Below are 57671 nucleotides of genomic sequence, written 5' to 3' on the forward strand. Positions count from 1 at the left end.
TCCCGTGCCTTCATTTCATACTTATTTTTAAAATCTTCGGTCTTAAAAATCTCTTCAAATTCTAAGAAGTGCTGTAGGACCTTCTTTCTGCCCGGTTTGTAAAGGAAATCGGGATAAACAGAATATTCTTTCCGTATATTATCAATGTAACTTTTGTAAATATTTCTTTCAGCACCAAGGATGGAAAGGTCAGCATCAATAAGGTAATTGGTGTCCTCATCTCGTGAGAATTCATGTTTTTTTGTAGCTAAGATCTGTTCGCTTATTTTCTGAAGTTGAGTTTCAGAAAGTTTCAGTTTTTTTAAACTTGAATAAGCAAATTCTGCACTTTTTTCCTCGTTGTCCTTTGATGTTGATTTGTAAATCACATCGTGGTAAAATACGGAGAAAGCGAGTGTGTCAAAATCAATAATCTCAGTTTTAACTTCCTCAAGTTCTGAAAAAATGTTTTCAAGATGCTCCAGATTGTGGTAATGTCTTGATCTTGTCGAATACTGTTTTTCAATTGCTGTCCACAATTCTTCAACCAGTTTCTTATCTGAACAGTGTCTTTCTGAAATTTTTAAGAATAAGTTTTTCAAATCCATTGAAGTAACGATGTATTTTAGATCAAACCGTGGAAACCTTGCCAAGTCTAATCATCATACAGTTGATCACCTTGGCAAGATTGATTGACAAGAAGTTTACATAAAAAAAGGAACCGAGAAGTTCCTTTAAATTTTTTTACAAAGCCGATTTCAATTCAGCCCATCCGCCACCGTTGTAGCCTTCTTTCAGACCTTGGGAATTCAGATATTCCAATGCTTTCCCGCTTCTGTTTCCGCTTCTGCAGAACAAGATTACCGGTTTTTCGATAGAAAGAATTTCATCCTGTCTGTCTTCTACCTCACCCAAAGGGATATTTTTAGCGCCTTCAATGTTTCCGTCCATTTCCAGTTCCATTGGTTCACGAACGTCGATCAGTTCGTAGTTTCCGGATTTTATTACTTCTTCTAATGACATAATTGTTGTGTATTTAATGTTTAAATTGATTTTTCCGAGTTCTTTAATTTATGTAAAATCAAAGTCACACAAATTTATAAAATAATCTTAGTTTTGCAAGGTAAATAATGAATGCCAACGCCGAAAAATACAGCCAGCTCATCAAATCCAAAGCAAAAAGTTTTGGCTTTCAGAATTGTGGCATTTCAAAGGCAGAATTTTTGGAAGAAGAAGCCAGACCACTCGAAAACTGGCTGAAAAACAACTACCACGGCGAAATGAAGTACATGGAAAATCATTTCGATAAAAGACTTGATCCAAGATTACTGGTGGAGGGTTCAAAATCGGTGATTTCATTATCGTACAATTATTTTCCTGAAGAAAAAATTTCGACTTTAGACAATTTTAAAATCTCAAAATACGCTTACGCTGAAGATTACCATGAAGTCATCAAAGAAATTCTCCGTGACATGGTTTCCGAGTTGCAGAAAGAAATTGGTGAATTTTCATTCCGTGTTTTTGTAGATTCTGCTCCTGTTTTGGAAAGGAGCTGGGCAAGAAAATCCGGCATTGGCTGGGTAGGGAAAAATGCCAATTTAATAACAAAACAAAGCGGTTCATTCTATTTTTTAGCCGAAATCATCTGTGATCTTGAGCTGGAAACAGACCATCCGACCACCGATCACTGCGGAAGTTGCAGAAAATGTATCGATGCCTGTCCGACGGACGCCATTATTACCGATAAACTTATAGACGGGAGCAAATGTATTTCCTACGCAACGATTGAATTGAAAAACGAAATTCCCGATTATTTTAAAGATAAAATGGATGACTGGATGTTCGGCTGCGACGTCTGTCAGGATGTTTGTCCGTGGAACCGTTTTGCGGCACCACACAATCAAAATAAATTTAAGCCAAATGATTTCCTAAAAAACCTTAAAAAAGGGGAGTGGAAGGAAATCACGCAGGAATTATTCTCTGAAATCTTTAGAAAATCTCCTGTAAAACGCACAAAATTTGCGGGTCTGAAAAGAAATATTGAGTTTTTAAATGGTAATTCAATTTTAATAATTTTAAACCATTAAGGTCATTAAATTCTTAAGTTTTTATTAAGGATTTGCGAGCAAATTTTAAGCGAGATGTAAATATAGTTTAGTACATAAGATTCAAATTTTCAAGTCTTTTCACGTAGTTTTAACGACCTAGGAAACGGAGGCGTTAAGAAATTTTGAAGAAATTCCGTATAAAAATCTCCACTGTTTGAGTGGCGACAATAAATGTTATTAAACAAGTAAATTGCCTTTCCGCCCGAGTTTTGGAGATTTTAGGAAGTTCTTTAAAATTTTAGCCAGAGTTTCCAAGTCTTATCCCGAAGTTTCGGGATTGGTTCCTTTGGTTCAAGCCAAAAAAACATAAAAAGCTGCCCCGAAAAATCAGGACAGCTTACGAAAAAAAACAATGATAATGATTATCTTTTGGTAATGTTTGGGTTGGCAACTGGCTGCTGATCCCATCCACCGCCTAAACTTCTGTATAAACTAACGGTCGCTTTCAATTGTTCAACTTTAGTTTCCACAAGTTCAAACTTCGCTTCGAGAGCATCTCTTTGGGTTAGTAAAACTTCCATATAATCTGCTCTGGCGTATTTGAAAAGGTCGTTGGAAATATCGATAGACTTCGTTAAAGCATCAACTTCCTGAGATTTCAATTCATAACTGCTCTGCAGATTTTTGATGTTGGAAAGCTGATTGGTCACTTCCACATAAGCATTCAGAATTTTCTGCTCATACTCAAAAGCTGCCTGAATCTGTCTGGCATTGGCATTCGCGTAACCTGCTTTTATCGCATTTCTGTTGATGATAGGGGCAGTAAGATCGCCCACGAGATTAAATACCAAAGATTTGATATCAAAAATATACGCAGGGTTGTAAGCATTAAAACCAACTCCGGCAGTGATATCCAGTGAAGGATAAAATCTTGCTTTGGCTGATTTAACGTCAAATTTTGAAGCGGCAAGCTGGAATTCTGCCTGCTTGATATCGGCTCTGTTTTCAAGCAAATCTGAAGGTACTCCGGCAAAAACAGTTTGCGGTACAAGGCTGTCAAATTGATCTTCGGAACGCTCTACATGCTGCGGAAATCTTCCGACCAAATAATTAATCTTATTTTCAGTTTCCGTGATTTTCTGACGGATTTCAAACTGCATGCTTTGCGTTTTTAAAACCTGAGCTTCAAATCTTTTTACGGCAAGCTCGTTTCCTCTGGCATTTTGCTTTAAAATCTTAACAACACGAAAGGCATCATTCTGAATTTTAATATTCTGCTCCAGAATCTTCAATTCATTATCTAAAGCTAAAAGTTCGTAATATGAGTTGGCGATTTCAGAAATAATATTGGTTACCATGAAATTTCTGCCTTCAACCGTTGAAAGGTATTTCTGAACCTGAGCTCTCGTGGCATTGTGAAGTTTTCCCCAGATGTCGGTTTCCCAATGGGCGTACGCTCCGATTCCGAAGTCGAAAAGTGGTTCCGGCATTTCTTTTCCTGGTCTTATTTCAGTATTCGCTTCCAAAGCTCCGATATTGGTGTAACGGCCTACTTTGTCAACGCCTGCTCCGGCTTTTCCGCCAACAAAAGGTAGATATTCTCCTTTTCTTGCACGGATTTCATTTCTCGACATTTCTACTTCCTGTAGCGTGATATTCAGCTCCTGATTATTTTGCAATGCTGTTTCAATTAAACTTTGTAGTTTTTCGTCAGCGAAATATTCTTTCCAGCTCAGTTTTCCTGTGTTGGTGCTGTCGCTCACTGCTATCCCGAAGTTTTCCGGAACATTTTTGTTTTCTGCATGTTTCGCAACTTCCATTGGTTTGCAGGCAGCTAAACTTAAGATCAGAACTGCAAGACCTGCGTTTTTATATAATATTTTCTTATTCATAATGGATCATATCATCTGTTAGAGGTAATGATTCTTCGTTTTTAATCATTTTTCTGCCGTCAGCCATTTTTCCGAAAATATAGTATAATCCAGGAATGATGACAACGCCGAGCACGGTTCCGAAAACCATTCCGCCCATTGCTGATGCTCCTATGGTATGATTTCCGATGGCTCCCGCGCCGTGTGCAAAAATCAGCGGAATCAAACCTGCGATAAATGCAAATGATGTCATTAAAATAGGTCTGAAACGCGCTTTCGATCCTTCGATTGCTGCTTCAAAAATGGAAAGTCCTTCCTGTCTTTTATGGACAGCAAATTCTACAATCAGAACAGCATTTTTACCCAAGAGACCAATCAACATGATGAGCCCGACTTGTGCGTAAATATCGTTCTGAAGTCCCATCGCTTTAAGTAAAAAGAAGGAGCCGAAAATTCCGACGGGTAGCGATAAAATCACGGCAAACGGAAGAATGAAACTTTCGTATTGTGCCGCCAAAACAAGATAAACGAAAATCAGAACGACTAAAAAGACGTAAACAGATTCATTTCCTTTTTTAGCTTCGTCAAAAGAAAGCCCTTCCCAAGCCACTTTATAGCCATGAGGTAAATTTTTTGCGGCTACTTCATTAATTGCTTTAATCGCATCTGCAGTAGTGTAACCGTCAGACGGAAGTCCACGAACCGCTGCAGAATTGTACATGTTGTAACGTGTGATTTCATTCGGTCCCTGCGTTTTTTTCATGCTCATAAATGCGGAGTAGGGCACCATTTCGTCTCTGTCATTTTTTACATAGAGATTCAAAATATCTGTAGGAAGTTTTCTGAATTCCGGGCCGGACTGTACATATACTTTAAAGAATTGCCCGAATCTGATGAAGCCCTGTTCGTAGGTACTTCCCACTAAAATATTCAGGTTTTCCATAGCTTTTCCGATAGAAACGCCTTTCTGCATTGCGGCATTATTATCGAAAACCAATTCATACTGCGGATAGTTGGCTGCGAAAAAGGTGAAAACCCCGGTCAGTTCTTTTCTCTTTTTAAGTTCATTGATAAAAGATTTATTTACTTTATCAAAATCCTGATAATCCGTAGTTCTGTTCATGTCTAAAAGTCTCATTGAAAAACCACCAGACGATCCAAAACCGGGAACAGCAGGAGGTTCAAAGAATTCAATGGTGGCACCAAGTCCTTTGGTTTTTTCTTCCATTTCTTCCATTACTTCTTTCACAGAATGCTCACGGTCGCCCCAGGTTTTAAGGTTGATCAGACACGTTCCGGCATTTGAACCACGACCTTCCGTCATAATTTCGTACCCGGCAAGTGAGGAAACAGATTCTACACCGTCAACTTTCATACAAATGGCCTGTAAATCTCTCGATACCTTATTGGTCTGTTCTAATGTAGAACCTGGCGGCGTCTGGATAATCGCATAAATGGTTCCCTGGTCTTCACTTGGGATAAATCCTCCTGGTAAGGTTTTGTTTTCAATAAAAATTCCGACACAGAAAATGGCAAGAATTCCCCAGGTAAGTCCTTTCCGGCTCACAATTTTTCTCAGGAATGAAGTGTATTTTCCTGTAAGTTTATCAAAACCTCTGTTAAAAGAATCTATAAATCTTGTGAACAGATTCTTTTTCTTTTCCTGACCGTGATTATTCTTTAAAATCATCGCTGCAAGAACCGGAGTCAGCGTTAAAGCAACTACTGCTGAAATCACAATTGCACTCGCCATCGTTATAGAAAACTGACGGTAGAAAGTTCCTACAGGTCCTGTCATAAATGAAATCGGTAAGAATACTGAAACCATTACTGCAGTAATCGCAATAATTGCTCCTGAAATTTCACCCATTACCTCTTTTACGGCTAAATAAGGAGTGAGATGTTTTTCTTCCATCTTGGCATGAACAGCTTCGACGACAACAATGGCGTCATCCACCACAATTCCGATAGCTAAAACCAGTGCGAAAAGTGTTACTAAGTTTATTGATAATCCACATAATTGAATGAAAAAGAATGCTCCAATCAGAGAGACCGGCACGGCAATAATCGGAATTAATGTTGATCTCCAGTCTCCGAGGAATATGAAAACCACGATGGCTACGAGGATAAACGCATCTCTTAAAGTGTGAACAACCTGCTCAATCGAAGCATCAAGAAACTGCGAAACGTCGTAAGAAACTTTGTAATCTACTCCCGGCGGGAAGTTCGGACGCATTTCTTCGAGTTTGGCTTTTACTTCTTTGATAACGTCGTTGGCATTACTTCCGTAGTTTTGTTTTAAAACGATTGAAGCGGAAGGATGCCCGTCAAGATTGGAATAAATATCGAAAAATTCGCTTCCAAGCTCAACTTTTCCAACGTCTTTTAATTTCACATTTTCACCTTCGGAATTGGCTCTTACAATAATATTTTCGTACTGTTCTGGAGTGTTGTATTGACCTTTGTAGGTTAAAACATATTCCAGTGACTGGGCAGCGATACCCGAACTTTGTCCGATTCTGCCGGGACGTCCGATGATGCTCTGTTCGCCAATAGCTTTCATCACTTCATCTGTTGAAATATCGTAGGCACGCATTCTGTCGGGGTTCAGCCAGATACGCATCGCATATCTCCGGCTTCCTAAAATCTGAGATTTTGCAATCCCGTGAATACGGTTGATTTCAGGAATAATATTGACTGTAGCATAGTTGTAGAGAAACTTTTCATCCATGCTTTTGTTTTTGCTGTAAAGGTTTACATACATCAACATACTTGGCTGAATCGGATTTACAACAACACCTTCTTTCTGTACCAAAATCGGAAGAAGCGGCATCACCTGATCGATTCTTGTTTTTACTAAAACAACTGCCTGATTGGGATCTGTTCCCGGTTCAAAAACTACGTTGACCGTTGCTTCACCGGCACTTGTAGCGTCACTCGTCACATATCGCATTCCCTGAACACCGTTGATGGCATTTTCGATGGTAATCAAAGAAGATTTAACCAGAACATCGGCACTTGAACCTGGATAAGCGATGGTTACAGCAACTGTAGTCGGGGCAATTTGCGGAAACTGTTCAGTGGGAAGCTGTTTTATGGAAAGACCACCTACAAAGAGGATGATCACCGATATTACAATTGCAAATACCGGTCTGTGTATTATTTTTTTAAACATGATTTTCTGATTTGGTTACTCTGCGTACAGATCAAGATTTGACAACACTTTCTGTGGAGCGATGAACTGAGTTTTGATTTTCTGGTTTTCTGAAACCATTCTCAATCCTTCCAATAAGATCTTATCATCTTTCTGCAATCCTGATTGTACAACATAAATGTGCGGAAGTTCTGCTGCTACTTTTATTTCGCGGGCTTTCACAATATTGTCTTTTGTGATGACATACACATATTTTTTCTCCAGCTCTTCATAGGTTGCTTTCTGAGGAATCAGCATTGCATTTTTGAATGGAGTGGTGATCATGATGTTTCCGGTCTGTCCGTAACGGAGAAGTTTTTCAGGGTTTAAAAATGTAGCTCTGTATGCAATGTTTCCGGTTTCATTGTCGAAATCTGATTCGATTGTTTCCACGATTCCTTCCTGATTAAACATTTGACCGTTGGCCATCTGAAGTTTAACGTGAAGTTTTTCTCCATTTTTACTGTTTCCCAACTGGCTTAAATATTCAGCTTCAGGAATATTAAAATAAACCCACATTTTGCTGTTGTCTGAAAGTTCGGTAATTAAATCTCCATCATCAACCAAACTTCCGACTCTAACGTGAAAACGCCCAACGATTCCGCTGAACGGAGCGCGGATTTCTGTAAACTGAAGGTGAGCCTGCATCGTAGCAACTTCGGCCTGAGCTTTTTCATATCTTGCTTTTGCCATTGCCTTTTCCTGAGGTGCAACAATGTCTTTGTCTGCAAGATTTTTGGTGTTCTGATATTCAATTTGCGAGTATCTGGCCTCTGCCTGAGCTTTGCTCACGTCTGCCTGATACAGGTTGGGCTGAATTTTAAAAAGTATCTGTCCTTTCTGCACAAACTGACCTTCATCCACATACACTTTCTGGATGTATCCTTTTTCCTGTGCACGGAGTTCAATATGATTGATAGAACGGATTTGTGCCACGTAGGCTTTGTCAATGAGGGTATCCTGCACAAGCGGACTTGTAATTTTATAGGTTGCCGCTTCGGTTTTTTCTTCTTTTTCAGAATGACAGCTTGCCAAAACCAAAGACAGACACATGCTTAGATACATAAGACTTTTCTTAACCATTATCATGAGTAAGTTTTTTAACGATAAATTATTTGAAATAAAAATTGAAGATTTCAGTGCATCATCAGTTTTGATGTGCATGAACTGTAGTTAAAAATACTCAGGGTATCACAATCTGAAAACACTGTACTGAATGTACAGCGGATCAGAAGAGGAATTTTTAAGGTCCGAATGTGCAAAGTAAACTGCACTTTTATTGGTGTGAAAAGTATTGACAAACGCAAATTCGGCAGTCCAGAGGTCTGCTTTTGCAATTTTTAAAAGTCCGGAATCTGTTTCAGTTTCAGAGCTGTCTTCCTCTTCAGAATCTGAGTCGCTCAGTTCTCCCAAAATGTGCTGCTGTTGAGGATAATCTCTCGTGTACTGAGAAGAATTTCTGTGAGAAACAGCAAATTTATTGTGTTGGGTATGAGTGTTTTTCTTTGAAACAGATCTGCTGATCGTAGGAATGGAAACTGTGGAATCTGCCTGAACATCATTGTTACGGCTGTGTAGAGAATCTGCACCTCCGCAAGCCAAAATAACGAGCAGTAAAAAGAAAAAATATTGATAGAGTCTTCTTTTCATTCCGGGTACAAAGGTAAGAAATGATTGGAATCTGGAATTAAAACTGAATATTAAAAAAACATTAAAAATAGAAAAGTGGAATTTTTTAGGGAGACAATTCCCTGAAAACTGTTGAGAGACAGTTTTTTGTACAGAAGTTAAAGGGGCTGAAATGGCGGACAATATTTTTTGGTACCGTCATTTTCCTTTAAGAGAACGAAAATATAGAGTTTATCTGGCCAGATATAATTTAAGAAAGAAAAAAAATCAGCGTCTGGTCTGTTTTCTTTTAGGAGCAATTTTCACTCTTAACTTAAATTTTTTCTGAGATTTGCTTTTTTTCTGCATATTTGTGGAGATTTGTTTTCTAAAGATAAAAAATTCTCATCTTTTCGCAAAACTTTTCGGGCAAAACTATTTGTGAAATTTTATTAATAATTCAAGATGAAAAAAATGATCTTTATTTTCTTAAAAGTGATCGGTATATTTTTAGGAATTGTGGTTCTCTACGTGCTTGCAGCCTATCTGTTACCGTTTATTGAAACTTCAGAAAAGGAAACTGCCGACACCAAAAATATCCCGATTTACATCTACACCAACGGCGTGCACACCGATATTGTAATGCCTGTGAGAAACAACATCACAGACTGGAGTCAAAAAATCAGTTTTGAAAATGTAAAATCCAGGAAAACAGATTATCAGTATGTTGGAATCGGGTGGGGCGACAAAGGTTTTTATCTTGATACACCAACCTGGGCAGACCTTAAAGCTTCAACTGCATTTAAAGCAGCTTTTTGGCTGAGCGAATCGGCAATGCACTGCAGTTTCTACAATGAAATGAAAGAGGCAGACGACTGTAAAAAAATAATGGTTTCGGAACAGCAATACCGGGATTTAGTGAATTTTGTTGATGCTAAATTCGATAAAGACGCCCATGGAAATTATATGTTCGTCAAAACCGATGCGGTCTACGATGACAACGATGCTTTCTACGATGCAAAAGGAACTTACAGTTTTTTATACACGTGCAATACCTGGTCTAATGATGCCCTGAAAGCTGCCGGACAGAAAGCTGCATGGTGGACTGCTTCTGATGTCGGGATTTTCCAGCATTACAAGTAGTTTTTTTAAATTTATAACAGTAATTAATTTAAATTTTTCAGTAAATTTTGGTTTTCGTTTAAATTTTTTATTAAATTTATTAAACTAATCAACAAACATTTACTATGAAAAACTTAAAATTATTTGTAACCGGAATGATCCTTTGCACCGCGGGTTTGCTGATAAACTGCACCGGATCTGAAACGAAATCTCTGGCTGGTACAGAGTGGAAAGGAATGGCTAATGTTCCCGATCCCAATGAAATTGTGTTGAAATTTAACGAAACCAATTGCGAAGCTTATCACCAAAATGAGATGATTGAGAATATGAAATATTCGCAGAAGGGAAGCGAAATACTTTTTGAAAAAGTATCTGGAGGTTCTCCCTGCAAAGTAGGTTCTAAAGGGACTTACACATTTGATATCAAAGATAACAAAATTCATTTTTCAACTGTAAAAGACAGCTGCGATGCAAGATCAGGAACGTTTAAAGAAGCATATTTTGCAAAACAGAATTAATGCTTAAATGATTGATAAGCGTAAAAGACTTCCGGAAGGAGGTCTTTTTTTTAAGATTCAATTTCAGAATAAAAATATTTAGTAAATAAATTTAAATCTGAAAAGTTTTCTGCTTCTTTATCGCACGGTTAGCCTTTCTTGTAGCTTTTCTTACTTTAAAATCAAACCATTTTTCTTGAAATAAATTCCGCATTGCATTATCAAAATGACGGATGAGTACCAGATTTTTAAATCCGCGCCATTTCTCAAGCCAGCTTAAAGGCAAAGCCCTTACCGAAACAGAGTAGCCTTCGGTTTCATATTGAATATAGTGCCACCATCCCGACGGAATGTACAGAGTTTCGCCAGGTTGAATGACTGCTTCATAGCCGTTGACGTATTTCAAACCTGGAAATTCACTGTAATCAGGCTCTTTTACATTCGTAATGCTGTGAAAATTGTAAGGAAGTTTATATAGTAAATCAGATTGATCCCAGGGAAAAAGCCAGATTTTTTTGATGCCCTGAAACTGTGTGATAAAAACATGAGACATATCGATATCGACATGATTTCTCGTAATGGAACCCTCACCACCGAAAAACATAAACGGAAGCCACTTCAAAATTTTACCTTTGGTTACATCGTTGTAATGAATGTCTTCTTTGAGTTCAGGCTTAACAGTCAGAAGATTAAATAGAAAAAGCCTGTGCTCAGTTGGTTTTGAAACAATTAAGTCAAGATATTCTGAAAAAGTGCTTTGCCCAATAGGTTTGCTTGCAACGCGGTCTAAAGATTCAATCTCGCTTCCGTAAATATTAATTTTCTGCTCGCCGGCAACTTCCTTGAAATACTGGTAATTCCATTTTTTAAATGCAGGGCTTTCAGCGTCGACAAAGTCTTGAAGTATAACCGGTTTTGCTGGTTTTAAATGTTGTTTTAAAAAATCTTCTGATGATATATTTCTAATTTTCTGTACCGCAGATAATCTCATTGTATCAATTTTAGACAGCAAATATAACCAATAGTCTATAACTTTGGTAGACTATTTATCAAAATTATTCATGTATATTCTCACAGAATAGAATGATAAAAGTAAGTAGTTTACCATGATTTTATTAAATTAGCACACCTAAAAATTATCAAAAAATGATCTCTACAAAGTATCTTGAAAATCTACAGAACGAATTACAGAATATTAAGAATGACGGACTTTTTAAAAAAGAAAGAATCATCACTTCTCAGCAGAGTGCCGAAATAGAAGCCAATGGAAAGAAACTTCTAAATTTCTGTGCCAACAATTACCTTGGTTTATCAAACAATACAGAAGTGATGAAAGCTTCTCAGGATATGATAGAATCTCATGGTTACGGTATGTCTTCTGTACGTTTTATCTGCGGAACTCAGGATATCCACAAGCAGCTGGAGCAAAAAATAGCTGACTTTTTAGGACTTGAAGATACAATTTTGTATGCAGCGTGTTTTGATGCCAACGGTGGTGTTTTCGAACCGTTGTTTACAGAAGAAGATGCTATTATTTCAGATGAATTGAATCACGCTTCGATTATTGACGGCGTACGTCTTTGCAAAGCTGCGAGATACCGTTACAAAAACAATAACATGGAAGATCTTGAAGCACAATTGATCGCTGCTTCAGAAAAAAATCACAGATTTAAAGTAATCGTTACAGACGGTGTTTTTTCTATGGATGGAATTGTTGCAGACCTGAAAGGTGTTTGTGATCTTGCCGATAAGTACGATGCTTTGGTGATGGTCGACGATTCTCACGCCACCGGTTTTATCGGAAAAACAGGGCGTGGAACACACGAAGCCAACGAAGTGATGGGCAGAGTAGATATTATTACATCCACTTTAGGTAAAGCTCTGGGCGGTGCTTTGGGTGGATTTACTTCCGGTAAAAAAGAAATTATCGATATGCTGAGACAGCGTTCGAGACCTTATTTATTTTCAAACTCTTTGGCTCCTGGAATCGTTGGTGCAGCTTTGAAAGTTTTGGATATGATTTCAGACGACACTTCACTCCGTGATCAGGTAATGGAAAACGCAGAATACTTCAGAGCCGAAATGAAAGCGAAAGGTTTTGATATTCCGGACGGCGATGCTGCAATTGTTCCGGTAATGTTATACGACGCACCTTTGGCTCAGAAAATGGCTGAAAAGCTCATGGATGAAGGCATTTACGTGATTGGATTCTTCTATCCGGTAGTTCCGAAAGGCAAGGCAAGAATCAGAGTTCAGCTTTCTGCGGCTCATACAAAAGAGCATCTGGACAAGGCGATTGCAGGGTTTGAGAAAGTAGGGAAAGAACTGGGAGTGATTTCCTAAACTTTTCATTTAAAAATATCTGACGGAGTTTCAATTTTTTGAAATTCCGTTTTTTATTTCTTCAATTTTGAATATTTAAACTATTTCTATCGTTATAAAACTAAAAAACATCATGATGAAAAAACTGTTTTTGATATGCTTCTTAATCGTCTTCAATACAGCACAATCACAAAGATCTTCTGCTTGTAAATGTAATTTATTGCGTAAGTATGAAGACAGCGTTCGTGCAAGTTACTTAACTTCGGAAAAACTTATTAAAAATACAAAGCTGAAAAGCAACGCACTTAATAAAAGATTTAGTTTTATAAACGTAGAAACTGTAAGAGATCCTGCATCGATAGGTGGTGTTGTAGACTCTTTGGAGTTAGAGTATAAGAAGGCAATCTTAAATCAAGTACCTGATTCTCTATTTGGTTTTTATAAGATAAAGGATTCAATCTCTAAAATTGCTTTTCAAAGAAAATATTATGAGATACCAAAACCTTTAATCGTTAAAACGGGAAAAATTGGTAAAAAAATTGGAATTCTATATGTTTTGAAATCATCTTTCAATCCTGCATATTATTTGAAAATTTCTAATGATGAAGGAAATACGTGGAAAAATTATTTTACAGGTTTGTATGACGAAAATAATTATATTTTTAAGTCTAATTCAAATTTTCAGTTGTGGAGAGACGAAAATCATATTCAAATTGAGGCAAATATTGTAAGAATGACTGAACCATTAACGCTTCCGGGAGGTGGTCCGGTTTATGAAACGGTTAAAAATAATGCTTTAGTCGTAATTAATTTAAAGGAAATTTTAAAAGACAGCGATAATGATGGATGGAATGATTTAGACGAAAAAATGAACTATTTCACCAATCCATATTCAAAAGATTCTGATGGTGATGGTATTTCTGACTCGGAAGACTTTAATCCTAAGTACGCTTCGGTCGAAAATGACTTTACTAAAATTTTCGAAGCTATTATTTACGGCAATTATACATTTTAGAGGATAAAAACCCGTTGGAAGACGGTTTTGAAATAAATATTGCAAATTTTAAGAAAGATATAAAAAATCAGAAGGAAGAGTTGAACATGCAGTTTCCAAATAGGCCAAACGATTATGTGGATAATTTAAGAGCAAAAATAATTATTACTGATGATAAAGATTTAAGAAGAATATATACTTACAGTGAAAAAGTCATTTTTTTAACATCAAAAGAATATCAGGAATATCAAAAATTAAATCCTTTTAATATGTACATTAAAAGCTATTCCAAGCTTTTTAAATGTGATGATTTTGAAGATTTGTACGTCTTAAAATTTGATGGTGTTGCTTTTGGAAATACCTATCTAATTAAAAAAAGTGAAAGAGGCTATGTTGTTACGATAATTGATAACTGGATTTCCTAAATATTTGCATAATTAATTCAGTAAAGATTTGAGAATAAATACTCTTTTTTTCTGAAATAACTTATCTTTGCCCACAAATTTTTACGATGCTGTATACCATCATCAAGGCGTTGCACATTATTTTTATGGTCTCTTATTTTGCGGGAATTTTTTATCTCGTGAGAATTTTTGTGTACTATAAAGATACCGATGCTTTTGATGAAACGAAAAAAAATATTCTCAGAGAGCAGTACACCTTCATGGCAAGACGGCTCTGGAATATCATCACCGTGCCGGCTGGTGTAATCATGACGGTATGCGGTTTAGCAATGATTTTTTTTAATTTTAACTTAATGAAAACGCCTTGGTTTCATTTGAAATTAACCTTCCTTGTCGGACTGGCAGTTTATCACTACTGGTGCTGGAAGAAAGTTTTGAAATTGAAAGCACTCAACGGAAAAACACTTGATACAGCGAATATAAAACTGAGACAGGCCAATGAAATAGCCACCTTTATTTTGTTTCTGGTCGTGTTCACAGTAATTTTAAAATCAATGGTAATCGAATATTGGTGGCAATTAATTGCCGGATTTTTCGTTCTGGTATTTCTGATTATGATGACGGTGAAGTTGGTTAATAAAGGAAAAGGAAAAAGAGCCAGGTAAAAAGTAAAAAGAGCCAAGTTGAAAGTCTTGCTGACAATACAAAAACACTTAATGTTGAATGTAAAAGGCTCAAATTTGAGTAAAAAGATTCAGATTTGAATCAAAAACATTCAACGTTCAATGTCAAAGATTCAAATTTGAGTATAAAAGATTCAAATTTGAATCAAAAAGACTCGGTTGCGAGTAAAAATGTATGATTTCCGATGTGAAAAGGATCGGAGATGATGTAAAAAGTAAAAGAGAATGGTTGAAATTGAGCTTACTTCATTCCCCGCAATGACGCATAAATCTCAAATCTCAAACCTCAAATATCAAATTAATATATGATAGCAATTTTAAAAAAAGAACTTTGGAGTTACTTCGGAAACTGGAGCGCGTGGATCATCATCGCGGCATTCAGCCTGATAACGACGCTGTTTTTGTTTTTCTTCGAGAATGATTCCAATATTTTCGATATCGGTTCTGCTTCGCTGCAGAGCTATTTTGTGTTGGTGCCGTGGCTTTTGATGTTTATTATTCCGGCGCTTTCGATGAAAACTTTCGCTGAGGAACAGCAGACAGGAACTTTAAACTGGCTTTTTTCACAGCCTTTAAAAATCTCAGATTTGGTGACTGGGAAATTTCTTTCAGTCTGGGTTGTCGGGATTTTATGTTTAATTCCTTCACTTATTTATCTTTACACAGTTTATGTTTTAGGCGTACCATTCGGTAATATCGATATGGGAATGACGTTGGGAAGTTATTTAGGTTTAATTATCCTTATCGCGGCTTTTGCAGGTGTCGGGATTTTAGCCTCATCCATTTCCCAGAACCAGATTATGGCTTATCTTTTGGGCGTTTTCATGTCATTCATTATGTATTTCGGGATTGAACAGCTGGCTAGCTACAAATTATTGGGAGGTGCAGACTTTATCCTTCAGAACGTCGGTTTTTACCAGCACTTTTTAGGTTTTACAAGAGGCTTAATCGATTTTAAAGATGTTGCCTATTTTGTTTTAATCATCGGCATTACGCTGTTTTTGTCAAATCATTTCATCACCAAAAAGAAGTAGAACATGAAGAAGATTAATTTTAAATCGCCCCTCGGAATTTTACTTTTTGTAATTCTGCCGCTGGTTATCGTACTGGCATTCTCAGGAATCAGATTAGACCTTACCAAAGAGAAAAGATATACGCTCTCAGACAGTACCGTTAAAGTTTTGGAATCCATCAAAAAACCTGTGATGGTGGAAGTTTACCTTGAAGGTGATTTTCCGGCAAGTTTCAGACAGCTTCAGAATGAAACTAAATTTATGCTTGAAGAGTTCAGAAAAATCAATTCAAACGTAGATTTCAGGTTTACAGATCCGATCAAAAACAGAATTCCTGAAGATACTCTGATGGCAATGGGAATGCAGAAATCTATTCTCCCAGACGAAAAAGAAGGGAAGATCACACAGATTGAAGTTTATCCTTATGCTGTAGTAAAATATCAGGGGAGAGGAATTTCAATTCCGCTGATTGTGCAGCAGAACAACATCAACGCACAGGATCAGTTGAGAAAATCAATTGAAAATCTTGAGTATACGCTTGCATCAAACATCAAAGCTGTGGCAACAGATGAAAGAAAGAAGATTGGTGTCTTGGTGAATCAGGACGAACTGAGTCCTTCTGAATTTGAAAGTTTCATGCAGATTGCCAATGAAAATTATCAGGCAGGACCGGTGATTCCAAAAAATACGAAAGAACTTTCACTGGAAGATCTCCCGATGCTGAAACAGATGAATGCCCTCGTGATTGCAAAGCCCCGAAAAGCCTTTACCGATGGCGAAAAACTGATTCTCGATCAATACATCATGAACGGCGGTAAAACCTTGTGGATGATTGATGCAGTCAATGCAGAAATGGATACGCTGACGAGGTCAAAAAAATTAATGCCTTTCCCGGTAGACATCAATATGACCGACTTCTTTTTCAATTACGGACTCAGAATAAATCCGGCTTTGGTAAAAGATGTTAAAAAATATGCTTTATTAAAAATTGTAACGGGTGAAATTAATGGAAATCCGCAGTTCAGCAGTCTTCCGTGGCCTTATTTTCCTTTGGGAATTGCAGAAAACAATCATCCGATTACGAAAAATATTAATCCGGTAAAGTTTGAATTTCCGACATCGATTGATACTTTAGGCGGAAAGAAATTCAAAACCAAAATACTTTTCGAATCCAGTGAAAGAACTTTACTGAAACAGGTTCCGAACTACGTGGAGCTTAAAGAAATTGCAAGTGTTGACAGCCTTGGGCAGATGGAAAGACCAAGCACGCCGAAGATTTTTGCGGTGGCTTTGGAGGGAAAATTCAATTCCGCATACGCTTCAAGAATTGAAAGAAAAGGCTATCCCAACTTTAAATCTGAAAGTCCGGAAAACAAAATGATTGTGATTGCAGACGGCGATCTTGCAAGAAATAAGATAGTGAAAGGACAGCCATTACCGCTTGGAATCGACAGGCTGACAGATGAACAGTTCGGAAACGAGCAGTTCCTCAGAAATGCCTTAGATTATCTTTTGGATGACAGCAATCTGATAGAACTGCGAAACAGAAACATCGAAGAGCGTCTTCTCGACAGGTACAGAATCACTGAAGAAAAAGCAAAATGGCAGTGGCTGAATTTGCTTTTACCATTGGCAATTATCGGTCTTTTAGGAGGATTATTCTTCTGGCTGAGAAAGAAGAAATTTGGATAAAGGATATAGAAAAAGAGAAACTTGCGGGTTTCTCTTTTTTTTCTTCAATAGCTGTTGCAACTACAAATTTTCCAGATCTTTCAGTAGATTATTAGGATTGTATTCATATCCTTCCGGCAATTGTGAAATATTGTTAGGAAAATACTCAAAATATAAGGGTGGCAAACCTACCGATTTTCTTCTTTTATCAAGATTCTTAATATCTTTGAAATGACTGCAGCCATTTATGTTTCCGATAGTATTGCAAGTATAGATAGAACCTGAATCTATTCTTTTGTCAAAGTCGTTACTTAAATTATCAAATTCTTCAAAATCGACAAAAAAATCTTTATTCACATTATCTTTTTTAATTTCATTTTCCAGATAAGGCTTGAAAAAATCCCAGACAAATTTTTGATCATCAGAAATTCCGCGGTGATGCCACAATAAAATCCAACCTCGTTTTTCCCAACCATATTTTTTAGTTAATTCAATCAACTGCGTGATATTTGTGGAATCGGTCTTCTTAGCTAATTTATTGAAAAGCTCATCATTTTCTCTCACAAGTTGGTCTCTTGCAATAAGATTTTGAATTTCCATATATGCTTTAGGATTTTTAAGTGTACGGAAATACTGATTTTCTAAATCGTCATATTGAGCTAAAATATCTTTGAATTCCTCATAATTTTTATAAGGTTGTAGACTTTTAAATTTTTTAATGTAATCGATAGGAGCTAATTGGTTGGAAACACTTTGAGAAAGCAATTCTTTTGCAGTTTTATTATTATTTAACTTAAATGCAATTGTGGCAGCGGTGAGATATTCGTAGCTGCTTGGAGTTTTGGGATTGATTTTAATTGCTTCTAAATAATTAGCCAAAGCTTTTTTGTTATTATTTTGATGAGCGTAATACTCCGCTAAATAGATTTGCTTTTGTGATTTAAATACATTTTGTGCAGACAGAAAGTTGAATACCAACAGAATCAGTATTATTAATTGTTTTTTCATTTGTGTTTTGTTTCTTATTTTTAAAATTAACTATTAAACATCCTTTATAAAATCCTCATACTCATAATAAAACCTCTCAAAGCCATCCATTTTTTCGACAAAAAATTCGAAGGTTTCCTGCCATGTATTTTTATTAAAAACAGAAATGCCTTCTTTTTCTACCCAGATTCTGCTAATGACTTTTCCGTTTTCCAGAGAGTAGAATTCTTCTTTGTGAAAATCGCCGATGAAATCTTTCAGAATGTCTTCCAGCGACCAGATTTTGTTGTAATAAGCATCCCGGAAGACTTCGTCTTTCATTTCGATATCCAGAGAAACCTCCGCCTTTTTCTTGTCGGCGTAGAATTTAAAGGAAAAATCCTTGATTTTGGTATTGTATAGAATCCATTTTCTCGGAAAAGATTTCCCGAATGCCGTCCAAAATTCCTTTTTTAACTGCTGTGCTTCTTCTTTACTGAACATGGGACAAATTTAGATAAAAAAGAGCCAAGTAAAAAGGTAAAAGAGACATGTAAAATGAGTCAAGTAAGTAGGAAAACAATTAGATTGTAGAATTCAATTTTCTAACAAAGCTCCCAAAGAATTTTCGATGTTGCTGCCACACCTGGCTCTTTTTACTTTTGCCTTGTTTCTTTAAGAAAACTTTTCCTATTTTTGCTGTAATGCTGTCAAAAAAATCTCAATATGCTTTTAAGGCGCTTTCATATCTCGTAGAAAAGAGAAATGATGGCCCTGTTCTTATTTCGGAAATTGCAGATCATAAGAAAATTCCCTTGAAATTTCTTGAAAATATTCTGCTGGAACTGAAAAAAGCAGACATCCTCGACAGCAAAAAAGGAAAAGGGGGCGGTTATTTTTTTAAAGAAAATCCTCAAAATGTGAATCTGGCAAAAATTATTCGTCTGGTAAATGGTCCCATTGCAATGCTTCCCTGTGTAAGCCTGAACTTCTACGAAAAATGTGCAGACTGTAACGAAGATCACTGCAGTTTACACGATGTTCTGATTGAAGTGAGAGATGCTTCACTTAAAATTTTAGAGGAAAAAACACTTTTAGATTTAATTGACTAAATCTGATTAAATTTAATTTTAGAAGTCTACTTATTTGGTAGGATAATATTTTTGTTGGATATTTGCGCATATCAAACAGAAAATTATGTTTTCAAAAGAGGATATCAAAACTTTGCAGCAACTTAATTTGGAGGATGGATTACAGTTTATTTCATCAAAATTCTCCGAAGGAATTGTTTTCTCTACGTCGCTTGGTCAGGAAGATCAGGTAATCACAGACGCTGTCTTCAGAAATAATTCACCGATAAAAGTTTTCACTTTAGATACCGGACGACTTTTCTACGAACACTACGATTTACTTTCAAAAAACAATTCACGTTATCAGAAAAAAACCGAAGTTTATTTCCCGGAATCTTCTGACGTTGAAAAATACATGGTTGAAAAAGGCGTCAATGCTTTTTATCACTCCGTTGAAAACAGAAAGCAATGCTGTTTTATCCGAAAAGTAAAACCTCTAAACCGAGCTTTGGAAAATGCCAGAGTCTGGATCACAGGACTTCGTGCTGAACAGTCGGAAAACCGCGAAAATATGCAGATTCTGGAATGGGATGAGGAACGGAAATTATACAAATACAATCCGCTCATTTCCTGGACGTATCAGGATGTTTTAAATTATCTTGAACATCACAAGGTTCAGGAACTGTCTCTTCATAAAAAAGGTTTTATCAGTGTAGGCTGTCAGCCATGCACAAGAGCCATCGCAGAAGGCGAAAACCCGCGGGCAGGACGCTGGTGGTGGGAAACGTCACAAAAAGAATGCGGTCTGCATTCAAATTAATTCAAATTTAATCTTTCAAATCATAATGAGTGATCATAAACTAAATTATCTCGAGCAACTTGAGGCGGAAAGCATTTATATCATGCGTGAAATTGCGGCTCAGTTTGAAAAACCTGCTTTGCTTTTCAGCGGTGGAAAAGATTCAATTACACTGGTTCATTTGGCAAAAAAAGCTTTTGCTCCAATGAAAATTCCTTTTCCATTCGTGCACATTGATACGGGACACAATTTTCCTGAGGCACTGCAGTTCAGAGATTATTTTGCCGAAAGTCTTGGAGCCGAACTGATCGTAAGAAAAGTGGAAGATACCATCAAAGCTAAAAATTTAACTGAACCAAAAGGAAAATTTGCTTCAAGAAACTGGTTGCAGACACATACTTTATTAGATACAATTGAAGAATTTCAGTTCGATGCCTGCATCGGCGGAGCGAGAAGAGATGAAGAAAAAGCAAGAGCAAAAGAACGTTTTTTCTCGGTCCGTGATGAATTCGGACAGTGGGATCCTAAACTACAGCGTCCTGAATTGTGGAATATTTATAACGGTAGAATCAACAAAGGTGAAAACGTGAGAGTTTTCCCAATTTCAAACTGGACTGAATTGGATGTCTGGAATTATATTAAAAAAGAAAATATTCAGCTGCCATCCATTTACTTTGCCCACAACCGTGATGTGATTGAGTTTGAAGGACAGTTAATTGCCGTCTCAGATTTTATTCAGATTGATGAAAATGATGAGATTAAAAATAGAAAAGTGCGTTACAGAACCGTCGGAGATATGACCTGTACAGCCGCAGTTGAAAGTTCAGCTGAAACTTTGGATGAAGTGGTAAACGAAATTACCGCTTCCCGAATCTCCGAACGCGGCGAGACCCGAATCGACGACAAAGTAACGGAAGCTGCAATGGAAGACAGAAAAAAGGGAGGATATTTTTAGATGGGTAATGAGCAATGAGTAATAAGCAATCCCAAAATACTGCATATTTGCTCACTGCTTATTATAAACTGCAAATTGTACCGTTCGTATAATTACTCATTACTAATAAAATAAACGTGGACATATTAAGATTTATCACCGCAGGGAGTGTAGACGACGGCAAAAGTACGCTGATCGGAAGACTTCTCTACGACAGCAAAAATATTCTGATCGACCAGCTTGAAGCGCTGGAGAAACAGTCAAAAAATAAAAACGGAAACGGGGTTGATCTCGCCATTCTCACCGACGGTTTGAGAGCTGAAAGAGAACAGGGAATTACGATAGATGTAGCTTATAGATATTTTTCGACTCCGAAAAGGAAATTTATTATTGCAGATGCACCGGGACATATTCAATACACCCGAAATATGATTACAGGAGCTTCCAATTCGCAATTAATAGTGATTCTGATTGACGCAAGACAAGGCGTGATTGAGCAGACAAGAAGACATTCGATTATCGCTTCGTTATTAAAAATGAAAAATGTGGTGGTTGCCATCAACAAAATGGATTTGGTGGATTATTCTGAAGAGATTTATAATGACATCAAAGCTCAGTACGAACTGGTTGCTAAAAAACTAAACCTTGAGAATGTTAGTTATTTTCCAATTTCAGCTTTTCACGGAGATAATATTGTTTCTAAATCTGAGAAAACCGGTTGGTATCAAGGTTCTACACTTTTAGATTTTCTGGAAAATGTTGAGATTAATCAGAATCAGGAACAGGAAAACCCGAGATTTCAGGTGCAGTACGTGATCCGTCCGCAAACGGATGAATTGCATGATTACAGAGGTTATGCAGGAGAAGTGATTTCGGGAATTTATAGGAAAGGTGATGAGATTACCGTTCTTCCACAAAATATTCAGACCAAAATCTCAAAAATTGAAAATGGCGGAAAAGAAGTAGATTTTGTTTTTACCAATCAGCCTGCGGTGATTCACATTGAAGACGATATTGATATCAGCCGCGGCGATTTTTTAGTAAAAACCAATCAACAGCCAAGAGTTGAAAACGAACTTGAAGCCGTTGTCTGCTGGCTCGACAAAAAAGAGCTGAACGAGGGAAACAAATATTTTATTCAGCACAAAAGCAAAACCCTAAAAGCAGTTATCAAAGAAATTGAATATAAAATTGATGTCAATACACTTGAACAGATGCCCGTAACAGAAAGCATCAGACTGAATGAAGTTGTAAAAGTGAGATTAAAAACCGCCTCACCTTTGGTTTTCGACAGTTTTGAAGAAAGCAGGTCAACAGGAAATGCCATTCTTATTGATGAAACAAGCAATTCAACCGTTGGTGCGGTGATGATTTTATAGTTTTTTTAAACACTTGATGATATGGTAATTTCGCAGAAAATTCAATTCAGGCTCAATGTCCTTTTGATTACGGTAATCGTTCTAGTCATAGCATTTATTTCAATGTACAGTTTGGGATATTTAGACGAACTTGAAATTATTCTTGCCAAAGACAATCATATTTTTTACTGGATGCTTCTCGTGGGTGTTTTCGCAGAAGTTGTCGCAGGATCAATGGGAATGGGCTACGGCGTAATTTGTACGACGACTCTGTTATTTCTCAATATTCCACCACACATCGTGAGTGCAAGTATTCACTCTGCTGAAAGTTTTACAACGGCAGCCGGAAGTATCAGCCATATTAAACTGAAAAATGTAAGCAAAAGCCTGGTGAAAAAGCTGGCAATTCCGGCCATTATCGGTGCAATTGTTGGCGCACTGTGTTTAACATACGTTGGCGAATATTACTCGAAAATTACCAAAACAGTCATCGCTTTTTATACGCTGTATCTAGGTTTTAAAATTTTGTCTAATGCATTTAAACCAAAACAGAATAAAGCTTTAAAGAAGAAAACAAATCTTACAAGACTTGGTGTAATCGGTGGTTTTATCGATTCATTTGCAGGTGGAGGCTGGGGTCCTTTGGTAACCGGAACTTTAATTAAAAATGCTTTTACGCCGAGATTTGCAGTAGGAAGTTCTACTGTGGCAAAATTTATCCTGACAATTACTGCGGCCATCACCTTCTTTTTTACTTTGGGAATTCAGCACTGGAATATTATTCTCGGACTTCTCATCGGAGGAATTATCACCGCACCATTTTCCGCAATGCTGACTGCCAAACTTCCAGTAAAAAATATGTTTATCATCATCGGAACATTGGTGATTGTCATGAGTTCGGTTACAATTTTTAAATCGGTTTTTTGATTTAAAATTTAAAGCTTAATATTTAAGAGATTTAAATCTACTCAGTATTCTTAACTGAGTGAAACGCCTTTGTGCACGAAAAACAAACAGACTAATTTTTAAAAAATATCTTTGCAAACCTTGCGCTAAAAATATTTACACTGAATTTTTTTGTGAAAAATTTAGGAGAATCTGAATTTTATTAAAATCAAAAATAATTTACATTTACAGCCTAAAAATAACACATGAATTTACACATTGTCGCCCTGTTCAAATTTCAGGAAAACTATCTGATGGAAGCGGTTGAATTGTTTCAAAACCTTGTAAAAGAAACCAGAAAAGAAGAGGGCTGTCTGCAATACGATCTCATTGAAGATAACGAAAATAAAGGTACATTTTTCCTTGTTGAACTTTGGGAAACCCGAGAACATCACAACCGACACAACGGGCAGGATCATCTTCTGAATTTCAGACGTGATGCCTCCAAAATTTTATCTGAAACAGCGCAGGTTTACAAAGGATTTAAGATTTATTAAGGGCCTGGTAAAAAGTAAAAAGAATCAAGGGAAAAAATTGTAGGAAAAAGTAAAATTGGTTTTTATAAAGTAATTTTGATAATTATCAATTATCAATTATCAATTATCAATTATCAATCATCAATCATCAATCATCAATCATCCAACACCCCACATCCCTCACAAAAACAAAAGGCAGTTTCAGAAATTTTGAGACTGCCTTTTTATTAGAAAAAATAGAAAGTATTATTTTTTGATAAACTTCGACTTTTGAATTTTTCCGTCCTTAGTTTCAATAAGAATGTAATAAACTCCAGTCTGAAGCGTGCTGATATTGAATCTGTTGTAGTCTACCGTTCCTGCAGCTACTCTGGTTCCTAAAGCAGAATAGATTTCTACAGATTTTGGAGAATCTTTTCCTACAAACTGTAAAGCTGTGTTTTCTGAATTGACTGCAAATTTAATTGCGTCGGTTGATTTTGTAATATCTGAAGTTGCTAATGAACCTAACACATCATAGATTACATCATCCACATAAGCTGCAGCGTGATTTGTTGCTCCGCTAAATCTCCAGGCAATGTATTGCTTAGTAGAGGTTGGTACATCAAACGTAAGAATTTGAGGTGTAGTTGAACCTGCTGTTAGAGCTATTGGGCTTCCTAATGATGTAAAAGTTGTCATATCTGTGATACTTGAAACCATTCCTACCTCAATTGTTGCATTTCCTAAAGAATTTGAAGAAATGTTGGTTGTAAATCTTATTTTCTTACTTCCGTCTGGAGCAACAATCTTTGGAGAAATAAGATACATGTTGGTGTTAGGAGTAGTGTTCGCATAAAACTGAACTGCATTACTACCGTTGTTCGCAGCAGTATAAACATTGTGAGGAACAGTTGCAATTACTTTATTCCATCCGTTCTGAGGTAGTGAAGCAGGGTTTCCAGGTCCGGTAAATGCATTAAAATTTTCGTTGATTGTTCCTGCTGGCGGCGTATCATATATTACATCATCAACTAAAACAGCAGCATGCTCCGCACTTCCGATAAATTTAAAAGCGATGTATTGTTTAGTAGATGAAGGTACAGTAATGGTAACTGTCTGTTCTGTTGTAGAAGTCACGTTGTATACCGGACTAATTGATGTAAACGCAGCAGTTCCTGTAGTTGAGCTTTCAGAAATTAATCCTACCTGTAAAGTTCCTGAACTACCAGTTCCACCTGTTTGAGCGTAAGTAAAGGTTAAAGTCTTTGTACCATCTGGCGCTACGATCTGTGGACTTACGAGATAACCATCAACTCCTGGATAGAAGAAGCTGTAAAATTGTGCGTACTTATCAGTAGTTCCGTCAGCATAAACTCTTGGACCTGCAGTTGATACAACTTTTGACCAATTGTTTTGAGGCCATGGTGCGCCTAATCCTGTAGTAAATGACTCAAAAGTTTCGTTGATTGTTGCAACCTGTGCATTTGCAGATATTGCAGTGAAAACTAAAGCTCCGAAAAGTAGTTTTAATTTCATAACGTTTTTATTATTTAGAATTATTCTACAAAAGTAAATATTTATTTTTAAACATTCTAAATAAAAAGATGACATTTGTCTTGTTTTAATATTAAATCATCCTTATTGCTCCAATTAGAATCTTTCCAAAGGTGTGTAAAAACCCCCTGCTGTATAAGCTTTAAAGGTAATCGAAATTCCCTACGTTCAGAATAAAAATAAATCTGCAGTAGAAAAGATATGGGAAAATGTCATATTTAAATTATCTATTTATTTTTAACTATTCTAAATAAACCATTATATTTGTCAAAATTTTTTTCCACATGAAGAAGAGAGTACTGTCAATACTGGCATTATCAGCAATTACAAGCATTTACGCTCAAGAGAAAGATTCTGCAAACCAAAAAAACATCAGTGAAGTTGTTATTACCGGACAATACATGCAGCAATCAATCAATAAATCAATATATAAAGTTGAAGTAATTGATGCTGAGATGATCAAAAATATGGCAGTAACTACAGCTGCGGAAGTTCTGAACCAAAATCTGAATATTCAGATTGCACCAGATGCAGGAGACGGAAGCTCCCGGGCAAACATCATGGGATTAGGATATGAATACACCAAAATTTTGATTGATAATATTCCTGTAGTTACAGACAGAGGCAGCGGAAATCAGATGGATTTAAGCAAGCTAAACGTAAATAATATCGAACGTATCGAAGTGGTAAAAGGAGCCATGGGCGTGGAATACGGAAGCAATGCTGTAACAGGTGTCATCAATATTATTACCAAGAAAAATTACAGTAAAAAAGTAAACGTAAACCTTTCACTTCAGGAAGAAACTGTGGGTAAAGATTACGACTGGTTCAAAAAAGGAAACGGCAGACACATTCAGTCTTTAAATTTAGGATATAAAATTAATCCGAACTGGACGGTGACTGCAGACATCAACCATAATGATTTTCAGGGTTACAAAGGTAAATTGAAGGGGTATAAACATTTTTCTGAAGGTAACGACGGTTTGAGAGGCTATGAGTGGCTTCCGAAAGATCTTTTGATTACAAATGCTGCGGTAAGATATGCTAAGAACAATACTTCATTATTTTATAAAGTTAATTTCCTGAGAGAAAATATCAACTCGAGAAATAAAGTAGTGCAGGAATTTCCGCTTACTGGGGGAAACCGTACTTACGTTGCAGACGATACCGACTTCTTTACAAACCGATGGATTCATCAGTTTAATATTCAGACAAAATTGGGAAGAATCAATTATTTAGGAGATTTCTCATATCAAACTCAGAAAAGAGAAAATCAGGATTATCGATTTGATGTTCCGAACAGAACAGAGATTTCCAGAGCTGAAAAAAACACATATTATGATTCTAAAGTCCTGTATTCAAGAGGGATGTTCAGTAATTTCTTAGACAGCGAAAAAATTAATTTTCAGTTAGGATACGAGTTGGACAGAACCAGCGGTTTTGCCACTGCAGCCACACTTACGAACAATACAGCAAACGTAGATAATATTAACAGAGCCATCTTCAGCTATGCCAATTTCATCTCTGCAGAATGGAAAGTTTCAGATGATTTATCATTAAGACCGGGATACCGTCTGGCATTAAGCGATCGCTTTAATTCTCAAAACAACTATTCATTAACGGCACGTTACAGCACTTCTGAAAAATCAGATCTAAGAGCTGTTTTCGGATCATCCAATAGATTTCCAACGTATGAAGAGCTGTATTCTTACACCGTTGATTCAAATCACGACATCAGAGGAAACGAAAATTTAAAACCGGAGACGGGATATTCAGTTGGTTTATTTTGGGATTACAAAACTAAAAGTACCAACAACTGGAACTTCGATGTAAGCGTATCCGGGATGTATCTGGATGTACAGGACAGAATTCAGAATGTAATTATCAGCAACAGTCCGCTTAGATTTACTTATCTAAATATCAACAAGTACAATTCTCTTATTTTCGGAGGAAATTTTTCAGCGAAAAAAGATAATTTCTCTTTAAATGCCGGAGTTTCTGTAATGGGAATTTCTCAGGAGCTGATTGCCGGAAATGTAACCTCACCGGATGATTACAATTTTTATACAGAAGCCAATTTAGCAACTACTTATACACTTCCTCAGACGAAAACCCTGTTTGCTTTATACTACAAATATACCGGCGTAATGAAACAGTTTGTACAGGAGACCAATGCTGATATTTCGGCTCCTGCGAATTTTATTTTGGGTGAAATGGGAGATTTCAATATGCTGAATTTCACTGTTTCTCAGCCATTCTTTAATAATCATTTTGAAGTAGCTGCAGGGGTTAAAAATATATTTGATGTCAGCAGTCTGAGAAATACAATTATACAGGGTGATGCTCACAACGCTACAGTGGGAGATTCTAATCTTTTTTATGGCAGAAGCTATTTTGTAAGACTAAACTATAATTTTTAAAATATTTAAAATGAAAAAAATACTATTTGGATTATTGGTGGGAACCGCTTTGCTTTCAACATCTTGTATCAATGATAACGAAGATGCTATAGCTGTAGCGCCAATCGATGGAGCTTTGGTAAATTTAAGTGTTGGCGGAGCTACACAGCCAAATCAAATCTGGTTTGATTTAAGCGAAAACCAATTCATCAAAACAAAAAGAACCGACTGGGATTTTGCTTTCTATTCAGGAAGTTCATTTAAAGTAATTTTAAACTCATCTATTCAGATGGCGGCTACAAAAATTCCTGATGCAACCAATATTGATGCGGTTACCACTGCAAATGTTGCTGCTCTTCAGCCTTTGGTTCAGGTAGCCAGTTTCAGTGCTGCCAACGAAGCTTATATTGATGATGTTGCAGGAAATTTTCCTACAGGATACACCGCTATCGGTGAAGTGAAATCTTTAGATTCGGACAATGGAATTTATCTTGTAAATATGGGGAAAGACGTTTATCACGGCGCTGTAGCAGTCGGTGCGGTTACATATAACGGAGATCCGAGAGGCTGGATGAAAATTCAGGTGGTAAGATCAGGCGAAGGTTACAAAATAAAATATGCTAAACTGGACGATACCACCCATAAAGAATTTACAGTTGCTAAAAATCAGTTATACAACTACAGCTTTGTTACCTTAAATCATCTTACTGCTCAACCGGCAGCACAGGTTTCTATCCAACCGGAAAAAAAGAAATGGGATCTTTGCTTTTCAGTGGGTCTAAATATCATTCCTGGAACGGGAAGTTATATTTACGCAGATTTTATTCAACATAATAATGTCGGTAATGTCGGTGTTTATGAGGTTAAAGTTACCGCACCGGAAACCGGAGTTAATGCGTACAATAAATTTGAAGCTGCCAATATTGATCAGTCAAAATTCATCTACAATGACCACAGAGTTTTAGGAGCTAACTGGAGATCAACTGCGGGAGTAAACGGTCCTGAAGTGCTTGGAGACCGTTTCTACGTTGTAAAAGATGCAGACGGATATTACTTCAAACTGAGATTCACAAGATTAACAAAAGCAACCACCGACAGCCAGGGAACTGCAGGCGAAAGAGGATACCCTTCATTTGAATTTAAACCTTTGTAATTTTTAAACAGTTTTCTCTCCCTTTTAGGGTCGGGGCAAAGAAAAATTCTTTTAAAATATCCGTATTTAAAACACCCAACACCCATCATCCAACATCTAACGTCTAATAAATCAAATAAACAATGAAAAAATTCATTCTTGCAGCTTCTGTCCTTATCGCAGTTTACTCCTGCAAAAAAGAAGAGACAAAATCAACTGAAAACAATACCGAAGCAAAATCTGAAGCTCCGAAAACCAACCATAAAATCGTAACCTTGAACGGCGGAATTACAGAAATCGTTGCCGCTTTGGGTCACGAAAAAGAAATCGTTGCAACTGATGTTACCAGCACTTATCCGGAAGCGTTAAAAACTTCTGCTGAAAATTTAGGTCACGTAAGATCAATCACAATCGAACCGATTATGGCGGTTTCTCCAACCCTGATTTTGGCTTCAGATAAAGACATCAACCCTGATTTAATGGGGAAAATAAAGTCTTCAGGAATAAAAACGGAAACTTTCAAACAGGAATATACTGTGGAAGGAACCAAAAAATTAATCGCTGACGTTGCAAAAGCGATCGGAAATAATGATTATCAGAAATTAAATGATAAAATTGATACTGATTTAGCACAGGTTCAGACATTAAGTAAGAAACCAAAAGTTCTCTTCATCTACGCAAGAGGAAATATGATGATGGTTTTAGGTAGAAACACACCAATGGCAGCATTGATCGGTATCGCAGGCGGAGAAAATGCAGTGAATGATTTTGAAGATTTCAAACCTTTAACGCCAGAAGCCGTTGTAAAAGCAAATCCTGATGTATTATTCCTTTTCACAAGCGGATTGGAAAGCTCAGGAGGAATCGAGGGTGTTCTGAAAGCTCCGGGAGTTGCGCAAACCAACGCCGGAAAAAACAAGAAAGTGATTGCTATGGATGGAGGCCTTATTTCAGGTTTCGGACCAAGACTGGGAGAGGCTGCAGTTTCATTAAACAAACTTTTAATTGAAAACGCACAGTAAATTATTTTTTTATATTACACTAAGTGCCATACTGCTTGTTTTAATAGCAGTATGGTCTCTTGGTACAGGAGTTTACGATTTCGGAGGGAAATCTGCTTTTGAAGTTCTGGGAAAAGTAATCAGAGGAGATTCAGATCTTTCCATAAGCGATAAATATGTAGTCTGGGATGTAAGAGCAGCAAGAATTGTCATGGCAATCCTTATCGGAAGTATGCTTTCGGTATCGGGCACCAGCCTGCAGGGATTATTCAGAAACCCATTGGCAACAGGAGATTTAATCGGACTTACAGCGGGAGCAACGCTGATGGCAGCAATTACAATTGTTTTAGGAGGATATTTCAGAGAATATCTTCCTGAAGCAGTGCAGTTTTCGCTTGTCGGGATCGCAGCTTTCGCAGGTTCTCTACTCGCCATGCTGTTGGTTTACAGAATTTCCACGAGCGGAGGCAAAACCAATGTAGTGATGATGTTGCTCAGCGGTGTCGCAATTTCAGCAATAGGATTTTCCATTGTCGGATTTCTGATTTACATTTCAAAAGACGATCAGCTGAGAGATTTAACATTCTGGAACATGGGAAGTCTCGCCGGTGCAACCTGGACGAAAAATGCAATTTTAGCTGTAGTTCTCATTTTCTCATTCAGTATTCTGCTTCCGAAAGGTAAAGCTTTAAATGCAATGATGCTGGGCGAAAAAGATGCGCAACACTTGGGAATTAATGTTGAAAGACTAAAAAAGCAAATCGTAATAATCGTTTCACTAATGGTGGGAACGTGCGTTGCATTTTCAGGAACCATCGGATTTGTAGGTTTAATTGTGCCTTATATTTTAAGGCTTTTATTCAAATCAAATTATGGTTTCATTCTCCCGCTTTCAGCTATTTTCGGAAGTATTTTGCTGCTCACAGCAGATACTTTCAGCAGAAGCATTGTAGAACCGTCTGAATTGCCGATCGGAATTCTTACAGCCATGATGGGAGCACCGATTTTCATCGCCATTTTAATGAAATTTAAAAAGTCAGTTTAATGATAAAGGCACATCAAATCAATTACAGACACAAAGAATTTCACATTCTTAACAATGTGGATGTGTCCTTAGGCTTTGGCGAATTTTTAGCCATCGTCGGACCCAACGGTGCCGGAAAATCTAGTCTTCTAAGTGTTTTGGCGAATGAAGTGAAAAGCAGACAGCAGATTTTATTTAAAGATAAAAACATCACCGACTGGAAGATAACTGAACTTTCAAAACATAAAGCGAAATTTTCCCAGCACAATTCAAACGACATTCCTTTGGAAGTGAAAGATGTTGTGATGATGGGACGTTATCCTTATTTTGATGCCCAGCCGAAAGAGGAAGATCTTCAGGCAACAGACGAAATGATGCATCAGACCGACGTTTATCATCTGAAAGACAGAGAATACAATACTTTGTCTGGCGGTGAAAAACAACGTGTTCATTTGTCGAGAGTTTTAGCTCAGCTTAAAAATGAAATCACTCAAAAACTTCTTTTTTTGGATGAACCTCTGAATAATCTGGATGTAAAACACCAGTACAAAGCTTTGGAGATCATTAAGAATTTTACTCACAATGAAAATTCGGCAGTCGTAGTTCTTCATGATTTAAATTTAGCAGCTCAGTACGCAGACAAAATTTTACTGATGAAATCAGGAAAAGTAGCAGCATACGGAACGCCGGAAGAAGTTTTCACAGCAGAAAATATCAGCGAAGCGTACAATTTTCCCTGTACGATTTGCGACCACCCAATCACCAACAACCCAATGATTATTTTTGGATAATATGGAAGAAAAAGATTTAAAAATATTAGCTCAGAACCTTGCAAATCCTGAAGGAGAAACAGGATTAAAAGTAGCTGAAATGATGAATGCCACCAACATCGGAATGACGCTGGAAAGCATCAAAACATTATTAATAGAAGACGGCGAGAACATCCTCGAGATCGGTCACGGAAATGCAGCTCATGTAAAAAGTCTTTTAAATCTGGCAAACGACTTAAAATATACTGGAATTGATATTTCCGAAACCATGCACAATGAAGCCCGGAGATTAAATGATGAATTTAAAGATCAGGCTGAATTTGTACTGTATGAAGGAAAGTTATTGCCTTTTGAAGACAAGACTTTCGATAAAATTTTTACCGTCAACACGGCTTATTTCTGGAAACAACCCGTAGAATACTTAAACGAAATTTACCGCGTTTTAAAAGATAACGGAACTTTCGTTCTTACTTTCGGACAGCGTGATTTTATGGAAACTCTGCCTTTCACGCAGTATGATTTTAAACTCTACAACTCCGATGAAATGGAAGAAACGGTTTCTAAAAGTCATTTCAAAAGAATGAAAATTTCAGAAAAAGAAGAGCAGGTACAAAGTAAAGCAGGCGGCGAAACCGTTACAAGATTATACACAGTTTTAACAATCAAAAAATAAATAGATGAGCACTTTAGTTAACGAATTAAAAGAAAAATGGGAAGCTCTGAAAGCTGAAAACCCACATTTGAGAATAAGAAATGCCGCAGATCAGTTAGGCGTAAGCGAAGCTGAATTGTTGGCAACCAACGTCGGAGAAGGCGTTACTGTTCTAAGACCAGAATTTGCCAATATCTTAACCGAAGTTGAGCAGTTAGGAAAAGTAATGGCACTTACAAGAAACGACGAATGCGTTCATGAAAGAAAAGGCGTTTACAAAAACGGAGATTTCAGCAGTCCGCACGCGCAGCTTTTTGTAAATGAAGATATCGACTTGAGAATTTTCCAGAATCATTGGAAATCAGCTTTCGGAGTAGTGGAAGGCGACAGAAAAAGTCTTCAGTTCTTCGGTAAAGACGGTTTGGCATTGCACAAAATCTATTTAACGAAAGACAGCAACGCTGAAGCTTTCGATACAATCGTTGAGAAATTTAAGGCTGAAGATCAAAATATTGCTTTAGAAATTGAAGCTGTTGCTCCAAAAGCAGAAGAAAAAGCAGATTCTGAAATTGATGTGGAAGGCTTCCAAAAAGCGTGGACGGAGTTAAAAGACACTCACGACTTCTTCATGATGACCAGAAAATTCGGTGTTTCCAGAACTCAGGCTTTAAGACTGGCTCCTGAAGGTTATGCCAGGAAAATCGACAATTCAAAAGTGGTAAACGTTCTTGAAGAGGCTTCTGAAAAGAGTTTGCCAATCATGATTTTCGTTGGAAACAGAGGAATCATCCAGATCCACACGGGAGAAGTGAAGAAAACAATGTGGCACCAGCAGTGGTTCAACGTGATGGATCCTGATTTCAATTTACACTTAGATGTAACCAAAATCACCGAAGCCTGGATCGTAAAAAAACCAACAGAAGACGGTGAAGTAACGGCAATCGAGGTGTTCAACAAAGAAGGAGATTTCATCGTACAGTTCTTCGGAAAAAGAAAGCCGGGAATTCCTGAACTGCAGGAGTGGAAAGACTTGGTAGCAGGTTTGGAAAACTAAATAGATAGTTAGATTAATTGATATAAGGCCGTTTTGTATATTACAGGGCGGCCTTTTTTGATTTTAAATGTTAATTTAATGGTTACAAAGCATAATTGAAACTATTCCACTCAGTTTGTCATCCCGTAGGGATCTATACAGAATTTTTAGAGAAGAGCATTATCGGTTTTAAGAATTACTTCACACAAATTACGCGAAGTTTGTCATCCCGTAGGGATCTAAGCGATTTTTTGGCAAAACAATCTTAAAATTAAATTAATCCTCACCAAAAAATATTGTCGCATTCCAAAAGTATATTCTCATATCCCAAAAGTATATTCTTTTATCCCAAAAGTAAATTCTTTTATCCCAAAACTATATTCCTGCCTCCTGAAATAATATTGTTGTAATGTCAAATAATATTTTCGCAATGGCGAACAATATTCTTTCGATTGCGAAGAATATTTTGCAGTGGCGGACTATGTTTTTGCGTTGGCGAACAATATTCTTTCGATGGCAAAGAATATTTTTGCATTGGCGGACTATGTTTTTGCGGTGGCGAACAATATTCTTTCGATGGCGAAGAATATTTTTGCATTGGCGGACTATTTTCTTGCAATGGCAAACTATATTCTTGCGGTAGAAAACTCTATTTTTGCATTGTTATTCAATATTCTTATCATGGTAAATATAATCATCCATCTTACTTGAGATATTTGTGAAACCCATTATCAATATTTGTATATAAATTATTAAAAAAGAAAATATGAAAAATATATTCGCATTACTTTTATTAATTGTTTTGTGCTCGGCAAATGCACAAAACTTCAAACCTTACCAATTCTACGACAAAAAAGGAAAAGAAATAAAAACCGAAAAGCTGATTAAAGAATTAGCTGAATACGACGTCGTTTTCTTTGGCGAAAATCACAACAATTCCATCAACCACTGGTTGCAACTCAAGATTACCGAAGCATTATTTGAAAAGAAAAATGGGCAGATTACTCTCGGTGCCGAAATGTTTGAAAGAGACAACCAGCACCAGTTAGATCAGTATCTAAATGGAAAATTTGATGCGAAGACATTCAAAGACTCGGCGAGATTATGGAACAACTACGCCACAGATTACAAACCTTTGGTTGATTTTGCAAAAGATAAAAAACTGAAATTCATCGCCACCAATGTTCCGAGAAAGTACGCTTCCCAAACCTCAAAAGAAGGTCTGGAATCTTTAAATAAATTATCGGCAAAAGAAAAAACCTACATCGCTCAGCTTCCAATTAAAGTCACGCTCGAAACTCCAGGCTATCCCGAAATGAAAACCATGATGGGCGACCACGCCGACGAAATGAAAGTGATGAATTTCGTCTCAGCACAGGCCATCAAAGACGCCACTATGGCTGAATCAATTCTGAAAAATTTCCAGTCCGGAAAAACCTTCATCCACTACAACGGAAATTACCACAGCAAAGAATTTGGCGGAATTTACTGGTACATCAAACAGAAAAACCCAAACCTGAAAATGGCCGTAATCTCAGTCTTCGAATCAGAGGACCCTGAATTAAAAGTTCCTCAGAAAGATTATATTCCGACAGATTTTAATCTCATTATTCCGGAGGATATGACGAAAACTTACTGAAAAAAGAGCCAAGGCAAAAGTAAAAAGAGCCAAGTATATCGCATAAAATTAAGCAAATAAGTTCTGTGAAAATCTGTGAAATCTGTGAGAAATAAAATAATGCACAAAGTTTGTCATTCATTAGGCATCCTTGTGTTTTACAATATGAAAGATCCAACACAAAAGTAAAAAGTGCCAGGTGGAAATGTCGCACAGATTCCACAGATTCCACAGTTTAGATCTGCTCAATTTGCAGAATCTGCGCGAGATAAAAGTAAGCACAAAGTTTGTCATTTCAAAAGAATCTTGATATAGATCTGAAGTTTAGATCTTTTCCGGATGACAAACTCTGCGTTTAAAAAACATGCCCTATCTTTGCTCAACATTCCAATAAATGAAAAAAATATCTCTGCTCTTCGTTCTGCTCATCAGTTTTATCAACGCCCAGAAATTCACTTCTGATGAACTGAAAATCATCAATCAGGGCGACATTACGACTGCTTTACCGATTTATCAGACGACAGAAAATCATCAGCATCAAACGTTGCTAAGCATTTCATCAGACATCAATCCGCTCGATAAAAACACAGCAGTTTTGGTCAGCAGAATGAAAGCGTCGCTACAGTCAACCGACGGTGGAGTAGGCATTGCCGCACCTCAGGTGGGTATCAACAGAAAAGTAATCTGGGTGCAGCGTTTCGACAAAGAAGGCGAGCCTTTAGAGTACTTTCTCAATCCGCTCATCACATGGAAATCAGAATTACAGAATCTCGGTCCGGAAGGAGATCTCTCCATCCCCGATTTTTACGGTCAGTTTTACCGAAGCAAAGTTATCCAGCTGGAATATGTTGATTTAAAAGGTCAGAAATATACAGAAATAGTCGAAGGTTTCACAGCCGTCATCTTCCAACACGAAATCGACCATCTTTTCGGAATTTTAATTTCAGATAAAAATGAGAAAGAAAAGAAGGATGCTTATTTGAAAGTCGATGCGTTTAAGAAGAGTAATTCTTTAGTTGAATGATTGTAAAAAATTACTTTAATCTAAATTTTGTAGAGAAGAAATTTCCATTCAGATTACATTTTGATGAAGTTCCTAATTTTCCAGTACTACTATTCTTACCGATTTTAGTAAAATGGAAATCATAGTTACAATTATTTAAATCTTGTTGTGGATAAATCTTCATTTCCATAAAGATACCATGTTGAGTACCTTTATCCAATTGTATTTCATATTCGTACAACATGGCTTCTTCGTCAGGAACCTCAAGAATTAACGTGGGGTCACGATATGTTTTTTCAGTGTAGTTTATAACCTTCAATGATATAGGTTTATCAGTAAAATAAAATTTATATTTTTTTGGAATTAGATTTATCAGTTGATTTTTTGTAGTGTTGAAGTGTCCTGAAAAATGCAATTTGCTCGAAATAAAAATATTAATCCTCTCATTATCTTGATTGAGATTGTCGGAGAATTCTAAAAATTGCTCTTTTGTTGATACATATTCATCATCATAATCTTCCATTAAAAACTGCTTGTCTTTGTATTGTAAGATATAATAATTGATTTCTCTCTTTGTCCCATCATTATATTTTTCGGTTTTAATAATGTTTTTTTTGACATCAATCAGCTCATCTCCCAGAGTTAATGAATCTTTGTAAAAAGGAACTTTTGAAACAATAAAATCTGCGTAATTTAAAAGAATGGTTTTTTCTGATTGAAAATAAGTACCATTACTTTCTATCAATGTATATTCAGAATCCATACAGGCAGCACTCAAAGATTTGTACTTGAATGTTTTGTCAGAATTTAATTGTAAATATTGTTTGTAATTAAAACCATCTCCTTCATAAATAATTTGAGAAGAAAAATAAGGACATATTGCAATAAAAAATAATAATAACAGAGAGTTACGCATCAAATAATAATTTAATTATCAATATAAATATTCAGCATTGCAAAGTTTTATTCTTTTTCAATATTAATAAAAAAAAACGAATCAAAAAGATTCATCTGATATTTAGTAATTTTTTTTAAAACAAGTTACTCGGGAGAACTGGGCTTTTCTCCATACAAACTCGTCCTGTAATTAATCCCCCAATTCGCCACTTCATCAATAATCGGAGCCAAAGTTTTACCAAACTCGGTGATTTCGTATTCTACAGTTACAGGTTTTGTGTCGAGAACTTCCCGTGTGATCAAATGATTCATTTCCAGATCCTGAAGTTCTTTCGAAAGCATCTTTGCGCCTATACCATCAACTTCGCGGAGCAGATCCATAAATCTCATTTTATTGCTCTGAAGAAGCGTCCCCACAATATGAAATTTCCACTTTCCTGAAAGCAGTTCTACAGTATCTTTTATCGCATTCATCCGGTGTTTGCAGATGGCATTGTTGTTTACGGTTGAAATTTTTTTCATTTTGTTTTAGTTAGGATGCAAAGATAGTAATTTTCAGATAGGTAGTTTCCTCAAGGAAACCGGTTTCCAAAATGAAACCCATGGTATTTTAAATTCACCAAAGTTTTAGCTTTGCTGAAGAAAGAAAATTTCTCATGAGATTTTATAGAAATTTGATCATCTGCAGCCTGAGTGTTTTATCGCTGTCCTGTAGTGGTCAGACCGACAAAAAAAAGAATAAGAAAATGAGTACACAGACCACCAACCCTTTACTTTGTGATCCTGAAACAGGCATTTGCGGAGTTCCGGGAAGTGAAGAAAACGGTTCAGTAACTGTTGATACAACCGAAAAATCTGTGAAAGTAATCTATTTTACAGATCCTATTTGTTCGTCTTGCTGGGGAATCGAGCCTCAGTTGAGAAAAATGAAACTCGAATACGGAAATGAAATCGATGTAGAGTACCATATGGGCGGACTTTTGCCAGACTGGAGCTACAACAGTGGAGGCATCAGCAAACCGTCTGATGTTGCCCACCATTGGGATGAGGTAAGCGGTTACTACGACATGCCGATTGATGGCGATGTATGGTTGCAGGATCCATTAGATTCTTCGTATCCACCGTCGATTGCGTTCAAAGCTGCCCAGTTGCAGAATGAAGAAAAAGCGATACTTTTTATGAGAGAACTGAGAGAATTGGTTTTCCTTAAAAAGAAAAATATCGCAAAATGGGAAAACATGGCGCTGGCCGCTGAGAAAGTGGGTCTTGACGTCACTCAGCTGAAATCAGATTTCGAAGGTAAAGCAAAAACTTTATTTGAAAATGATCTGAAAATGGCGAGAGAATTTGGCGTAAGAGGATTTCCTACTATTTTCTTTGTTAATAATAAAGGTGAAAAGCAAATGGTTTATGGTTCAAAACCTTATCCATTTTACGAAACAGCGATTCTTACAGTAAATCCAAAGGCTGAAAAATCAGAATTTGCAAAAGACTGGGAATCTCTATTCAAAAAATACAGTTCACTGACTGCAAAAGAATTCACAGAACTCTCCGGAAACGGCAGAAAGGAAAGTGAAAAAATGCTCAACGAATTAGCCTCTCAGGGTAAACTTGAGAAAACGACCACAAAAAATGGCTCTTTGTGGACTAAAAAATAACCAAACATTTTTATATACTTTTTCTAAAGAACATTCATTTCTAGATCGTTGCAGATTTTCTGCAACGATTTTTTTTTATTTAAAAATTTTACAGACCGACCGTTTTGCCATAAAAAAAGGTTTAATTTGGCGAAAATGCTTGGGATCAATGCGGCTTGTTTAGTAATAAAAATTCTTTAAAAATTTTGAATTGGTAATTTTTAAAAATCAGATATTAATTCATTTTACTGTTTAAAAGACTGCGATTTGAAGATTTTAAAACCGCTTTTAATTCTCATCAAAAAATCTTACTTTTGCATATCTATAAAAAAGTAAAAGAAAGAATGAATTCCTACAAAAATCCATTGGAAGAGCGCTACTCCAGCGAAGAAATGTTGTTTAACTTTTCTCACAACAACAAATTCCAGAATTGGAGAAAGCTTTGGATCGCTTTGGCTGAGATTGAAAAAGACTTGGGTCTGGACATCACAGACGAGCAAATTGCAGAGTTGAAAGCCAATGTTGACAATATCGATTACGATAAAGCGGCAGAGTATGAGAAAAAATTCCGTCATGATGTGATGGCTCACGTTCACGCTTACGGTGATGTGGCGCCTTCTGCAAAAGGAATTATTCACCTGGGAGCAACTTCAGCGTTTGTAGGAGACAATACAGATTTAATTCAGATCCGTGACGGACTTTTAATTTTAAAGAAAAAGTTGGTAAACGTAATGAAAAATCTTGCTGATTTTTCAATTCAGTATAAAGATCTACCAACTTTAGGATTTACTCATTTCCAACCGGCTCAGTTGACGACTGTTGGAAAAAGAGCTACACTTTGGTTACAAAGTTTGGTTCTTGACATCGAAGAACTTGATTTCTTCTTAGAAACGCTACGTTTCAGAGGAGTAAAAGGAACAACCGGAACAGCAGCAAGTTTCCTGGAGCTTTTCAATGGAGATTATTCTAAAGTGAAACATTTAGATAAAGAATTGTCAAAAAGATTCGGTTTCGAAAAAGTTTTCGGAGTTTCGGGTCAGACTTATGACAGAAAAATTGATGCAAAAGTGGTGGCTTTATTAGGAAATATCGCACAGTCTGCACATAAATTCACCAACGATTTACGTTTGCTTCAAAATCTGAAAGAAGTTGAAGAACCATTTGAGAAAAACCAAATTGGTTCATCTGCAATGGCTTACAAACGTAACCCGATGAGAAGCGAAAGAATCGGAGCACTGGCAAAATATGTAATGTCATTGACGACAAGTTCTGCAATGGTAGCTTCAACGCAATGGTTCGAAAGAACACTGGACGATTCTGCAAATAAGAGATTAACGATTCCTCAGGCGTTTTTAGCGATTGATGCAATCTTATTGATCTGGAATAACATCATGAACGGAATTGTGGTGTACCCGAACAGAATCAACAAACATATTATGGAAGAACTTCCTTTCATGGCGACGGAATACATCATCATGGAAGAAGTGAAAGCTGGTGGCGACCGTCAGGAAATCCACGAAGTAATAAGAGTTCACTCAATGGAAGCCTCCAAGCAGGTAAAAGAAGAAGGTAAGGAAAATGATTTGATCGAAAGAATCTTAAACGATGATTCTCTGAAGCTTGATAAATCTAAACTGAAAGAAGTTCTTGATCCTAAAAACTTCATAGGTTTTGCACCAATTCAGACTGAAGAATTCATCGCAAATGAAGTTCAGCCGATTATTGATGCCAACAAAGACCTTATAGGTTTGGAGGCTGATCTTAAAGTATAAATATTGTGCAGTCTTTTGGGCTGCATTTTTTACTTTGTTCAATTAATGATTTGAATAAAGTATTGATGATTGAAATTTAATTATTTGGGCAGCTTAATTCGATTGGAATTTATCCTGAGCTTGTCGAAGGGCTCTCGTTAAATCCGGGCTGCAAAGATTCACTGCCATAATAAATTTCAGGAAAAATTCAAATAAATCTAATAAATATCCGACATCTAATGTCTCAAAACAAAAGAATTTTCGTAGAAAAAAGAGGAATTTTCGATGTAGAAAGTCCAAAAATTTTTGATGAAGTAAAAGCGGTGGTTCCGTCTGTCCAAAGTGTAAAAGTGTACAATGTGTACGATATTTTTGGATTAAATGACGGTGAATTCGAAAAAGTGGTCAACAGCACATTTGTGGATCCTGTTACCGATATTTTAATCGAGGAAAATCCTGCAGTAGGAGTTTATTTCGCATTGGAATTTTTACCCGGACAATACGATCAGCGTGCAGATTCTGCGCAGCAGTGTATCGCTTTACTGACTGGAAATGAGAAATCAAAAGTAAGAAGCGGTAAGCTTATGCAGTTTGAAGGCATTTCAGAAGCTGATTTGGTGAAAATCAAGGATCTTTTGATCAATAAAGTGGAGTCTCAGGAAAAAGATTTAGCAACACTGAATATTCCTGCAGAAGAAACGCCTTCAAAAGTGATTGTTCACGAAGGTTTTATCAATTTTGATGATGCTCAGTTGGAAGAATTCTTTAATTCTCACGGCTTTGCATTGGGATTGGATGATTTGAAATTCATTCAGGAATACTTTAAAACTGAACAGAGAAATCCAACAGAAACTGAACTGAAAGTTTTAGATACATACTGGAGTGACCACTGCCGTCACACAACATTCGAAACAGAGCTGTCAAACATTGAATTTGAAGGTCAGTTTAAACATACATTGGAAACTATTTTCAATGATTACATCGAAAAAAGAAAATTCTTAGGACGCGAATTGAAACCAATTTCTTTAATGGATTTGGCGACCGTTTGCGGAAGGTATTTCCATAAAACAGGCAATCTGGAGAACTTGGTGGTTTCTGACGAAATCAACGCCTGTACCATCCAGATCGAAGCTGAGTACGACGGTAAAAAAGAACCGTGGTATTTATTATTCAAAAACGAAACACACAATCACCCGACAGAAATTGAACCTTTTGGAGGTGCTTCAACGTGTTTAGGTGGGGCAATCAGAGATCCTTTGTCCGGACGTTCATTCGTTTTTCAGGCTATGAGATTGACGGGTGCTGCTGATGTTTTAGAACCTGTAAGTCACACATTGCCAGGGAAATTACCTCAAAAAACAATCACAAAACAGGCGGCAAACGGTTATTCTTCTTACGGTAACCAAATCGGTTTAGCGACTACAATGGTTTCTGAAATCTACGATGAAGGCTACAAAGCAAAAAGAATGGAAGTTGGTTTTGTTACCGGCGCCGTTCCTGTGGATTGGGTAAGACGTGAAAAGCCTGAAGCTGGTGATTCGATCATCATTTTAGGTGGTGCGACTGGTCGTGACGGTGTTGGTGGAGCAAGCGGAAGTTCGAAAGAACAGGACGAAACTTCTATCCACACAATGAGTTCTGAAGTTCAGAAAGGAAACGCCGTAGAAGAACGTAAAATCCAGAGATTATTCAGAAATCCGGAAGTGACGAGACTGATTAAGAAATCAAACGATTTTGGAGCGGGTGGAGTTTCTGTAGCCATTGGTGAAATCGCTGATTCTTTGGAGGTTAATCTGGATGTTTTGCCTTTAAAATACGAAGGTCTGAACGGAACCGAGCTTGCCATTTCTGAATCTCAGGAGAGAATGGCGGTTGTGGTTGAGCCAAAAGATAAAGACCAATTCATCAGATTCTGTGAAGCTGAAAACATTGTGGCTGTGGAAGTTGCAAAGGTGACAGATTCAGGGAGAATGCAGATGTTCTGGAAAGGAGATAAAATTGTTGATCTTTCAAGAGAATTTTTGGATACCAACGGATGTTCAAAAAGTCAGGAAGTTAAGATCACGCATCTTAATGAATTAAAAGAAGAAACTGAGGTTTTCACCGAAGAAAACTTCTTGAAAATTCTTGCAGATAAAAATGTTGCCTCTCAAAAAGGTTTATTGGAGATGTTTGATTCATCAATTGGTGCGACTACCGTTGCGATGCCTTTAGGTGGGAAATATCAGCAGACATTAATGGAAGGAAGTGCTCAGACATTACCTATTTTAGGAGCAAAAGATATTGAAACCGTTTCCTTTGCAAGTTGTGGATTTGATGCTGAAATTTCAAAGCAAAACTCGTTATTGGGAGCTTCATATGCAGTCGTTGAAAGTGTAGCGAAGATCGTTGCGATGGGTGGCGATTATAAGAATATAAGATTAAGTTTTCAGGAATATTTTGAGAAATTAGGTCAAAATGCTGAAAAATGGGGCAAGCCTTTGGCTTCACTTTTAGGAGCTTACGATGCGCAGATTAACCTAGGTTTGGCGGCCATTGGAGGTAAGGATTCAATGAGTGGAACGTATCAGGATTTGAATGTTCCGCCAACGTTGATTTCATTCGCTTGTGCTAACGGTGAGAAGAAGAATGTGATATCTCCGGAATTTAAACAGGCAGGAAATAAACTGTATTTTTTCAACCATATTCCACAGGAAAATGGACTTCCAAACTATGAAAATCTGAAGACAGTTTTTGAATTGATTTTCGACAATATCAAGGCTGGAAAAATCGTTTCAGTGAAGACTGTGAAAGAAGGTGGTGTTGCTGTTGCCTTAGCAAAAATGAGTTTTGGGAACAGATTGGGAGCTGACATAACTGTTGCTGATGAGAACATTTTACTGGCAAAAAATATCGGAAGTTTGATCATTGAATCAAGTGAAGAATTAAGTTCTGTTGATCTTCAATTAATTGGTGAAGTTGAAAATTCAAATATTCTCAAAATCAGTGGTTTGAATTTTGAAATAGAAAAATTACTTGAAGCGAATACAAATACCTTTGAGAACCTTTTCTCAACAGTTGAAAAAGAAAAAATAACGGTTGAATTAGATTCAAATCTGAACTCAGTCAACCCACGTAATATTGTCATTAAAAAACACGGAATTGCTCAGCCGAGAGTTTTCGCACCGGTTTTCCCGGGAACAAATTGCGAATACGATACGCTGAATGCATTCCAAAAAGAAGGAGCAATTGTTAGCAGTTTGCCTTTGATTAATATCAATCATAAATTGCTTGACGAAAGCATCGATGCATGGGTGGAAGAAATTAAACAGTCACAGATTTTAGCGTTCTCCGGAGGATTCTCTGCGGGTGATGAACCAGATGGTTCTGCTAAGTTTATCGTGAATGTTTTGAAGAACGAAAAGATGAAAAACGCCGTTCACGAATTGCTCGACAGAGACGGAATGATCATTGGAATCTGTAACGGTTTCCAGGCTTTGGTGAAGTCAGGATTATTGCCTTACGGTATAATTAAGGATCTGGACGAAAATTCTCCAACGTTGGCTCACAACGCGATCAGAAGACACATTTCTCAAATGGTGAACGTGAAAGTTCTGAATGACGAATCACCTTGGTTAAAAGGAATGAAAGATCAGGTGTTCACCATTCCAATTTCTCACGGCGAAGGTCGTTTTATGGCTTCGGAAGAAGAAATTCAGAAGTTGTATGAGAACGGACAGATTGCGACGCAGTACTTAGACTTAGATGGAAACATCGCTCACGGAATGCCTTTCAATCCTAATAACTCATTATTCGGAATTGAAGGAATCACAAGTCCGTGTGGAAAAATCTACGGAAGAATGGGGCACCCTGAACGTTTTGCAGAAGGTTTGATGAAAAATATTCCGACTGCGAATTACCATAATATCTTCAAAAACGGAGTGGAGTACTTTAAGTAAGCGGATGGCTTTTGGCAATTTGCTTTTGGCTTAAAAATACTGAGTTTAAAATACGACTTTCAACCTAACGGGTTTTCAAAACCCCGTTAGGTTTAGAGAAAACTGTCTGTTGAAATATTTATATCAAATTGGATAATTCAAATAAAAATAAAAGAGAATCGGCTGTCATCAATGGCAGCCGTTTTTCTGATTTATCAGGATTCTACGAAGAAGTTTCTCAGGTTTTGATGAAAGATGAAGATTGGAAAGTCGGTACGCTCGATGGATTTGATGACATTTTGTATGGATTTACAGGTGAAATTATCTGGAAAGATTCTCAAAAATCAAAGGAAGATTTAGGATTAGAAGCAACAAAGAAATTCTACGAAAATAAAATCAGGCAGGGAAAGCCTTTTAATATCAATTTGGCCAAACAAAAACTGGCGGATGTGATTGCCGGAAACGGACAGACCTTGTATGAAATCCTGATTGAAATTTTAGAATCGCATAAAAATATAACCCTACTTTTAGATTAAAATGAAGAAGAAAATGATGTACGGATTATTCTTTGGTGACAGCATAACCTACGGCGAATACGATGGAGTTTTCGGTGGCTGGGTCGATATTCTCAAACGGTACGCTTTGCAGAAGTACAATGAAGGAGGGAATGAATTAATTCTTTTCAATCTTGGTATTGGCGGTGAAACTTCAGAAGGTTTGGTTAAAAGAATTCAAAACGAAATGACTGCCAGAAATGCTGAAGATGGAAATATTGTATTCATCGGTTACGGCGCCAATGATTTAGCTGTGAAAGATCAAAAGCAAATAGTAAATCCTGAACAATTTAAAGCAAATATTGAAAAGGCAATTCAGCAGGCGCAGGATTTTTCTAAAGAGATTTATCTGGTGAGTATTCTTCCTATTTCAGAAAAAGTAGCGGGTAAAATTTCCGCAACCGGAAAAGTAAGAACGAATGAAGAAGTTTTGGTTTACAATCAAATTCTGAAAGGTATTGCCATTGAAAATTCTTTAATTTATATCGATTTTCATTCGGCATTTTTAGAAGATAAAGAAGTTCTACTTTCCCAAGACGGTGTACATCCCAACGAAAAAGGATATGGAATGATGGCCGAAATTGCAATTCCAATTATTGAAAAATATTTATAAATGCCTAACTTATTTTCATACGGAACTTTGCAGAAAGAGCAGGTTCAGCTCGAAACATTTGGAAGAATTTTAAGAGGTGAAAAAGATATTCTTGTTGGATATCAACTCAAAATGCTTGAAATAAAAGATCCCGAAGTTTTACGGAAAAGCAATCAGAAATACCATCCGATTTTGGAATTTTCAGGAAACAGTGCAGATGAAGTAGAAGGTGTTCTTTTTGAAGTGAGCAATGAGGAAATCCTTCAGGCTGATAAATACGAAGTGGACGACTACAAAAGAATTGAAACTGTTTTTAAATCCGGAAAGAAAGGATTTATCTACGTGGGAAAATAGGCTTAAAAGTTCGTAAAAGAAGTACAGCAGAAAAATCGGTGAAATCTGTGGGAATACAAATTAACCAAAAATATATTTCCAGTACACAAAAACTCCCACAATAACAGAAGCTGCCGCAATCATAGTCACAGCTCCAGCGGAAATATCTTTAATGAAACCGATTCTTTTATCAAATTCTGGATGAATGATATCGCAAATCTTTTCGATGGCTGTATTGAAAGTTTCAGCGGCCAAAACTCCGATAGAAACTGTTAAGACCAAAACGGTGTCAAGCGCAGAAAGTTTCAGATAAAAAATCAAAACAATATTAATCAGCAGAGCAACCAATTCAATCTGAAAATTTCTCTCAGACTTAAGCATCATCCAAATTCCCCGAAAGGAGTTGATAAAGCTTTTATGAATAGGCGGTTTTCTCATTTATAAAATTGATGTTTGGCAAAGATAGTTGATTAAATAATTCAGAAAAAAAATAATTCTTTTGATGGTTGTTAATAACTCTAAGTATTATTCTTTTCTATCTGTGTTCTATTTGTTATATTTGTAAAAACTTATTTTTAAATCTATGAAATCGCGTTTGTTTTCTAAAATAAACTTTTGTTTTAGTTTTGCGATTGCATATGACCAATTAAAAACAATAATAATCTACATATGAAATTTATTATTTCAAGTGGTGAACTGCAGAAAGCATTGCAAACTGTAAGTGGCGTAATATCAAGCTCTCAGTCGAGACCGATTTTAGAAAACTATCTTTTTGAGTTAAACGAAAATAACCTTACCATTACCGCCTCTGACGGCGAAACAACTTTGGTAACTTCACTAGATGTAAAGTCTGATGATGCCGGTAAATTTGCGGTTCCTGCCAAAATTTTTCAGGATTTTATAAAAACCTATGGCGAACAGCCGCTGACGCTTGTCGTAAAAGACAATGCTGAAGGTACCGGAAGCCAACTTGAGATTTTAGATGAGAAAGATAATTTTGCGGTGGCATTAGACAATGCAGACGATTATCCTGAACTTCCGGAATTTGAATCTGCGCAAAGCGTGACCATGCCTGCGGGAGTTTTATCTGAAGCTTTAACCAACACACTTTTCGCTACAAGTAACGATTCTCTACGTCCGGTAATGACAGGTGTTCTGTTCCAGTTTGGCGAAAACGAAACAAATTTTGTTTCTACCGATTCTCACAGATTGGTAGTGTACAAAAGAACAGATTTGATGAATGCCGAGCCAATGGAATTCATTATGCCTAAAAAACCTCTGAATATTTTCAAAAATATTTTAGCAAGCTCAAACGAAGATCTTACCATCGACTTCAATGAGAATATGGCTAAATTTACTTTCGGAAAACACATCTGGATCTGTAGATTAATCGACGGAAAATATCCAAATTACACTGCAGTAATTCCTAAAGAAAACCCGAATGTATTGACGATTAACAGAAACTTACTGTTGGGAGCGATCAGAAGAGCTTCTATCATGTCAAATAAATCAACAAATCAAGTTAGATTTAAACTGTCTGCCAATATTCTTCACCTTCACGCAGAAGATACAGAATATGCAAACAAAGCCGATATGCAGATTCCTTGTGACTACAATGGTGAAGATATCAACATTGGTTTCAGCTCTAAATTTTTAACTGAAATGTTGGGTATTTTGGCAGCAGACGATATCACTATGAAAATGTCTCAACCCAACAGACCGGGAATCATTGAGCCGTTGGATGGTCTGGAAGAAAACGAAAACATTTTAATGTTATCAATGCCGGTAATCGGGTTGTAAGATTAAATTTAATAATACTGAAAGAGGTTTTGATAATTTTCAAAGCCTCTTTTTTGTTTCTGTAAATTAATTTTTCGGGATAAAATGCTCACGTTTGTCTATACAATTGGCAAGTTCGTCTATTAAATTTGAGATTAAGCTTTAATTGATTTTACTTTGTCTTATAAAACAGGATAAAAGTGATTGATGTAAGCGTAAAGTCAAGGTTTGAAATCACAATATTAATCTGTAAAAAATGTTTCCTGATCAGAAAAGATCATTTGGAATAATTGAATTTAATCTTTTTTAAATTTAAACTGTCTAAAAAATAAAAAATTGGAAAATAGTCAGCATCATTGGTCACGACGTAAATTTATCGCTGCAATGGGCGGCGCGGGTGCATTTGTTTTTATAAATCCTTTTTCTTCGTGGACTACTTTCAGTTCAGAAGACGACAGGATTGCAAGAATTGTTTCAAAAACTTTCGGTATCGATACGCACAATCATGTCGATGTTCCATTGATTTTGAGCGAACTTCCCGGACCGAAGTTGGATTTGAGAGGTGAAATTAAAAAGTCGGGACTCTCTGGCATCGTGATGACTTTTGCAGTAGACTATCAAAAACTCACTGAAGAAGGCCAAGCTTACGACAGATTTTTAAATGGTTTGACAGCGATGGATCAGGTACTTGAAGATAATTCAATGAAAAGAGCTCTCAATCTTGCAGACCTTGAAGAAGCAAAGAGAGCAAAAACACCCATCGTAATTCAGTCTGTAGAAGGCGGACATTTTTTAGAAGGAAAAATTGAACGGTTGAAGGTTGCTTATGATCGAGGTTTAAGACATTTTGGGCTGCTTCATGATAACGATGCATCGGTACCGTTGGGCGACGTATTTACAAATCCTCCACAATGGGGTGGACTGACAGCTTTTGGTGCAGAAGTGATCAGAGAATGTGAACGGCTTGGGATTTTAATTGACCTTTCGCATTGTGATAACAATACCATCAATGCCGCACTCAAAATAGCAAAAAAACCTGTTCTCGTTTCCCATTCCGGCCTCAACACCAGACTTGGCAATAATGAAATGATGTCTAAAATGATGTTGCCAAGACTCATCAGTAAAGAGCAGGCAAAAATAGTTGCCGGAAACGGCGGCGTCATTGGAGTATGGACTCACCTTGCGGAGAAACCTTCCGACTTTGCAGAGAATATCAAAGGAATGGTTGATGTGGTCGGAATCGATCATGTCGCGATAGGCACCGATACCAAAATGACGCCTGCTTATCATTCGCCAAGTGATAACTGGGGACAGTCTCAAAATAAACCTAAACAGGATAAAAATACGGATAAAGATCATCAGTCTGAACAGAATTCTGGTAAGCAGCCACAGAAACACATTGAAAAAACGACCAATACAAATTGGGCTGACCAGAAACGCGGGTTTTATTACAGCGTTGTTGAATCTTTATTAAACGCTGGTTTCAGTGAAAACGAAATCGGAAAAGTAGGTGGAGCTAACTACTGTAGAATTTTTGGTGAAACAACTGATCACAAAAATTAATGGTGCTCAGCCATATTACATAAAGAGCAAATAATAAACTGAACTTTTTTGCAAAACCGAAATGCTGAGGAAATGAAAAGGAGATGAAGCAGCAAATGAGAACCGAAAATGAAGAGTAGAGAAGAGGTCGGTTTTGCAAAAAGTTTTTTTTTAAAATAATCATCTGAACAGTTCAGTTTCAGAAATAAAAAGAAAATTGAAAAAGAATTATGCTTGAAAAAATCTTAAATTCACTTCTGGAAAACTTTCACCGGTCCGGTATTTTTAAAGGACTGGACAGATTTAAGTTTTAAAAAAAGATGAAGAGACAGATCTTAATTATCTGATTCTTTAATATCCGTTGACAATTAAAATGATAAACCTTAAAAACAGAAACCTTGAAATCAGCTTACATCTTTTGATATGGCTGGTTTTGTTCTTTTTGCCCACGGCATTTACGATTGGTTCAGAAACTGACTGGAACGGGATTTTCAGACATTTTTGGCTGCAACTGATCTTTCTTGCAGTAATTTTCTACGTCAATTATTCTGTTCTGGTCAAAAGGTTTTTTGATAACAGAAAATTATGGTTTTTCATATTTAATTTTTTGTTGCTGGTCATTCTCGTAATTTTGAAAAGTCAGATTTTTGAATGGCTGGAACCACAGAGGTTAAAAATGCCGCGAAGACGCCCGCCCGATGGCATCCGCTATTTTTTTGATTTCCTGATTTACCTTATTCCGGTTGCCTTTTCAATTGCCATCAACGCAAGCAAAAGGATGCAGAAAGCGGAAGAAATGAAAATTGAGGCCGACAATATTAAACTGCAGTCTGAACTTAAACATCTGAAATATCAGTTGCAGCCCCATTTTTTCTTTAATTCTCTCAATAATATCTACGCACTGATCGATTTCGATTCTGAGAAAGCAAAACAAAGCGTTCACAGCTTAAGCAAACTGATGCGTCATCTTTTATATAAAACCGATGTCGACAAAATAAGCCTTTCAGAAGAGATCGACTTTCTGAATAAATATATTGACTTAATGTCTGTGAGGTTGAATGACAAAACCAAAGTGTACACCAATTTTCCAACGAAGATTCCAAATTTGGAAGTTGCGCCTCTGCTTTTTATATCAATCGTTGAAAATGCCTTTAAGCATGGTGTCTCTGCTACACAACATTCAGATATCAGTTTTAAAATGGAGATTTTCGATGATGAAATTCAGTTCACAGCCTCCAATTCCAATTTTCCAAAAACGGACACTGACAAAAGCGGTTCGGGAATTGGTGTAGAAAATCTGCAAAAAAGACTGAACCTGCTTTACCCAGAAAAACACGATTTTCATTCCTGCCTGAACGACGGAATGTATATTGCGGAAGTGAAATTGAAAACGAAGTAAATACTTAATTTTAAAATTCTTATCTTTGAGTTAGTTGAAATAATGCAAAAATCTTCAAAACTTCATCCAGACTTTTCCAAAATCCCAAGATTTCTTTTTTGGGATACAGATTTTGATGGGATTGATTGGGAAAAAAAGTATGTTGCAGTTATTAAACGTGTCTTCGAGAGAGGAAGTGATGAAGCAAAATCGGAAATTGAGCAATTTTACGGTAAGGAATTAGTTACGATGGTTCTGAATTCTAAATCAACAAAACCAATGCATCTTCACATCAATAAATAATGTTGTATTATTCTACCATCTCTCCGGAATTAAGATCTGCGCTTGAAATTGTTATGGATGCTGATATTCTGAAGCCATTTCGCCTGGTTGGTGGAACTTCTCTTTCTTTGCAGCTCGGACATCGTATTTCCATTGATATAGATCTTTTTACTGAAGCGACTTATGGAAGTCTCAATTTCGAACACATAGAAACTTATTTAAAGTCAGAATTTCCGCACATCAGTTTTTCTTCAGACATTACTTCATTCGGTAAGTCATATTTTGTTGGAAAAGATCCGGAAAATGCAGTAAAACTTGATATTTTTTATTCTGACCCTTTTATTGAAGATGAACTTTTAGTTAATAAAATTCGTTTGGCAGGTCTTAAAGATATTTCAGCGATGAAAATTGAGGTAGTACAAAATGGTGGAAGGAAGAAAGACTTTTGGGATCTGCACGAACTCCTGAATCATTTTTCACTTGATCAGATGTTGGAATTTCATAAAAACAGATATCCATATAACCACGACTACGATTTGATTATTAAGAATTTTACAAATTTTGAAATAGCTGATGAAGATTTTGATGTGTTGTGTCTAAAAGGTAAGCATTGGGAAATTATCAAAACGGACTTTGAGAATCTTGTAAAAAATTTCACAGACAAGCAATGAAAAAAATATCCTGCCTAATCGCCGACGACGAACCCATGGCTTTGAGTCTGATCGAATCTTATGTCCTGAAAACCCCTTTTCTGGAACTGAAAGCCAGGTGTAACAATGCAATCGAAGCAATGCAGATTCTGGAAGAGGATAAAAATATTGACCTTTTCTTTTTAGATATTCAGATGCCGGATCTTTCAGGGCTGGAATTTTCAAAATTGGTTCCGCAGCGCAGCAGGGTAATTTTTACAACTGCTTTTGATCAGTATGCAATAGATGGCTATAAAGTCAACGCACTCGATTATTTGCTGAAGCCATTTGATTACAATGAATTCCTGAACGCTGCAACAAAAGCCAGAAATTATTTTGAATCTCAGCAGCCGGTTTCGGTGTTAAAGCCAGAGAAAAAGCAGGAGTTTTTCTTCGTGAAATCGGAATACAGGCAAATTAAAATCAGTTTTTCTGAAATTTTATACATCGAAGGTTTAAAGGATTACGTTAAAATTTATCTGAAAGACAACCCAAAACCGGTTTTGACATTGATGAGTTTAAAAAAACTGGAAGAAGAATTGCCTTCTGGAAATTTCATGAGAATTCACCGTTCCTACATTATTGCTCTGGATAAAATTGAAGCTATCGAAAGAAATCACATCATCATCGGCAAAGAGCAAATTGCAATTGCACCCAACTATAAAGATGCTTTGATGGAGTACATCGGCGGAAAAAGTTTGTAAAATTCCAACATTCAACTTCTGAAATTTTTCACCATCATAAAAAATGATAAATCTGACATCGTGCATGTTCGGAAATTTCTTTGTTTCTTAAAAAAACACGATATTTGCTAACTTAAAAATCGTTTTGCAATTTCAAATTTCAAAACTCAAATTTCAAATTCATCATTAATGAAAATATCAAATAACTGGCTTAAAGATTTTATCAAAACAGATATTAAAACCGAGAGAATCGGGGAATTTCTTACCGATATAGGTCTTGAAGTTGAAGGAATAGAAAAATTTGAAAGCATCAAAGGCAGCCTTGAAAGAATCGTTGTGGGAAAAGTTTTGACCTGCGAAAAGCACCCCAATGCTGATAAACTAAACAAAACAACCGTAGATGTTGGTACAGGAAAGATTCTGAATATCGTTTGCGGAGCTCCGAATGTAGCTGAAGGACAGACTGTTCCTGTAGCTGTAGTAGGAACAAAAATTTACGCCAAAGACGGAAGTTTTTTTGAAATCAAAGAAGCAAAAATCCGTGGTGAAGTTTCCCAGGGGATGATCTGCGCAGAAGATGAATTGGGTTTGAGCGATGATCACGGCGGAATCATGGTTTTGGATGAGACCAGATATGAAGTAGGAAAGAAGTTTGCAGACTATTTCGAACTTGCTAATGACGAAGTTTTTGAAATCGGTTTAACGCCGAACAGAACTGATGCGATGTCACATTATGGCGTTGCGAGAGACCTTTTCGCCTATCTTTCAACCAATCAGCAAAAGTCAGAATTCAATAAAGTTTCTTCTGAAGTTTTAAATAACGAAGGTTCACATAATTTCAGTCTTGAAGTTGAAAATACAGATCTCACACCAAGATATATTGGTGCTGTAATTGAAAATGTGAAAGTTGCAGAATCTCCGGCATGGCTGAAAGACAGATTGAAAGCCATCGGACTGAGCCCGATCAACAACGTTGTAGATATCACCAATTATATTCTTCATGGCCTCGGTCAGCCGCTTCACGCTTTTGACGGCGATAAAATTGAAGGCAGAAAATTAAAAGTGGGAACTGTTGCTGAAGGAACAAAATTTACAACATTAGACGGTGTTGAAAGAACATTAAACGGTTCAGAAATCATCATCAAGGACGGAAATGATAATCCTTTGTGTATTGCAGGAGTTTTCGGTGGTGCCAATTCCGGAGTTTCTACCGAGACGAAAACAATTTTCCTTGAAAGTGCTTACTTCAATCCTGTTGCTGTTCGAAAAGCAGCAAAAGCCCATGGTTTAAATACCGATGCTTCTTTCAGATTTGAAAGAGGTGTGGATCCGAATATTACCAGAACCGCTCTTACACACGCTGTAAAATTAATCAGCGAACTGGCGGAAGGGAAGTTGGTTGGAGAAATTCTTGAAGAATATCCAAATAAAATTAAAGACAACTATGTGATCATCAGATTCTCAAAAATCGAGCAGATTTTAGGAACAAAGATTCACAGAGAAAAAGTAAAAGAGATTTTAAAAGCACTTGATATTCAGGTTTTGAATGAAATTCAGAATGGTTTTGAAGTTTCAGTTCCTGCGTACAGAGCCGATGTGACAAGAGAAATCGACATCATCGAAGAACTTTTAAGAATTTACGGTTACAATAAAATTGATGCTCCGCAGAAAATTTCATTTACACCGGTTAAATTAAATGCAAAAGATCAGGACGAGCTTGAAAACTCCTGGGCAAGAACGCTTCAGAGTTTAGGTTTCAATGAAGTAATGAATAATTCTTTGACTTCAGTTAAAGATGAAACCGATGCAGTGAAGCTTCTGAATCCTTTAAGCAATGATTTGGCATTTATGAGAAAGTCTTTACTGGAAGGGCTTTTACAGAACGCCATCTACAATATCAACAGAAAAAATCAGGACATCAAATTTTTTGAATTCGGAAAAATCTATCATAAAAAAGAGAAGTACGAAGAAAGAAAACAACTTGCAATTTTGGTTTCAGGTAGAGATGTTGCCGAAAACTGGCTTCAGCCAAAATCTGCGACAGGTTTCTACAATCTGAAAGCGTATGTAAAAGTTTTGCTTGAAAAACTGGCAGTTGATTACAAAGAAATTGCTTCTTCTGATGGGAGATTTTCTGATGCTTTGGAATATGAGATCAATGGTGAAACCGTAGTAAGAATCGGTAAAGTAGCTCCTCAAATGCTGAAAGATTTTGATATCGATCAGGATTGTTTCTACGCAGAAATCGAACTGGAACTGGCACAGAAATTAAGATCTGAAAACGAACTTAAATTTAAAGATATTCCTAAATTCAACAAAATAAGAAGAGATTTAGCTTTGCTGATTGATAAAAATGTTCAGTATCAGGATCTTTATCAGACAGCGAAAAAGAATAAATCACCATTCATCAAAAATATCAACTTGTTTGATGTGTACGAAGGGAAAAATCTTCCGGAAGGCAAGAAATCTTACGCCATGAGTTTTGAATTATTAAATGAAGAAAAGACTTTAGAAGAAAAAGAAATCGCTTCCGTTATGGAATCTCTGATTAAATCTTTCCAGAAAGAATTCAATGCAGAATTGAGATCTTAATAATAAGATTCATATTTATATACAGGACTGTTCGAAAGAGCAGTCTTTTTTTATTTGTGTGATAATTTTAAAATTAGCGTAATTACTTAATTTCCTTTTTATGTATAATTATGACTTCGGAAACGCAAGCGTTAAGAAATTTTAAAAAAATTTCGTAAAGAAATTTCCACTGTTTGAGTGACGGCAATGAAAGTTATTCAAGAAACTACTTTTCTTTCCGTCCGAGTTTGGAAATTTTAGGAATTTATTTAAAATTTTAGCTGAGTTTCCAAGTCTTGAATTTTTGATTCTTTTGTTTCAAGACAAAAGAATAAATAGTGAATTTTACTTTCCAATTTTAATTATATTTACGTTTTACAAAACTAAATGCAGAAAAAACTAAAACTTTGGGATGCCATCATGCTCGTAATGGGTTCAATGATCGGAAGCGGAATCTTTATCGTCAGCTCAGATATCATGAGAAACCTTGGTTCCGGATGGTGGCTCGTAATCGTCTGGATCATCACAGGTGTGATGACGGTGGCAGCAGCAATCAGCTACGGCGAACTCTCTGCGATATTTCCCAAAGCTGGTGGACAGTATGTTTATTTAAAAGAAATCTTCGGAAGAAGAATTGGCTTTCTGTACGGATGGGGACTTTTCTCTGTCATCCAAACCGGAACAATTGCTGCTGTGGCTGTGGCTTTCGGGAAATTTACAGCATATCTTATTCCAGCGCTGAATAACGCCCAGCCTATTTTTCAGCAGGGAGAATTTAAAATTACCTACATTCAGATTCTGGCAATTTTTGTCATCATGCTGCTCACTTTCATCAATACAAAAGGCGTGGAAAGTGGTAAATTTTTACAGAACCTCTTTACAGGCTCCAAAATTTTAGCTTTAATCGGAATTATCGTAGCCGGAATTTTCTTTGTAAGCAACAGTTATTTATCGGAAAATTTCAGCGCAGGTTTAAATGCATTTAATAATTTAGAAAAAGATTCTTTAGGAAATTTCCTTCAGACTGGCTGGAAATCAGTTTCAGGGCTTACACTTTTTGGAGGAATCGCTTCAGCAATGGTGGGAGCAGTTTTCAGTTCTGTCGCCTGGGAGAGTGTAACTTTTGTTTCAGGTGAAATTGAAAATCCTAAAAAGAATGTTGTACGATCAATGATTTTTGGAACTTCAGCAGTGATGGTGTTATATCTTGCAGTAAATATTGTGTATCTCTCAACATTATCCCGGGACCAAATTGCTTTTGCAGCAGACGACAGGGTAGCGGTTTCTTCAGCTTTGGCAATTTTTGGCAACACCGGAACTCTGATTATCGCTTTACTTGTAATGATCTCTACATTTGGTTGCAATAACGGTTTGATTTTATCAGGAGCGAGAGTTTTTCAGACCATGTCTAAAGACGGAATGTTCTTTAAATCAGCTTCCGAAAACAATAAAAATCAGGTTCCCGAGAATGCTCTTTGGATGCAGGGTGTCTGGGCGAGTGTTCTTTGTCTCAGCGGCCAGTACGGTAATCTGTTGGATATGATTTCATTTGTCATCGTTTTATTCTATATGATCACTGTTTTTGGGGTTATTTATTTAAGAATTAAAAAACCTGAACTTGAAAGACCTTACAAAACGTGGCTGTATCCTGTTACTCCGCTTATTTATCTGGTTATCGGTACAGCATTCTGTGTATTACTTCTCTTCTTTAAAACACAGTACACGTGGCCGGGATTACTTTTAGTATTGATTGGTCTTCCTATTTATTACTTCATCAATTCCCACAAAAAGGATGTTTGATTTGTCATAAAAAATGTTTATTTTGGTATAACCAATTCCTTAATAAATATGAAGTCAGTTTATGGATAAAACCAATTACAGAATGCCCTTTTCTCCGGACAGTTTGATGGTGGAGGGCGGAAGTGTGGATACATGCGATGAAGCCGAAAGTATTGCCCACAACATCATGCTTCTGATCACCACAAAAAAAGGTGAAAACCGTTATGATGACAATTACGGAAACGAAGTCTGGAATCTCGAATTTGACAACGGTGTGAGTTCCGGAATGTGGGAAACCATCTTTATCAACAGTCTCAAACAGCAGATCAGAGCCTACGAACCCAGAATTGTAGATGCAAAAGTAGACGCTCACCTCGAATTTGTAGAGCATAATTACGACACCAAAGAGCATACAGAAATCAAAAAAAAGGTAAGAATTGCCGTCAATGCCAGAATGGAGGCAAGTGGCGAACGTTATAGTTTTGTTACCGAAATTTTTCTCAGCCCGATGTCGATTGACTGAGGCTTCTCCATTTAATTATTTTTAATTTTTTTCAAAAACATTTATGAATCTGGATCAGAATATATATTCAAAAGAATCTGTAAAGGCGAGAATGCTGCAGAACGCGACTAAAATCTGGGGTGTGAAAAGTCCGCAGTCGCTGGATCCTTTTGTGAAACTGCTTATTGATGCCTTCAGCACAGAAATATTCAAAACCAACAACGAAGTACAGTCGGTGAACAGCAGGATTCTGGAGAAACTATCCAAACTGCTTACCCCCAATATTTATACACATCCTTTTCCGGCACATGCCATAGCGTTTGTAAATCCGACTGAATTGTCGGAAAAACTTTGGGAGCACACGGAATTTTTTTTCAAGAAAACAATTTCTTCCAGTGTCAAAGGCGAATCTGACCGCCAGGTAAGCATTCCTTTTACGCCGATTGATTCTGTAGTTTTAAACAGATTGCAGACTTCGGTAATGATCGTAGGCAACAACTGCTATGGAATCGATGAAAAACTCAATAAAATTCCGATGGGTCGATTTCAGGGAAAAATTGATGACTACCGGAAAATTACGATCGGAATCGATGCAAGCCAGCTGAAAGGCGAAAAATTTCCGAAACACCTCAGTATTTATTGTTCAAATCCTTCTTTCGAACAT

54 protein-coding genes (1 of these 54 cut by a window edge) are annotated in these 57671 nt (G+C 36.7%); 41 read left to right on the forward strand and 13 right to left on the reverse strand.

Going from position 1 to position 57671, the window contains the following annotated elements:
* Both ASG21_RS08575 and ASG21_RS08580 read right to left on the reverse strand, forming a co-directional pair.
* The coding region (locus ASG21_RS08575) for a hypothetical protein (protein WP_056082262.1) at nucleotides 1-587 on the reverse strand (587 nt) is incomplete at its 3' end.
* A 136-nt stretch (nucleotides 588-723) separates the two neighbouring features.
* Nucleotides 724-1002, reverse strand: a complete 279-nt coding sequence (locus tag ASG21_RS08580; RefSeq protein WP_056078334.1) for a rhodanese-like domain-containing protein — start codon at nucleotides 1000-1002, stop codon at nucleotides 724-726.
* A 107-nt stretch (nucleotides 1003-1109) separates the two neighbouring features.
* Between ASG21_RS08580 and queG the strand changes: the two genes are divergently transcribed.
* Nucleotides 1110-2066, forward strand: a complete 957-nt coding sequence (gene queG / locus ASG21_RS08585) for a tRNA epoxyqueuosine(34) reductase QueG (RefSeq protein WP_056078336.1) — start codon at nucleotides 1110-1112, stop codon at nucleotides 2064-2066.
* A gap of 383 nt (nucleotides 2067-2449) precedes the next feature.
* Here queG and ASG21_RS08590 read toward each other — a convergent pair whose 3' ends face one another.
* The 4 genes from ASG21_RS08590 to ASG21_RS08605 all read right to left on the reverse strand — a co-directional run bounded on the left by ASG21_RS08590 (nucleotide 2450) and on the right by ASG21_RS08605 (nucleotide 8741).
* The gene (locus ASG21_RS08590) at nucleotides 2450-3919 is read right to left on the reverse strand and encodes a TolC family protein (protein WP_056078339.1); all 1470 of its coding nucleotides are present in this window, start codon (nucleotides 3917-3919) and stop codon (nucleotides 2450-2452) included.
* Complete coding sequence (locus ASG21_RS08595; protein WP_056078342.1) at nucleotides 3912-7073, reverse strand: efflux RND transporter permease subunit; 3162 nt, start codon at nucleotides 7071-7073, stop codon at nucleotides 3912-3914. Before ASG21_RS08595 ends, ASG21_RS08590 begins: the two co-directional genes overlap by 8 nt.
* 15 nt (nucleotides 7074-7088) lie before the next feature.
* Nucleotides 7089-8174: an efflux RND transporter periplasmic adaptor subunit gene (locus ASG21_RS08600; protein ID WP_056082265.1), complete on the reverse strand. Its 1086-nt coding sequence runs from the start codon at nucleotides 8172-8174 to the stop codon at nucleotides 7089-7091.
* A 108-nt stretch (nucleotides 8175-8282) separates the two neighbouring features.
* Complete coding sequence (locus ASG21_RS08605; protein ID WP_056078345.1) at nucleotides 8283-8741, reverse strand: hypothetical protein; 459 nt, start codon at nucleotides 8739-8741, stop codon at nucleotides 8283-8285.
* A gap of 423 nt (nucleotides 8742-9164) precedes the next feature.
* On the opposite strand from ASG21_RS08605, the gene ASG21_RS08610 reads away from it, so the two are divergent.
* Nucleotides 9165-9842 (forward strand): TIGR02117 family protein, encoded by a 678-nt coding sequence (locus tag ASG21_RS08610; protein ID WP_056078348.1) that lies wholly within the window; start codon nucleotides 9165-9167, stop codon nucleotides 9840-9842.
* A gap of 104 nt (nucleotides 9843-9946) precedes the next feature.
* Nucleotides 9947-10339, forward strand: coding sequence for a hypothetical protein (locus ASG21_RS08615; protein WP_056078349.1), 393 nt, complete (start codon nucleotides 9947-9949; stop codon nucleotides 10337-10339).
* A gap of 91 nt (nucleotides 10340-10430) precedes the next feature.
* Here ASG21_RS08615 and ASG21_RS08620 read toward each other — a convergent pair whose 3' ends face one another.
* Nucleotides 10431-11309: a cupin-like domain-containing protein gene (locus ASG21_RS08620; RefSeq protein WP_056078352.1), complete on the reverse strand. Its 879-nt coding sequence runs from the start codon at nucleotides 11307-11309 to the stop codon at nucleotides 10431-10433.
* 155 nt (nucleotides 11310-11464) lie between these two features.
* On the opposite strand from ASG21_RS08620, the gene kbl reads away from it, so the two are divergent.
* The 6 genes from kbl to gldG all read left to right on the forward strand — a co-directional run bounded on the left by kbl (nucleotide 11465) and on the right by gldG (nucleotide 17426).
* Nucleotides 11465-12661 (forward strand): glycine C-acetyltransferase, encoded by a 1197-nt coding sequence (gene kbl, locus ASG21_RS08625; RefSeq protein ID WP_056078355.1) that lies wholly within the window; start codon nucleotides 11465-11467, stop codon nucleotides 12659-12661.
* Between the two features lie 112 nt (nucleotides 12662-12773).
* Entirely contained in the window at nucleotides 12774-13655 is an 882-nt protein-coding gene (locus ASG21_RS08630; protein ID WP_206743171.1) for a hypothetical protein, read from the forward strand.
* 14 nt (nucleotides 13656-13669) lie between these two features.
* Nucleotides 13670-14059 carry a hypothetical protein gene (locus tag ASG21_RS08635; RefSeq protein ID WP_056078361.1) on the forward strand — a complete coding sequence of 130 codons (390 nt, stop codon included), beginning with the start codon at nucleotides 13670-13672 and terminating at the stop codon, nucleotides 14057-14059.
* An 86-nt stretch (nucleotides 14060-14145) separates the two neighbouring features.
* The gene (locus tag ASG21_RS08640) at nucleotides 14146-14703 is read left to right on the forward strand and encodes a CopD family protein (protein WP_056078364.1); all 558 of its coding nucleotides are present in this window, start codon (nucleotides 14146-14148) and stop codon (nucleotides 14701-14703) included.
* 323 nt (nucleotides 14704-15026) lie between these two features.
* Entirely contained in the window at nucleotides 15027-15755 is a 729-nt protein-coding gene (locus tag ASG21_RS08645) for an ABC transporter permease (protein WP_056078367.1), read from the forward strand.
* A 3-nt stretch (nucleotides 15756-15758) separates the two neighbouring features.
* Nucleotides 15759-17426, forward strand: a complete 1668-nt coding sequence (gene gldG, locus ASG21_RS08650) for a gliding motility-associated ABC transporter substrate-binding protein GldG (protein ID WP_056078370.1) — start codon at nucleotides 15759-15761, stop codon at nucleotides 17424-17426.
* A 60-nt stretch (nucleotides 17427-17486) separates the two neighbouring features.
* Here the strand turns inward: gldG and ASG21_RS08655 are convergent, their stop codons facing one another.
* Both ASG21_RS08655 and ASG21_RS08660 read right to left on the reverse strand, forming a co-directional pair.
* Complete coding sequence (locus ASG21_RS08655) at nucleotides 17487-18413, reverse strand: hypothetical protein (RefSeq protein ID WP_056078372.1); 927 nt, start codon at nucleotides 18411-18413, stop codon at nucleotides 17487-17489.
* Between the two features lie 33 nt (nucleotides 18414-18446).
* On the reverse strand, nucleotides 18447-18875 hold the full coding sequence (locus ASG21_RS08660; protein WP_056078377.1) for a DUF4268 domain-containing protein: 429 nt from the start codon (nucleotides 18873-18875) through the stop codon (nucleotides 18447-18449).
* 200 nt (nucleotides 18876-19075) lie between these two features.
* Between ASG21_RS08660 and ASG21_RS08665 the strand changes: the two genes are divergently transcribed.
* The 6 genes from ASG21_RS08665 (at nucleotide 19076) to ASG21_RS08690 (ending at nucleotide 23974) form a co-directional block, all read left to right on the forward strand.
* Nucleotides 19076-19483, forward strand: a complete 408-nt coding sequence (locus tag ASG21_RS08665; RefSeq protein WP_056078379.1) for an Rrf2 family transcriptional regulator — start codon at nucleotides 19076-19078, stop codon at nucleotides 19481-19483.
* Nucleotides 19484-19568: 85 nt separating this feature from the next.
* Nucleotides 19569-20261, forward strand: a complete 693-nt coding sequence (locus ASG21_RS08670) for a phosphoadenylyl-sulfate reductase (RefSeq protein ID WP_056078382.1) — start codon at nucleotides 19569-19571, stop codon at nucleotides 20259-20261.
* Nucleotides 20262-20286: 25 nt separating this feature from the next.
* Nucleotides 20287-21195 (forward strand): sulfate adenylyltransferase subunit CysD, encoded by a 909-nt coding sequence (gene cysD / locus ASG21_RS08675; protein ID WP_056078385.1) that lies wholly within the window; start codon nucleotides 20287-20289, stop codon nucleotides 21193-21195.
* A gap of 116 nt (nucleotides 21196-21311) precedes the next feature.
* Complete coding sequence (locus tag ASG21_RS08680; protein ID WP_056078388.1) at nucleotides 21312-22553, forward strand: GTP-binding protein; 1242 nt, start codon at nucleotides 21312-21314, stop codon at nucleotides 22551-22553.
* Between the two features lie 21 nt (nucleotides 22554-22574).
* Nucleotides 22575-23459, forward strand: a complete 885-nt coding sequence (locus ASG21_RS08685) for a sulfite exporter TauE/SafE family protein (RefSeq protein ID WP_056078391.1) — start codon at nucleotides 22575-22577, stop codon at nucleotides 23457-23459.
* Between the two features lie 224 nt (nucleotides 23460-23683).
* The gene (locus tag ASG21_RS08690; RefSeq protein WP_056078395.1) at nucleotides 23684-23974 is read left to right on the forward strand and encodes a putative quinol monooxygenase; all 291 of its coding nucleotides are present in this window, start codon (nucleotides 23684-23686) and stop codon (nucleotides 23972-23974) included.
* A gap of 225 nt (nucleotides 23975-24199) precedes the next feature.
* On the opposite strand, the gene ASG21_RS08695 is transcribed toward ASG21_RS08690, so the two are convergent.
* A complete protein-coding gene (locus ASG21_RS08695; protein ID WP_056078398.1) occupies nucleotides 24200-25471 on the reverse strand; it encodes a choice-of-anchor J domain-containing protein in 1272 nt (423 codons plus the stop codon).
* A gap of 302 nt (nucleotides 25472-25773) precedes the next feature.
* Between ASG21_RS08695 and ASG21_RS08700 the strand changes: the two genes are divergently transcribed.
* The 10 genes from ASG21_RS08700 (at nucleotide 25774) to ASG21_RS08745 (ending at nucleotide 36142) form a co-directional block, all read left to right on the forward strand.
* On the forward strand, nucleotides 25774-27909 hold the full coding sequence (locus tag ASG21_RS08700; protein WP_056078401.1) for a TonB-dependent receptor: 2136 nt from the start codon (nucleotides 25774-25776) through the stop codon (nucleotides 27907-27909).
* Nucleotides 27910-27919: 10 nt separating this feature from the next.
* A complete protein-coding gene (locus ASG21_RS08705) occupies nucleotides 27920-29041 on the forward strand; it encodes an HmuY family protein (protein ID WP_056078403.1) in 1122 nt (373 codons plus the stop codon).
* 122 nt (nucleotides 29042-29163) lie between these two features.
* Nucleotides 29164-30042: an ABC transporter substrate-binding protein gene (locus ASG21_RS08710; RefSeq protein ID WP_056078405.1), complete on the forward strand. Its 879-nt coding sequence runs from the start codon at nucleotides 29164-29166 to the stop codon at nucleotides 30040-30042.
* On the forward strand, nucleotides 30026-31066 hold the full coding sequence (locus ASG21_RS08715; RefSeq protein WP_056078408.1) for an iron ABC transporter permease: 1041 nt from the start codon (nucleotides 30026-30028) through the stop codon (nucleotides 31064-31066). Before ASG21_RS08710 ends, ASG21_RS08715 begins: the two co-directional genes overlap by 17 nt.
* The gene (locus ASG21_RS08720) at nucleotides 31066-31836 is read left to right on the forward strand and encodes a heme ABC transporter ATP-binding protein (RefSeq protein ID WP_056078411.1); all 771 of its coding nucleotides are present in this window, start codon (nucleotides 31066-31068) and stop codon (nucleotides 31834-31836) included. Before ASG21_RS08715 ends, ASG21_RS08720 begins: the two co-directional genes overlap by 1 nt.
* Nucleotide 31837: 1 nt before the next feature.
* Entirely contained in the window at nucleotides 31838-32488 is a 651-nt protein-coding gene (locus ASG21_RS08725) for a class I SAM-dependent methyltransferase (RefSeq protein ID WP_056078414.1), read from the forward strand.
* A gap of 4 nt (nucleotides 32489-32492) precedes the next feature.
* Complete coding sequence (locus tag ASG21_RS08730) at nucleotides 32493-33521, forward strand: hemin-degrading factor (protein ID WP_056078416.1); 1029 nt, start codon at nucleotides 32493-32495, stop codon at nucleotides 33519-33521.
* 450 nt (nucleotides 33522-33971) lie between these two features.
* Entirely contained in the window at nucleotides 33972-34211 is a 240-nt protein-coding gene (locus tag ASG21_RS08735) for a hypothetical protein (protein WP_128414261.1), read from the forward strand.
* A gap of 55 nt (nucleotides 34212-34266) precedes the next feature.
* On the forward strand, nucleotides 34267-35139 hold the full coding sequence (locus ASG21_RS08740) for a ChaN family lipoprotein (protein WP_056078422.1): 873 nt from the start codon (nucleotides 34267-34269) through the stop codon (nucleotides 35137-35139).
* Nucleotides 35140-35512: 373 nt separating this feature from the next.
* Nucleotides 35513-36142, forward strand: coding sequence for a peptide deformylase (locus ASG21_RS08745; protein ID WP_056078425.1), 630 nt, complete (start codon nucleotides 35513-35515; stop codon nucleotides 36140-36142).
* A gap of 10 nt (nucleotides 36143-36152) precedes the next feature.
* On the opposite strand, the gene ASG21_RS08750 is transcribed toward ASG21_RS08745, so the two are convergent.
* On the reverse strand, nucleotides 36153-37037 hold the full coding sequence (locus ASG21_RS08750) for a hypothetical protein (RefSeq protein ID WP_056078428.1): 885 nt from the start codon (nucleotides 37035-37037) through the stop codon (nucleotides 36153-36155).
* 125 nt (nucleotides 37038-37162) lie between these two features.
* The gene (locus tag ASG21_RS08755; RefSeq protein ID WP_056078431.1) at nucleotides 37163-37540 is read right to left on the reverse strand and encodes a helix-turn-helix domain-containing protein; all 378 of its coding nucleotides are present in this window, start codon (nucleotides 37538-37540) and stop codon (nucleotides 37163-37165) included.
* Between the two features lie 224 nt (nucleotides 37541-37764).
* Here ASG21_RS08755 and ASG21_RS08760 point away from each other — a divergent pair, with 224 nt between their 5' ends.
* The 6 genes from ASG21_RS08760 (at nucleotide 37765) to ASG21_RS08785 (ending at nucleotide 45823) form a co-directional block, all read left to right on the forward strand.
* A complete protein-coding gene (locus ASG21_RS08760; RefSeq protein WP_056082267.1) occupies nucleotides 37765-38676 on the forward strand; it encodes a ClpXP adapter SpxH family protein in 912 nt (303 codons plus the stop codon).
* A 323-nt stretch (nucleotides 38677-38999) separates the two neighbouring features.
* Nucleotides 39000-40427, forward strand: a complete 1428-nt coding sequence (gene purB / locus ASG21_RS08765) for an adenylosuccinate lyase (protein ID WP_056078434.1) — start codon at nucleotides 39000-39002, stop codon at nucleotides 40425-40427.
* Between the two features lie 218 nt (nucleotides 40428-40645).
* Nucleotides 40646-44344 (forward strand): phosphoribosylformylglycinamidine synthase, encoded by a 3699-nt coding sequence (locus ASG21_RS08770; protein WP_056078438.1) that lies wholly within the window; start codon nucleotides 40646-40648, stop codon nucleotides 44342-44344.
* A gap of 128 nt (nucleotides 44345-44472) precedes the next feature.
* Nucleotides 44473-44859 carry a ribonuclease inhibitor gene (locus tag ASG21_RS08775; RefSeq protein WP_241773477.1) on the forward strand — a complete coding sequence of 129 codons (387 nt, stop codon included), beginning with the start codon at nucleotides 44473-44475 and terminating at the stop codon, nucleotides 44857-44859.
* Between the two features lie 13 nt (nucleotides 44860-44872).
* Nucleotides 44873-45490, forward strand: coding sequence for a GDSL-type esterase/lipase family protein (locus ASG21_RS08780; protein ID WP_056082270.1), 618 nt, complete (start codon nucleotides 44873-44875; stop codon nucleotides 45488-45490).
* Nucleotides 45491-45823 carry a gamma-glutamylcyclotransferase family protein gene (locus ASG21_RS08785; RefSeq protein WP_056078444.1) on the forward strand — a complete coding sequence of 111 codons (333 nt, stop codon included), beginning with the start codon at nucleotides 45491-45493 and terminating at the stop codon, nucleotides 45821-45823.
* A 60-nt stretch (nucleotides 45824-45883) separates the two neighbouring features.
* On the opposite strand, the gene ASG21_RS08790 is transcribed toward ASG21_RS08785, so the two are convergent.
* Nucleotides 45884-46240 carry a diacylglycerol kinase family protein gene (locus ASG21_RS08790; RefSeq protein ID WP_056078447.1) on the reverse strand — a complete coding sequence of 119 codons (357 nt, stop codon included), beginning with the start codon at nucleotides 46238-46240 and terminating at the stop codon, nucleotides 45884-45886.
* 231 nt (nucleotides 46241-46471) lie between these two features.
* On the opposite strand from ASG21_RS08790, the gene dnaN reads away from it, so the two are divergent.
* The 10 genes from dnaN to ASG21_RS08840 form a co-directional block, all read left to right on the forward strand.
* Nucleotides 46472-47602 (forward strand): DNA polymerase III subunit beta, encoded by a 1131-nt coding sequence (dnaN, locus tag ASG21_RS08795; RefSeq protein WP_056078450.1) that lies wholly within the window; start codon nucleotides 46472-46474, stop codon nucleotides 47600-47602.
* 315 nt (nucleotides 47603-47917) lie between these two features.
* Nucleotides 47918-49144 carry a membrane dipeptidase gene (locus ASG21_RS08800; RefSeq protein ID WP_199767877.1) on the forward strand — a complete coding sequence of 409 codons (1227 nt, stop codon included), beginning with the start codon at nucleotides 47918-47920 and terminating at the stop codon, nucleotides 49142-49144.
* A gap of 352 nt (nucleotides 49145-49496) precedes the next feature.
* Entirely contained in the window at nucleotides 49497-50522 is a 1026-nt protein-coding gene (locus ASG21_RS08805) for a histidine kinase (protein ID WP_082482404.1), read from the forward strand.
* 42 nt (nucleotides 50523-50564) lie between these two features.
* Nucleotides 50565-50804 (forward strand): hypothetical protein, encoded by a 240-nt coding sequence (locus tag ASG21_RS08810; protein ID WP_056078456.1) that lies wholly within the window; start codon nucleotides 50565-50567, stop codon nucleotides 50802-50804.
* The gene (locus tag ASG21_RS08815) at nucleotides 50804-51454 is read left to right on the forward strand and encodes a nucleotidyl transferase AbiEii/AbiGii toxin family protein (protein WP_056078459.1); all 651 of its coding nucleotides are present in this window, start codon (nucleotides 50804-50806) and stop codon (nucleotides 51452-51454) included. The genes ASG21_RS08810 and ASG21_RS08815 overlap by 1 nt, the downstream gene beginning before the upstream one ends.
* Nucleotides 51451-52176, forward strand: coding sequence for a LytTR family DNA-binding domain-containing protein (locus ASG21_RS08820; RefSeq protein ID WP_056078461.1), 726 nt, complete (start codon nucleotides 51451-51453; stop codon nucleotides 52174-52176). Before ASG21_RS08815 ends, ASG21_RS08820 begins: the two co-directional genes overlap by 4 nt.
* A 168-nt stretch (nucleotides 52177-52344) precedes the next feature.
* Nucleotides 52345-54747 carry a phenylalanine--tRNA ligase subunit beta gene (gene pheT, locus ASG21_RS08825; protein ID WP_056078465.1) on the forward strand — a complete coding sequence of 801 codons (2403 nt, stop codon included), beginning with the start codon at nucleotides 52345-52347 and terminating at the stop codon, nucleotides 54745-54747.
* A 366-nt stretch (nucleotides 54748-55113) separates the two neighbouring features.
* Nucleotides 55114-56526: an amino acid permease gene (locus tag ASG21_RS08830; RefSeq protein ID WP_056078468.1), complete on the forward strand. Its 1413-nt coding sequence runs from the start codon at nucleotides 55114-55116 to the stop codon at nucleotides 56524-56526.
* 61 nt (nucleotides 56527-56587) lie between these two features.
* On the forward strand, nucleotides 56588-57028 hold the full coding sequence (locus ASG21_RS08835; RefSeq protein ID WP_056078470.1) for a GPW/gp25 family protein: 441 nt from the start codon (nucleotides 56588-56590) through the stop codon (nucleotides 57026-57028).
* 43 nt (nucleotides 57029-57071) lie between these two features.
* Nucleotides 57072-57671: the start of a type VI secretion system baseplate subunit TssF gene (locus ASG21_RS08840; RefSeq protein WP_056078473.1), read on the forward strand. Its footprint extends 1275 nt past the window's final position; 600 of the gene's 1875 nt are visible here — the first part of the coding sequence; the start codon lies at nucleotides 57072-57074; its stop codon lies beyond the right edge, outside the window.

The organism is Chryseobacterium sp. Leaf394, assembly GCF_001424105.1.
GTDB lineage: Bacteria > Bacteroidota > Bacteroidia > Flavobacteriales > Weeksellaceae > Chryseobacterium.

Coding starts and splice junctions, on each gene's coding strand:
- pheT (WP_056078465.1), top strand. CDS start 52,345: ATGAAAATATCAAATAACTGGCTTAAAGATTTTATCAAAACAGATATT.
- ASG21_RS08695 (WP_056078398.1), bottom strand. CDS start 25,471: ATGAAATTAAAACTACTTTTCGGAGCTTTAGTTTTCACTGCAATATCT.
- ASG21_RS08620 (WP_056078352.1), bottom strand. CDS start 11,309: ATGAGATTATCTGCGGTACAGAAAATTAGAAATATATCATCAGAAGAT.
- gldG (WP_056078370.1), top strand. CDS start 15,759: ATGAAGAAGATTAATTTTAAATCGCCCCTCGGAATTTTACTTTTTGTA.
- ASG21_RS08720 (WP_056078411.1), top strand. CDS start 31,066: ATGATAAAGGCACATCAAATCAATTACAGACACAAAGAATTTCACATT.
- ASG21_RS08700 (WP_056078401.1), top strand. CDS start 25,774: ATGAAGAAGAGAGTACTGTCAATACTGGCATTATCAGCAATTACAAGC.
- ASG21_RS08835 (WP_056078470.1), top strand. CDS start 56,588: ATGGATAAAACCAATTACAGAATGCCCTTTTCTCCGGACAGTTTGATG.
- ASG21_RS08790 (WP_056078447.1), bottom strand. CDS start 46,240: ATGAGAAAACCGCCTATTCATAAAAGCTTTATCAACTCCTTTCGGGGA.
- ASG21_RS08615 (WP_056078349.1), top strand. CDS start 9,947: ATGAAAAACTTAAAATTATTTGTAACCGGAATGATCCTTTGCACCGCG.
- ASG21_RS08725 (WP_056078414.1), top strand. CDS start 31,838: ATGGAAGAAAAAGATTTAAAAATATTAGCTCAGAACCTTGCAAATCCT.
- ASG21_RS08805 (WP_082482404.1), top strand. CDS start 49,497: ATGATAAACCTTAAAAACAGAAACCTTGAAATCAGCTTACATCTTTTG.
- ASG21_RS08760 (WP_056082267.1), top strand. CDS start 37,765: ATGAGTACACAGACCACCAACCCTTTACTTTGTGATCCTGAAACAGGC.
- ASG21_RS08670 (WP_056078382.1), top strand. CDS start 19,569: ATGTTTTCAAAAGAGGATATCAAAACTTTGCAGCAACTTAATTTGGAG.
- ASG21_RS08820 (WP_056078461.1), top strand. CDS start 51,451: ATGAAAAAAATATCCTGCCTAATCGCCGACGACGAACCCATGGCTTTG.
- kbl (WP_056078355.1), top strand. CDS start 11,465: ATGATCTCTACAAAGTATCTTGAAAATCTACAGAACGAATTACAGAAT.
- ASG21_RS08785 (WP_056078444.1), top strand. CDS start 45,491: ATGCCTAACTTATTTTCATACGGAACTTTGCAGAAAGAGCAGGTTCAG.
- ASG21_RS08645 (WP_056078367.1), top strand. CDS start 15,027: ATGATAGCAATTTTAAAAAAAGAACTTTGGAGTTACTTCGGAAACTGG.
- ASG21_RS08780 (WP_056082270.1), top strand. CDS start 44,873: ATGATGTACGGATTATTCTTTGGTGACAGCATAACCTACGGCGAATAC.
- purB (WP_056078434.1), top strand. CDS start 39,000: ATGAATTCCTACAAAAATCCATTGGAAGAGCGCTACTCCAGCGAAGAA.
- ASG21_RS08600 (WP_056082265.1), bottom strand. CDS start 8,174: ATGGTTAAGAAAAGTCTTATGTATCTAAGCATGTGTCTGTCTTTGGTT.
- ASG21_RS08815 (WP_056078459.1), top strand. CDS start 50,804: ATGTTGTATTATTCTACCATCTCTCCGGAATTAAGATCTGCGCTTGAA.
- ASG21_RS08610 (WP_056078348.1), top strand. CDS start 9,165: ATGAAAAAAATGATCTTTATTTTCTTAAAAGTGATCGGTATATTTTTA.
- ASG21_RS08810 (WP_056078456.1), top strand. CDS start 50,565: ATGCAAAAATCTTCAAAACTTCATCCAGACTTTTCCAAAATCCCAAGA.
- ASG21_RS08590 (WP_056078339.1), bottom strand. CDS start 3,919: ATGAATAAGAAAATATTATATAAAAACGCAGGTCTTGCAGTTCTGATC.
- ASG21_RS08640 (WP_056078364.1), top strand. CDS start 14,146: ATGCTGTATACCATCATCAAGGCGTTGCACATTATTTTTATGGTCTCT.
- ASG21_RS08630 (WP_206743171.1), top strand. CDS start 12,774: ATGATGAAAAAACTGTTTTTGATATGCTTCTTAATCGTCTTCAATACA.
- ASG21_RS08730 (WP_056078416.1), top strand. CDS start 32,493: ATGAGCACTTTAGTTAACGAATTAAAAGAAAAATGGGAAGCTCTGAAA.
- ASG21_RS08770 (WP_056078438.1), top strand. CDS start 40,646: ATGTCTCAAAACAAAAGAATTTTCGTAGAAAAAAGAGGAATTTTCGAT.
- cysD (WP_056078385.1), top strand. CDS start 20,287: ATGAGTGATCATAAACTAAATTATCTCGAGCAACTTGAGGCGGAAAGC.
- ASG21_RS08745 (WP_056078425.1), top strand. CDS start 35,513: ATGAAAAAAATATCTCTGCTCTTCGTTCTGCTCATCAGTTTTATCAAC.
- dnaN (WP_056078450.1), top strand. CDS start 46,472: ATGAAATTTATTATTTCAAGTGGTGAACTGCAGAAAGCATTGCAAACT.
- ASG21_RS08685 (WP_056078391.1), top strand. CDS start 22,575: ATGGTAATTTCGCAGAAAATTCAATTCAGGCTCAATGTCCTTTTGATT.
- ASG21_RS08755 (WP_056078431.1), bottom strand. CDS start 37,540: ATGAAAAAAATTTCAACCGTAAACAACAATGCCATCTGCAAACACCGG.
- ASG21_RS08580 (WP_056078334.1), bottom strand. CDS start 1,002: ATGTCATTAGAAGAAGTAATAAAATCCGGAAACTACGAACTGATCGAC.
- ASG21_RS08830 (WP_056078468.1), top strand. CDS start 55,114: ATGCAGAAAAAACTAAAACTTTGGGATGCCATCATGCTCGTAATGGGT.
- ASG21_RS08665 (WP_056078379.1), top strand. CDS start 19,076: ATGCTGTCAAAAAAATCTCAATATGCTTTTAAGGCGCTTTCATATCTC.
- ASG21_RS08595 (WP_056078342.1), bottom strand. CDS start 7,073: ATGTTTAAAAAAATAATACACAGACCGGTATTTGCAATTGTAATATCG.
- ASG21_RS08660 (WP_056078377.1), bottom strand. CDS start 18,875: ATGTTCAGTAAAGAAGAAGCACAGCAGTTAAAAAAGGAATTTTGGACG.
- ASG21_RS08750 (WP_056078428.1), bottom strand. CDS start 37,037: ATGCGTAACTCTCTGTTATTATTATTTTTTATTGCAATATGTCCTTAT.
- ASG21_RS08605 (WP_056078345.1), bottom strand. CDS start 8,741: ATGAAAAGAAGACTCTATCAATATTTTTTCTTTTTACTGCTCGTTATT.
- queG (WP_056078336.1), top strand. CDS start 1,110: ATGAATGCCAACGCCGAAAAATACAGCCAGCTCATCAAATCCAAAGCA.
- ASG21_RS08710 (WP_056078405.1), top strand. CDS start 29,164: ATGAAAAAATTCATTCTTGCAGCTTCTGTCCTTATCGCAGTTTACTCC.
- ASG21_RS08705 (WP_056078403.1), top strand. CDS start 27,920: ATGAAAAAAATACTATTTGGATTATTGGTGGGAACCGCTTTGCTTTCA.
- ASG21_RS08690 (WP_056078395.1), top strand. CDS start 23,684: ATGAATTTACACATTGTCGCCCTGTTCAAATTTCAGGAAAACTATCTG.
- ASG21_RS08655 (WP_056078372.1), bottom strand. CDS start 18,413: ATGAAAAAACAATTAATAATACTGATTCTGTTGGTATTCAACTTTCTG.
- ASG21_RS08740 (WP_056078422.1), top strand. CDS start 34,267: ATGAAAAATATATTCGCATTACTTTTATTAATTGTTTTGTGCTCGGCA.